At 63.2% G+C, this 42,451-nt stretch carries 43 protein-coding genes; 22 read left to right on the forward strand and 21 right to left on the reverse strand.

Translation table 11 applies throughout. From position 1 onward, the window contains the following. Positions 1–159 precede the first annotated feature (159 nt). Positions 160–1,047: a DUF4261 domain-containing protein gene (locus WBA38_RS11020; RefSeq protein WP_424294903.1), complete on the reverse strand. Its 888-nt coding sequence runs from the start codon at positions 1,045–1,047 to the stop codon at positions 160–162. Between the two features lie 199 nt (positions 1,048–1,246). Here WBA38_RS11020 and WBA38_RS11025 point away from each other — a divergent pair, with 199 nt between their 5' ends. After that, entirely contained in the window at positions 1,247–1,765 is a 519-nt protein-coding gene (locus WBA38_RS11025) for a GNAT family N-acetyltransferase (RefSeq protein WP_424294905.1), read from the forward strand. A gap of 1 nt (position 1,766) precedes the next feature. Here the strand turns inward: WBA38_RS11025 and WBA38_RS11030 are convergent, their stop codons facing one another. Both WBA38_RS11030 and zapE read right to left on the reverse strand, forming a co-directional pair. Then, positions 1,767–2,417 (reverse strand): Type 1 glutamine amidotransferase-like domain-containing protein, encoded by a 651-nt coding sequence (locus tag WBA38_RS11030; protein ID WP_424294907.1) that lies wholly within the window; start codon positions 2,415–2,417, stop codon positions 1,767–1,769. A 9-nt stretch (positions 2,418–2,426) separates the two neighbouring features. Continuing rightward, positions 2,427–3,443: a cell division protein ZapE gene (gene zapE / locus WBA38_RS11035; protein ID WP_424294909.1), complete on the reverse strand. Its 1,017-nt coding sequence runs from the start codon at positions 3,441–3,443 to the stop codon at positions 2,427–2,429. Positions 3,444–3,478: 35 nt separating this feature from the next. On the opposite strand from zapE, the gene WBA38_RS11040 reads away from it, so the two are divergent. The 4 genes from WBA38_RS11040 (at position 3,479) to msrB (ending at position 7,569) form a co-directional block, all read left to right on the forward strand. Then, entirely contained in the window at positions 3,479–4,240 is a 762-nt protein-coding gene (locus WBA38_RS11040) for a dihydrofolate reductase family protein (RefSeq protein ID WP_424322705.1), read from the forward strand. 97 nt (positions 4,241–4,337) lie between these two features. Beyond that, complete coding sequence (locus tag WBA38_RS11045; protein WP_424322706.1) at positions 4,338–5,885, forward strand: alpha/beta hydrolase; 1,548 nt, start codon at positions 4,338–4,340, stop codon at positions 5,883–5,885. A gap of 25 nt (positions 5,886–5,910) precedes the next feature. Further along, entirely contained in the window at positions 5,911–7,119 is a 1,209-nt protein-coding gene (locus tag WBA38_RS11050) for a glycosyltransferase family 87 protein (RefSeq protein WP_424294914.1), read from the forward strand. 36 nt (positions 7,120–7,155) lie between these two features. Next, a complete protein-coding gene (msrB, locus tag WBA38_RS11055; RefSeq protein WP_424294916.1) occupies positions 7,156–7,569 on the forward strand; it encodes a peptide-methionine (R)-S-oxide reductase MsrB in 414 nt (137 codons plus the stop codon). A 9-nt stretch (positions 7,570–7,578) separates the two neighbouring features. Here msrB and hemQ read toward each other — a convergent pair whose 3' ends face one another. From hemQ to hemE, 3 genes are read right to left on the reverse strand one after another with little or no spacing between them, the layout of a single operon-like run. Further along, entirely contained in the window at positions 7,579–8,274 is a 696-nt protein-coding gene (gene hemQ, locus WBA38_RS11060) for a hydrogen peroxide-dependent heme synthase (RefSeq protein WP_424294918.1), read from the reverse strand. Positions 8,275–8,311: 37 nt separating this feature from the next. Next, the gene (hemG, locus tag WBA38_RS11065) at positions 8,312–9,712 is read right to left on the reverse strand and encodes a protoporphyrinogen oxidase (RefSeq protein ID WP_424322707.1); all 1,401 of its coding nucleotides are present in this window, start codon (positions 9,710–9,712) and stop codon (positions 8,312–8,314) included. 10 nt (positions 9,713–9,722) lie between these two features. Beyond that, positions 9,723–10,751, reverse strand: a complete 1,029-nt coding sequence (gene hemE, locus WBA38_RS11070; RefSeq protein ID WP_424322719.1) for a uroporphyrinogen decarboxylase — start codon at positions 10,749–10,751, stop codon at positions 9,723–9,725. Positions 10,752–10,926: 175 nt separating this feature from the next. Here hemE and WBA38_RS11075 point away from each other — a divergent pair, with 175 nt between their 5' ends. The 3 genes from WBA38_RS11075 (at position 10,927) to WBA38_RS11085 (ending at position 15,376) form a co-directional block, all read left to right on the forward strand. Then, positions 10,927–11,568 (forward strand): DUF3000 domain-containing protein, encoded by a 642-nt coding sequence (locus WBA38_RS11075; protein WP_424322708.1) that lies wholly within the window; start codon positions 10,927–10,929, stop codon positions 11,566–11,568. After that, a complete protein-coding gene (locus WBA38_RS11080; RefSeq protein ID WP_424322709.1) occupies positions 11,565–12,830 on the forward strand; it encodes an HRDC domain-containing protein in 1,266 nt (421 codons plus the stop codon). The genes WBA38_RS11075 and WBA38_RS11080 overlap by 4 nt, the downstream gene beginning before the upstream one ends. 128 nt (positions 12,831–12,958) lie before the next feature. Further along, positions 12,959–15,376, forward strand: coding sequence for a cellulase family glycosylhydrolase (locus tag WBA38_RS11085; protein ID WP_424294926.1), 2,418 nt, complete (start codon positions 12,959–12,961; stop codon positions 15,374–15,376). 90 nt (positions 15,377–15,466) lie between these two features. Here WBA38_RS11085 and dxs read toward each other — a convergent pair whose 3' ends face one another. From dxs to WBA38_RS11100, 3 genes are all read right to left on the reverse strand, one after another. Beyond that, the gene (gene dxs / locus WBA38_RS11090; RefSeq protein ID WP_424294927.1) at positions 15,467–17,410 is read right to left on the reverse strand and encodes a 1-deoxy-D-xylulose-5-phosphate synthase; all 1,944 of its coding nucleotides are present in this window, start codon (positions 17,408–17,410) and stop codon (positions 15,467–15,469) included. Positions 17,411–17,540: 130 nt separating this feature from the next. Continuing rightward, positions 17,541–18,830: a class I SAM-dependent RNA methyltransferase gene (locus WBA38_RS11095; RefSeq protein WP_424322710.1), complete on the reverse strand. Its 1,290-nt coding sequence runs from the start codon at positions 18,828–18,830 to the stop codon at positions 17,541–17,543. After that, complete coding sequence (locus WBA38_RS11100; RefSeq protein ID WP_424296835.1) at positions 18,827–20,968, reverse strand: APC family permease; 2,142 nt, start codon at positions 20,966–20,968, stop codon at positions 18,827–18,829. The genes WBA38_RS11095 and WBA38_RS11100 overlap by 4 nt, the downstream gene beginning before the upstream one ends. A 90-nt stretch (positions 20,969–21,058) precedes the next feature. On the opposite strand from WBA38_RS11100, the gene WBA38_RS11105 reads away from it, so the two are divergent. The 4 genes from WBA38_RS11105 to WBA38_RS11120 all read left to right on the forward strand — a co-directional run bounded on the left by WBA38_RS11105 (position 21,059) and on the right by WBA38_RS11120 (position 24,225). Beyond that, positions 21,059–21,721, forward strand: coding sequence for a potassium channel family protein (locus WBA38_RS11105; RefSeq protein WP_424296822.1), 663 nt, complete (start codon positions 21,059–21,061; stop codon positions 21,719–21,721). Between the two features lie 2 nt (positions 21,722–21,723). Then, positions 21,724–22,386 (forward strand): potassium channel family protein, encoded by a 663-nt coding sequence (locus WBA38_RS11110; protein WP_424296823.1) that lies wholly within the window; start codon positions 21,724–21,726, stop codon positions 22,384–22,386. 169 nt (positions 22,387–22,555) lie between these two features. Next, positions 22,556–23,068 carry an RrF2 family transcriptional regulator gene (locus WBA38_RS11115; protein WP_424322711.1) on the forward strand — a complete coding sequence of 171 codons (513 nt, stop codon included), beginning with the start codon at positions 22,556–22,558 and terminating at the stop codon, positions 23,066–23,068. Next, positions 23,065–24,225 carry a globin domain-containing protein gene (locus WBA38_RS11120; protein WP_424296826.1) on the forward strand — a complete coding sequence of 387 codons (1,161 nt, stop codon included), beginning with the start codon at positions 23,065–23,067 and terminating at the stop codon, positions 24,223–24,225. Before WBA38_RS11115 ends, WBA38_RS11120 begins: the two co-directional genes overlap by 4 nt. An 18-nt stretch (positions 24,226–24,243) precedes the next feature. Here the strand turns inward: WBA38_RS11120 and WBA38_RS11125 are convergent, their stop codons facing one another. Further along, on the reverse strand, positions 24,244–24,618 hold the full coding sequence (locus tag WBA38_RS11125) for an OB-fold nucleic acid binding domain-containing protein (RefSeq protein ID WP_424296828.1): 375 nt from the start codon (positions 24,616–24,618) through the stop codon (positions 24,244–24,246). A gap of 108 nt (positions 24,619–24,726) precedes the next feature. Between WBA38_RS11125 and WBA38_RS11130 the strand changes: the two genes are divergently transcribed. After that, positions 24,727–25,446 carry an alpha/beta hydrolase gene (locus WBA38_RS11130; protein WP_424322712.1) on the forward strand — a complete coding sequence of 240 codons (720 nt, stop codon included), beginning with the start codon at positions 24,727–24,729 and terminating at the stop codon, positions 25,444–25,446. 10 nt (positions 25,447–25,456) lie between these two features. On the opposite strand, the gene WBA38_RS11135 is transcribed toward WBA38_RS11130, so the two are convergent. Further along, entirely contained in the window at positions 25,457–26,359 is a 903-nt protein-coding gene (locus WBA38_RS11135) for a DUF3710 domain-containing protein (protein WP_424322713.1), read from the reverse strand. A gap of 2 nt (positions 26,360–26,361) precedes the next feature. Further along, positions 26,362–26,847 carry a dUTP diphosphatase gene (gene dut / locus WBA38_RS11140; protein WP_424322714.1) on the reverse strand — a complete coding sequence of 162 codons (486 nt, stop codon included), beginning with the start codon at positions 26,845–26,847 and terminating at the stop codon, positions 26,362–26,364. Between the two features lie 42 nt (positions 26,848–26,889). On the opposite strand from dut, the gene WBA38_RS11145 reads away from it, so the two are divergent. Then, complete coding sequence (locus WBA38_RS11145) at positions 26,890–27,411, forward strand: DUF3093 domain-containing protein (protein WP_424296834.1); 522 nt, start codon at positions 26,890–26,892, stop codon at positions 27,409–27,411. Positions 27,412–27,490: 79 nt separating this feature from the next. Here the strand turns inward: WBA38_RS11145 and WBA38_RS11150 are convergent, their stop codons facing one another. Then, complete coding sequence (locus tag WBA38_RS11150) at positions 27,491–27,790, reverse strand: DUF4193 domain-containing protein (RefSeq protein ID WP_424295279.1); 300 nt, start codon at positions 27,788–27,790, stop codon at positions 27,491–27,493. A gap of 299 nt (positions 27,791–28,089) precedes the next feature. Between WBA38_RS11150 and cei the strand changes: the two genes are divergently transcribed. Beyond that, the gene (gene cei / locus WBA38_RS11155) at positions 28,090–28,770 is read left to right on the forward strand and encodes an envelope integrity protein Cei (RefSeq protein WP_424295282.1); all 681 of its coding nucleotides are present in this window, start codon (positions 28,090–28,092) and stop codon (positions 28,768–28,770) included. A gap of 13 nt (positions 28,771–28,783) precedes the next feature. Here the strand turns inward: cei and WBA38_RS11160 are convergent, their stop codons facing one another. Beyond that, positions 28,784–29,653: an inositol monophosphatase family protein gene (locus tag WBA38_RS11160; protein ID WP_424295281.1), complete on the reverse strand. Its 870-nt coding sequence runs from the start codon at positions 29,651–29,653 to the stop codon at positions 28,784–28,786. Between the two features lie 153 nt (positions 29,654–29,806). On the opposite strand from WBA38_RS11160, the gene ppgK reads away from it, so the two are divergent. Then, a complete protein-coding gene (gene ppgK, locus WBA38_RS11165) occupies positions 29,807–30,637 on the forward strand; it encodes a polyphosphate--glucose phosphotransferase (RefSeq protein ID WP_424322715.1) in 831 nt (276 codons plus the stop codon). A 204-nt stretch (positions 30,638–30,841) separates the two neighbouring features. After that, positions 30,842–32,263, forward strand: a complete 1,422-nt coding sequence (locus tag WBA38_RS11170) for an RNA polymerase sigma factor (RefSeq protein ID WP_424293435.1) — start codon at positions 30,842–30,844, stop codon at positions 32,261–32,263. 94 nt (positions 32,264–32,357) lie between these two features. Here the strand turns inward: WBA38_RS11170 and WBA38_RS11175 are convergent, their stop codons facing one another. From WBA38_RS11175 to WBA38_RS11195, 5 genes are all read right to left on the reverse strand, one after another. Then, positions 32,358–33,389, reverse strand: coding sequence for a phosphotransferase family protein (locus tag WBA38_RS11175; RefSeq protein WP_424322716.1), 1,032 nt, complete (start codon positions 33,387–33,389; stop codon positions 32,358–32,360). After that, the gene (locus WBA38_RS11180) at positions 33,389–33,841 is read right to left on the reverse strand and encodes a MaoC family dehydratase (RefSeq protein WP_424293437.1); all 453 of its coding nucleotides are present in this window, start codon (positions 33,839–33,841) and stop codon (positions 33,389–33,391) included. The genes WBA38_RS11175 and WBA38_RS11180 overlap by 1 nt, the downstream gene beginning before the upstream one ends. Positions 33,842–33,852: 11 nt before the next feature. Beyond that, positions 33,853–34,608, reverse strand: a complete 756-nt coding sequence (fabG, locus tag WBA38_RS11185; protein ID WP_424322717.1) for a 3-oxoacyl-ACP reductase FabG — start codon at positions 34,606–34,608, stop codon at positions 33,853–33,855. A 164-nt stretch (positions 34,609–34,772) separates the two neighbouring features. Next, positions 34,773–35,606 (reverse strand): SDR family oxidoreductase, encoded by an 834-nt coding sequence (locus tag WBA38_RS11190; protein ID WP_424293439.1) that lies wholly within the window; start codon positions 35,604–35,606, stop codon positions 34,773–34,775. Continuing rightward, positions 35,606–36,373 (reverse strand): SDR family oxidoreductase, encoded by a 768-nt coding sequence (locus WBA38_RS11195; protein ID WP_424293440.1) that lies wholly within the window; start codon positions 36,371–36,373, stop codon positions 35,606–35,608. Before WBA38_RS11195 ends, WBA38_RS11190 begins: the two co-directional genes overlap by 1 nt. A 176-nt stretch (positions 36,374–36,549) precedes the next feature. Here WBA38_RS11195 and WBA38_RS11200 point away from each other — a divergent pair, with 176 nt between their 5' ends. Then, the gene (locus WBA38_RS11200; RefSeq protein ID WP_424293441.1) at positions 36,550–37,188 is read left to right on the forward strand and encodes a TetR/AcrR family transcriptional regulator; all 639 of its coding nucleotides are present in this window, start codon (positions 36,550–36,552) and stop codon (positions 37,186–37,188) included. A 117-nt stretch (positions 37,189–37,305) separates the two neighbouring features. Further along, positions 37,306–37,491: a DUF7455 domain-containing protein gene (locus WBA38_RS11205; RefSeq protein WP_424293442.1), complete on the forward strand. Its 186-nt coding sequence runs from the start codon at positions 37,306–37,308 to the stop codon at positions 37,489–37,491. A 67-nt stretch (positions 37,492–37,558) separates the two neighbouring features. On the opposite strand, the gene WBA38_RS11210 is transcribed toward WBA38_RS11205, so the two are convergent. Further along, positions 37,559–39,256 (reverse strand): DEAD/DEAH box helicase, encoded by a 1,698-nt coding sequence (locus tag WBA38_RS11210; protein WP_424293448.1) that lies wholly within the window; start codon positions 39,254–39,256, stop codon positions 37,559–37,561. Positions 39,257–39,599: 343 nt separating this feature from the next. On the opposite strand from WBA38_RS11210, the gene WBA38_RS11215 reads away from it, so the two are divergent. Next, positions 39,600–40,592: a YihY/virulence factor BrkB family protein gene (locus tag WBA38_RS11215; protein ID WP_424293443.1), complete on the forward strand. Its 993-nt coding sequence runs from the start codon at positions 39,600–39,602 to the stop codon at positions 40,590–40,592. A 16-nt stretch (positions 40,593–40,608) separates the two neighbouring features. On the opposite strand, the gene WBA38_RS11220 is transcribed toward WBA38_RS11215, so the two are convergent. Then, complete coding sequence (locus WBA38_RS11220) at positions 40,609–40,839, reverse strand: DUF3039 domain-containing protein (RefSeq protein ID WP_424293444.1); 231 nt, start codon at positions 40,837–40,839, stop codon at positions 40,609–40,611. Between the two features lie 36 nt (positions 40,840–40,875). On the opposite strand from WBA38_RS11220, the gene WBA38_RS11225 reads away from it, so the two are divergent. Beyond that, positions 40,876–41,325 carry a DUF3099 domain-containing protein gene (locus WBA38_RS11225; protein WP_424293445.1) on the forward strand — a complete coding sequence of 150 codons (450 nt, stop codon included), beginning with the start codon at positions 40,876–40,878 and terminating at the stop codon, positions 41,323–41,325. Positions 41,326–41,439: 114 nt separating this feature from the next. After that, positions 41,440–42,438 (forward strand): sigma-70 family RNA polymerase sigma factor, encoded by a 999-nt coding sequence (locus WBA38_RS11230; RefSeq protein WP_424322718.1) that lies wholly within the window; start codon positions 41,440–41,442, stop codon positions 42,436–42,438. Positions 42,439–42,451: the final 13 nt, after the last annotated feature.

Raw genomic sequence — 42,451 nt, forward strand, 5'->3', positions numbered from 1 at the left:
CGAGGGTTGGGCGGGGCGACTTCTGAAGAGCCCTCCGCAGCGACGAAGCGCTAGCGAAGGAGCGAGGACTGCCGAAGCAGAAGTCGCCCCGCCAAACCCGGGCACCCCCCTGCCGAAGCAGAAGTCGCCCCGCCCAACCCGGGCACACCAACCCCCGGACTACGACCCCTTCTTTCGCCCCGCTGCCCGCCGTTCGGCGCGGTTTGCTGGCGGTGCAACTGGTGTCAGGTAGAGCCGGGATTCTTCGTCTTCGTATTTTCCAAGGCCGATGTGGGCTTCCATGTTGCCGATTTCGGTTTCGACGAGGTCGCCGTCTTGGATGATGGGTCCTTCGTCGTAGATCATCACTGCTGTGTCGACGAGGACTTTCGCGACGTCGTCGGCGGGGAGGTCGCTGGGTGCGATTTCGACTTCGTATAGTCCCAGACTGGCCATTCCGTAGGTTTCGGCGGCGGAGATTCCGGAGTCGGTGCTGATCATGAGGTCGACCCAGAGGATGAGCGGCAAGCTGGGTGTCACGTCGAGGGCAGCTTGTCGGTACGAGTTGGGTGTTGCGAGGAGTTCTGACGACACCATGAAGATGCCGCTGATCGAATCTGTGCATGCTGCGATGGAGGCGGTGACGCGGGACAGGAGGGTCGCTTCTTCGATGGGGTCTGATTCGGATCCCAGCAGTTGTTCGTCGTCGACGGCTTCGATCTCGTTCAAGGAGATTGCGGTGATGACCAGTGAGTCGCCCGAGGCATCGGGTAGGGGTAGTGATTGGTCCCAGAGTGGGCTGTCTTCGGCTGCTGCGGCGATTTCGACTTCGCCGTTCATGCTCACCTGGGTGGCTGCGATGAATGTGTCGTCGAACCGAAAGACTAACGCGACGTTCTCTGCGTCTGGTTCCGGTTCGTCCGCTGCGGGTAATAGGTCGACGCCGTAGGACTCGTACTCGAGTGCAAGGTCGGCACCCCAGTCCTTTTCTACCTGCGCCATTACTCGCTCGGCGGTGAGTTCTGTGTCGATGCGATTGAGCAGGAGCGTTACGAACAAGGGGTCCACGGGGTCTCCAGAGTTGAGCGGGTGGGCAGTTTGCGAGCGGGGCGGATACCGGCTGGGCAGCCGGGTATGTGACTGGCAGAATCATTATGTGACGATTCGTGTTGATTCCGCTCAGTCTGGCATTCCGGGGCCGGGTGGGGTTGTGATTGAAACTGCGTGTGACCGATCGTTGGCGGGACCGATCGCGAGGGTCGCTGCGGTGACGTTTCCGCTGGCTTGTCCGCCGCATTCGACGGCGGCGAATATTGCAGCCCACATCGATCAGGTGCTGTCGCCGGAGCGTTTTGCCGACTATATCGCCGACGAGGATCAACAGGTGTTGATCGCTCGCTCTGGGCCCGAGGGCCCGATTGTTGGTTATGCGCTTCTGGTCCACGCTGTGCCGGATAATTCTGATGTGCACGGCGCTGTCATGAATGCTCCCGGCGGTGCGGAAGCTCTTGCGGCTCAGAGGGTTACGGAAGTTTCGAAGATGTATGTGCTTCCGGAGCATCACGCGACCAACAGCGAGCACCGACCGGCTCACCTACTGATGGAGGCGGCGCTTGCGGCTGCCGCAGATCGCGGTTCGACGTTTGTTTGGCTCGGTGTGCATTCGGGAAACGAACGCGCCAAGCGGTACTACGCGAAAATGGGGTTCACGCAGATCGGCACCAAGTCGTTCAATATGAATGGCGCGATTGAGCACGACTTCGTGCTGGGTCGAACGGTCGGCTGACCTAGCCCGCAGGTTCTACCGACGGTACGATTCGCGCTCCGTCGTCGTCGACGATGAATGCTTGGTCGTCGTTGAGTGGCAGGAGTGTCGCGCGCTCGCCGTATTCAGTGAGGGTTCGTTCGATGAGTTCTGGCGGGTATGGCGGCAATTGGCCGTCGGCGTGGGGAATCACGACGGTGTTCGTGAGGCCGAGGCCGCGGAAATCCGCAAGGTCGAGGCCGAGGCCTGGGTCGTCCATTAGTGCGGCGGGTTCAATGTCCGGTCCGGCAATCATCGCGCCGGCACTGAGCCCGATGTAGGGTGTGCCCGATCGGACGAGGTCGGTGATGACCGAATCGGCGCCGCTGCGGGTGAGGCCTGACATGAGCGCGAAGGTGTCGCCGCCGGAAACGTAAACCGCGTCCACGTCGGCCAGAATCTCCGCGAATCCGCCTCGCCGGATGTCAACGTTGATGACGTTGTATCCGAAACGAACCAGCCGGTCCCGTTCTGGGCCGGTGAATGGCGCATCGAGGAGATGCCGTTGTGCCTCGTCGAGATAGCCGATCGACACCTGCTTACCGTCTGTGACGGGAGGCAGATACTCGAGCAGTGCACCGGCACCCAACGACAGCAGGATCAATCGGCCCTGTGGATTCGGAGCTTCGGACATGTCGCTAACTTAGTCGTTCGCCTCGGCGAAACGCGAGAGCGCCAGTAGGCGCGAGGTGGCGCGAAGGTATTTCTTGCGGTAGCCACCAGCCACCATTTCGGGGGTGAAGAGCTCGTCGAGCTTGCCCCCGGAGACGCTGACGGGGATCTCCGCGTCGTACAGGCGGTCGGCAAGAGCCACGAACCGCAGTGCGACAGCCTGGTCGGGAGCGGGGTGCACCTGCTCGATGCAAACCATCTTGACGCCGTCGACAAGGGACTTGTACTTCGACGGGTGAAGTTTCGCCAGATGCGCGACGAGGTCGTCGAAGGTGTCCATGGTGGCACCGGAAGTGTTCTCGGCGATCTCCGCGAGTTCCGCATCGGTCATCGGTTCCGGAGCTGGCGGAAGGTCACGGTGACGGTAGTCGGGTCCATCGACGCGGACCGTCTCGAAGATCGACGACAGCTTCTGGATCTCACGCAAGAAGTCCTGCGCGGCGAAGCGGCCCTCGCCCAACTGTCCGGGCAAGGTGTTCGACGTGGCGACGATTGACACGCCCCGGGCGGTCAGTTCCGCGAGCAGTCGCGACACGACCATCGTGTCGCCCGGATCGTCGAGTTCAAACTCGTCGATGCACAGCACGCTGTGGTTCGAGAGGCGTTCGAGCGCGTCGATGTAGCCGAGTGCACCCACCACGTTGGTGACTTCACCGAAGGTCGCGAAGGCTTTCGGCCCGGGCATCGAGTGGTAGATCGACGCGAGCAGGTGCGTCTTACCAACACCGAATCCACCGTCGAGGTACAGGCCGATGCCGTTTGGGGGTGCCGACTTGCGGAAGAAACTCTTCTTTCCACCGGACCGAACCTTCGATGCGCGTGCGACGAAGTCGCGCCCGGCCTGGACGGCCGCAGCCTGGCTCGGCTCCTTCGGGTCGGGGATGTACGAGTCGAAGCTCACCTCGTCGAACATCCGCGGCGGAACCATTTCCCCGATGAGTTGGTCGGGAGCCAAGACCGGATTCCGATCGCTAAGTCGTGCCAGCATTAGCCAAGGGTAACGATCCCAACCATGATGGACCCATGTTCACCCTGACTAAAGCGACTGACGTCACAACTGGCGATCTTGCTGAGGCGTACAGTTTTCCCGACTCCGACCGCCCGGTCGTGCGAGCAAATATGGTCACAAGCCTCGACGGTTCGTCGGCGGCAGACGGCAAGTCGGGGCCGCTTGGGTCGGCCAATGACAATGCCATCTTCCACCTGCAACGCGCACTCGCCGACGTCATCGTGGTCGGTGCCCAGACTGCGATCGACGAGGGTTACCGTCCGCCGACTGTCGATCCTCGCTTTGCCGACCTTCGTCTCTCGTTGGGACTTTCGCCGGTTCCACAGTTGATCCTTGTTTCTCGATCGCTACGGATCCCGGCTGATTACCCGACCCTCGCCAGTCCGCTTGTTCGGGTCGCTACCTGCACCGACTCCCCCGCCAACGCTCGGCGAGCCCTCATCGAAGATGGTCAGGCAACCCTCCTGTATTGCGGCGAGAAGACAGTCGATCTGCATCTGCTGATCGACCGCATCGCTAATGACGGCGGTCGTCGGATTTTATGCGAGGGTGGGCCGCGTTTCCTTGCCGAGATGACGTCCGTCGGCCTCCTAGACGAGCTTGCCCTCACGGTTAGTCCCGCACTGGTTGGCGGTGACGGTCCTCGGATCGCCCACGGCGTCAGACTCAGTCCCCCGGCGGCGATGCGGATCCGTCACGTGATGGGCGACGATGACGGTTTCCTGTACCAACTGTGGGAGCGAGTCGCCGGGCATGTGGTGTCCGGTTCCGACTAGGCTCGCGTGCATGCGCTTTACCGCTCACCCCCGTGGTGTTCGCCCCAATGCCTTTCGAGCCAGTACCTTTCGAGGCCCTTCCTTGCGAGGCCGCGGTGTGGTTATCGGGGCTATCCTCAGCGCCGTCACCTTGCTCTCGTCCTGCGCGGTCGGCCCGGATACCGGCCCGAACATTGTGCGTGGCGACACGGGCAACGCCGCCAATAGCGAAGTACCTAAGCAGCCGGGGCTCAGCGCGCCGAAACGCGACCTCAACTGGCGCTCGTGCAATAAGCAACTGACCGAGAAGTACGCGTCCTCCCTGCCGAAGACCGCCGAGTTCGACGGCATCAAGTTCGATTGTGCGCGGTACGACGTCCCCGTCGATGCCAACAACCAGGGCGGCACGACGATTCGTGTCGGTGCTGTGCGCGCCCGAACCCAGGAGACACCCGCCGACGCCGTGCCGATCGTGTTGACTAGCGGTGACGACATGCCAAGTTCCCGAACGCTGCTGTCGTTGGCGAGTGGGGCCGGCATCAAACTGCTCGACCGTAATCCGGTCGTCGCCATTGATCACCGCGGCATGGGAACGTCGGGACTCATTGACTGCCTCACGAACACTCAGCGCGCCGCATACGACGTCAACGCCGCATCCCCCACCGCTGACATGACGACCCGGGCTCAGAAACTCTCCGAAGTCGCCCGCAGCGCCGCCGACCAGTGCAATGACACCTTGAGCCCCGACCAGCTGGCGTACTCGGCAGCGGCCGCAGGGGAAGACCTGGAACAGTTGCGTGAGCGCTGGGACGTGGACCGCCTGGCGGTGTTGGCTGTCGGCACCGGATCGTCGGTGGCGTTGGCTTTAGCCGGAAAGCACCCCGACAGTATCGGCAGGTTGATCCTTGACTCTCCCGTCGGATTCAATGTGAGCGCCAAAGACGCCACGGCCAGCCGGGCACGGGGTCTGCAAGCCACTCTGGCAGCGTTTCTGCAGCGTTGCGCGGCGCTCGGATGCTCCCTCGGCGCCAATGGGCCCGCAGTTTTGGGGCGACTGATGTCTTCCGGTGCGACACCGAGCAACGGCGCGTTGGCGGACACCGAAGTCCTGGCTGCGATCACGACGGCTCTCGCCGTAGGTGACACCTCGGAGGCTGGCCTCAAGAGCCTCAGCACCGCGTTGACCGACGCCGACCGCGGTGAGACTGCCGCGTTGAAAGCCCTCGCCGAGGCTTCTCGACCGATCCGACTGGCCGACGGTCAGGTAGTGGCCCGTTGCAACGATCTGCGAGGACACCCTGGAACAGCTGAGATTCCCGCACTCGCCAAAGATTGGTCGGCTCAGAGTCCCTTGACCTCGAATACCACCGCGCTGGATTTGGTCCGCTGTGATGGTTGGGGTGTTGCGGACACGCCGCCGGAACCGACGAGTTTCGCGGTAAACCCGCTGCTTCTGATTGGCCAGAATGACCCGATCAACGGTGCTGATGCCGCCCATAACCTGGCACCGCTGTTCTTGGCCACTGGAACCAACCAGACGACTGTCACCTGGGACGGTCTTGGCTACTCGGTGACAGCGGGGTCCGGATGCGCCGTCGCCCTGATCGACGAATACCTCGGCACCAGCCCGCTTGCCGCGCCGATGCAACGCGCCTGTCCGACGTAGGCAACCGATGTAGTACGGTGCGCGGGTGAATGTTCTTGACCGCACCCTGTACCCGCGTGTGGCGCCCCAGCGCATCATCCCGATGATTCTGTGGCCCATCACGGTGATGATGATCATTCATCGGTCGCTGATTTTGGGCGTCAACGGTCACCGCACGGATGACTTCGCCCCGGTGTACAACGCCGCGTTCAACTTCCTGAACCGCCTGCCGGTTTACAACGAAAACTACGGGACGGTAGACCCGCATTATCTGTATCCACCATCGGGGACCCTCCTGATGGCGCCCCTCGCGGTCTTGGATCCGCAGACGTCTCGCTGGATTTTCATCGGCGTGAGCGTCGCCGTCCTGGTCTTGTGCGCATACCTGCTCACTCGCCTGTTTGGCTTCGAGTCCAACTCGTGGGTGTTCCCGGCGGTGCTGTTCTTTTTCTTCAGCACCGAGACGGTCGCGCACACCCTCATCTTCACGAACTTCAACGGGTTCGTCCTCCTCGGCCTTATCGCATTCTTGATGCTGATGATTGGCCGCCACGACCTGTGGGCGGGTGTGGCGATCGGACTCACCCTCGCGGTGAAGCCTGTCCTGGCGCCGTTGTTGCTCCTGGTGCTGCTCAACCGACAGTGGAAGGCACTGATCACCGCGATTGGTATCCCGGTGGTGCTGAACGCGTTGGCGTGGCCGATCTCCGCCGACCCGATGGACTTCATCAGGCGCACGGTCCCCTACCTGGGCGAGACTCGCGACTACTACAACAGTTCCATTACCGGGAACGCCGCCTATTTCGGTATCGATAGTTGGCTCGCGTGGGTTTTGCGTATCGCCTTCATCGCGATGGCCGCATTCTCCCTGTGGTTCCTGTACAAGCACTACCGCAAGACCGACGAACTGCTCTGGTGGGCAACATCGTCGGGCGTCCTGCTGTGCACCACATTCCTGGTCGGTTCCTTGGGCCAGGGCTACTACTCGATGCTGCTGTTCCCGCTGCTGATGACCGTGTTCCTGCCCGGTTCGACGATGCGGAACTGGCCAGCGTGGCTCGGTGTCTACGGCTGCATGACGTTCGACGTTTTCGTCTCGAACAAATGGGAACCCTTCGGTCGCTACCTCGAATACAACAAAGTCCCGCTGGGATGGTCGTTGTTGATGATCTCGGTGTTCTGCGTCCTACTGTTCCGCTTCTTGGATCTGCGGAAGGCCGACGCCCAACCCAAGGTTGCCGTCGCCATTAGCTGAGCAAGCCTCGTCGTCTATGCGCGCTAGGCTGGTTTCATGACCGAGCAGACCGATTTCAGCAAACTCACCGATGAGCAGTGGCGTGAGCGGTTAACTCCGCAGGAGTTCGCGGTGCTGCGGCAAGCCGGTACTGAACGCCCCTTTGTCGGCGAGTACACCGACACCACTGACGAGGGCACCTACCGCTGCCGTGCGTGCGGTGCGGAATTGTTTACGAGCACCACAAAGTTCCCATCCCATTGCGGTTGGCCATCGTTCTTCTCACCGCTCGCTGGCGACGCGGTGATTGAGCGCGTCGACAACTCGATGGGGATGAGTCGGACCGAGGTGCTGTGCGCGAACTGCAACAGCCACCTCGGCCACGTCTTCGCCGGTGAGGGTTACGACACCCCCACCGACCAGCGCTACTGCATCAACTCGATCAGCTTGACCTTTGAGTCAGGCAAGTGAGTTAGTCCTTCAGGGAAGTGAGTTCGCCAGCGTCAGCGGTTCGATGCGCGGCCCCGTGAAGAACGGAATTTCGACACGGACGTGGCGTCGAGCTTCGGTGGCGCGCAGGTCACGCATGAGGTCGACGATCCGGTCGAGTTCTGGACCCTCAAACGCCAGAATCCACTCGTAATCGCCGAGCGCGAAAGCGGGCACCGTGTTGGCGCGCACGTCCTTGTAGTCGCGGGCTTCCTTGCCATGATCGGCGAGCATCTTGCGACGCTCTTCGTCGGGCAGGAGGTACCAGTCATACGACCGGACAAACGGGTACACGCAGATGTAGTCCCCCGCCGGTTCGCCTGCCATGAACGCCGGAATGTGGCTCTTGTTGAACTCTGCAGGCCGGTGCAGTGCCGAAGCACTCCAGAACGGGTCGCTGGCTCGGCCGAGGACCGTTGAGCGGCGGAACGTGGCGTAGGCGTCTTGCAGCTGCTCGATCGTTTCTGCGTGCCACCAGATCATGAAGTCGCAGTCGCCGCGCATGCCGGCAATGTTGTAAATGCCGCGGACGACGACGCCCTTCTCAGTGACCTCGTCGAGGAAGCGGTCGAGTTCGGCGGCCACCGCTTCCCGGTCGTCGGGCAGTTCGCCTGCCCGGACCTTGAAGACTGAGAACATCAGGTAGCGGATGGTGGAGTTCAATTCAGCATAATCAAGACGACTCATACCCCCATCGTGCCACTGCGCCGAAGGAAGGGAACCCTCAGGTCTGCAGGTCTGCAGTGAGTTTCCCCACTGCGGAGGTGGCCGTTCCGATGCACGCGGGAACCCCGACTCCGGCATAACCGGATCCAGCGACGGCAATCCCCGAGGGCAATTGCGGCATTGTCGACGAAATCATCTTGAGATGTCCGGGACCGTAGTGCGGCAGACCTTCCGGCCACCGCTGCACCACCGCGTCGATGATTGTTGGGGCCGGGACGCTGGCGGCGGCACACACTGTTGCCAGGTCGGCGATCGCGGCCGCTACCAGTTGGTCGTCGGTGTCGGTGACTGGGGCACCAAGTCGCCCGAATGACATGCGGAGGGTCCGAACTGGCCCGCTGCGCAGGTGCGGCCACTTCTGGCTGCTAAACGTGATGGCTTTGATACGCAGCGGTGAATCGGTGGCCACCAGCACGCCCGAATGCTCAGGCAAGGCGGTCTCTGCGGGTACGGCGACCGCTACGACCGCAGACCCCGCGGCCTCGACCTCGCCAAAGGCTCCGGCCACCTGGGGCGAAATCTCGCGCAGCAGGCGGGCCGCGGTCCAGATCGGCACAGCGACGACAACGCCGTCGTACTCGATGTCGGTTGGTGCACCGGACAGGACGTAGCCCGTCGGTGTCGCGTGAATACCGGCAATTGAGATGCCCTGCTGGATTGGATTCCCAACGGCCTCGGTCAATGCCGTGACGAGTTCGCGGTATCCACCGCGCAGCGCACCGAAAACTGGACCGGCACTACCGCGGCCGGCAGCGAGCACCGCTTCGACAGCCGCGGTCAGCGACGGCGCTCCCTCATCCAGCGCTTTGGCTAGGGCAGGGATCGCCTCGCGCAACCCCAGTTGGTCCGCGACAGCCGAGTAGACACCCCCGAGCATGGGGTTTACCCCTCGCTCGACTACGGAGCGACCGAATCGTTCGCCAACGAGGTGCCCGACAGCCGGATCGTCGCCGACGGTCCATTCGAACGGTCGAAGGGGTTCGGTTGCCATGCGTTCCAGATCGGCTTCGGCGGCCAGGCCGGTCATCGGCTCCGGTCCGACGGGAATACCCATGAGTGCCGGCGTGGGCAGCGGGTGCAGTCGTCCATCCTGCGCGCCGCCCGTCCAGATAGCTGGCCGCATCGGTCCCGGCGCCACGATGTGGTCGGCGAGACCGAGTTCGGTCACCAGGTTGAGCGCCTCGGGTCGACGCACAATGAATGCTTCGGCACCCACATCCATCGCGACGCCACCGACTGGCTTCGTACACAGAAGTCCGCCCGGGCGGTCGGCAGCGTCGAAGAGCTCGAGGTGCATGTCGTCACCGAAGCGCTGCCGGAGCCGAAAGGCGGACGTCAGCCCGGACACACCACCGCCGATAATGGCAATGCGCGGCTGGGTCCGTCCCTGTCGAATCACCGGGTCAACTTCACAGCGAGTGAATGATCTCAACCGCGCGCGTGATGACCTCGGCCTCCGTATTGGGCAGCACGCCGTGACCCAAGTTGAAGATGTGGCCGGGCGCGCCCGCTTCAACCGCACGCTGTCCTGCCGCAACCACGCGAGCTATCTCCCGTTCCAGCACCGTGTCGTCCCCCGCCAGCAGCACCGTCGGATCCAGATTTCCCTGGACGGCGACGCGATGACCGACGCGGGCCGCGGCCTCGTCGAGCGGGATTCGCCAGTCGACGCCGATCACGTCGGCACCAACCTGGGTCATCGAATCGAGTAGTTCTCCGGTATTCACGCCGAAGTGAATGCGAGGCACACCGTAGTCGGCGATCTCCGCCATCACCCGGGTGGAGTGCGGCGCGACGTACTCCTCATAGGTGGCCTTTGACAGGGCCCCGGCCCACGAATCGAAGAGTTGAACGGCGTCGACGCCCGCATCCAACTGGACGCGGAGGAACCCGATCGTGATGTCGGTGAGCGCCCCCATCAACTGATGCCACAGTTCGGGTTCGGCGAACATCATCGCCTTGGTGTGTTCGTAGGTGCGACTCGGGCCGCCCTCGATGAGATAGGACGCCAAGGTAAACGGGGCTCCCGCGAAGCCGATGAGCGATTTCTCGTCAGACAGTTCACCGAGAATGGTGCCAATCGCTCCGGTGATGGCGCCCACCGAACTCGGATCAAGGCGAGGGATCGCCGCCACATCGGCAGCGGTGCGGATCGGCGAGGCGATAACCGGACCGGTACCCGCCACGATGTCGAGGTCGATCCCGGCAGCACGGAGCGGCACCACAATGTCCGAGAACAGAATTGCCGCATCGGTGTCGTGCCTGCGGACGGGCTGCATCGTGATTTCGGCGACGAGGTCGGCGTCGAAGCACGCCTCAAGCATGCCTCGGCCGACGCGCAGGTCGCGGTATTCGGGCAGCGAACGCCCAGCTTGGCGCATAAACCATACGGGACGACGCGCGGGCGTCCCTCCGGTAGCGGCGGCAATTAATGGCATCCGGGTCGGCGAGCGACGGCCTCGAATCGAAGTCATGGCCACAACTGTGCCACCTTCGGCAAGGCTTAAGCCATCTCGGCGTGAGGTCCCTCACTTGGTGGGCCACTCGAACGGCCCGATCGGCACTGCGGCGCGCCTCCGACGTCTCGTCATCGGTGAGGCTTAATCTGGCGCCGTGACCACATCTGGAGCTCCGAGCGAGCCGGCCGAATTCCGCGACGCGGTGGCCTCGCTACACGACGCCACTGTGCGCCGCGAGATCGAGATCGGTTCGATCCGACCGCCGCAGCGGCTGGCACCGTACAGCTACGCCCTCGGCGTTGAGGTGAGCCCGCCGGATGACGGCGACGCCAGCAAGGTTCCCACGGACTCTTCTGGCAGCGCATTCGGTCGCTTGGTCTTGCTTTACGACCCCGCAGGACAAGAGGCCTGGAACGGCACATTCCGTCTCGTGGCGTTCATTCAGGCGGAGGTGGAGGCCGCACTTGCCGCCGATCCACTGCTCCCGCAGGTCGCGTGGACTTGGCTGTCGGAGGCATTGCGCGTCCCGGACGGCACCACCGAGTCCACCCCGCCGCTCGGGAAAGACGAGCCTGCGGTTCGCGCTCTGGGTGGAACGGTCACCGCAACGACATCGGTTCGTTACGGGGACATCGCCGGACCGCCGCAAGCCCACCAACTTGAACTGCGCGCATCGTGGACGGCGACAGGCAATAACCTCGCTCCGCACCTGGAAGCATTCTGCGAGGTCGTCGCTTCGGCTGCGGGTCTACCTCCCGCTGGCGTCACGGCTTTGGGGTCGGTCCAGTTCTCGTGACTTCGTCCGACCATGACCGGAGCACTCCCGCCGAAGCAGATTCAGCGGCACCTGCACCCACTTCGGCTCCAGAGGCTGTCATCAGTCCCCTGACCGCACCGGCAGACGGCGTTCCGCCGGTTCTGTCCTCGCCGGCCGAGTTTGCCGAAGCAGCTCGCCTCCTGGAGTCGGGCACCGGCCCGATCGCCCTCGACACCGAGCGTGCCAGCGGTTACCGGTATTCACAGCGCGCCTATCTCGTGCAGATTAAGCGCACCGGCTCCGGCAGCTTCCTGATCGACCCCATCGAGCATCCCGACGCCCTGGCACCGGTCATCGACGTACTAGACGGCCCGGAGTGGATCCTGCACGCGGCCGACCAAGATCTACCCTGCCTCCGCGAACTCGGCTTCCGGGCCGAGACGCTGTTCGATACGGAACTCGCCGGACGCCTCCTGAACTATCCCAAAGTCAATTTGGCGGCAATGGTCGCCGAATTCTTACACCTCGGATTGGTCAAGGGCCACGGTGCCGCCGACTGGTCGCGTCGGCCCCTCCCCGCTGACTGGCTGAACTATGCGGCCCTCGACGTCGAAGTCCTCGTAGAACTGCGCGACGCGATGATGCACACCCTCACCGAATCTGGCCGCATCGAATGGGCCGAGCAGGAATTCGCGTATGTTCAGGCACGACCGCCGTCCTCGCCGCGAACTGACCGGTGGCGACGCACGTCTGGCATCCACGACCTCCGCACGGCGCGACAACTCGCGATCGTTCGCGAACTCTGGTCGGCCCGCGAAGCGACGGCTGAACGCCGCGATATTGCGCCCGGCCGCATCCTGCCTGATTCGGCGATCATTACCGCCGCGAAGGCTGCCCCCGAGAACGCTGCTGCGCTTATCAAGTTGCCGGTGTTCGGTGGTCCGCGTCAGCGCCGTCAGGCAGATCGTTGGATGCGTGCCATTACGGCGGCGCTCAATCTCAGCGATAGCGAATTGCCGTCAAAGAAGGCTCCGCACACCGGGCCACCCGCATACAACCGCTGGGAACAGCGGGATCCGGAAGCGGCGGCGCGCGCCGCGGTGATCCGCCCCACCGTCAAGGATTTCGCCGACGAGATCGGCATCCCGCAGGAGAATCTCGTCGCCCCGGATGTGCTCCGGAATCTGTGCTGGGAAGGTCTTGCTGCCGGTCAAACGGTTGACAACTGGCTCGAAGCCAATGGTGCTCGACCGTGGCAGCGCAACTTGGTGGCACCCCGAATCACCGACGTTCTGCCCTAATCGCACACGGCACAGTTTTGCTTCCCGCCTCAGCCGGTCCTGGCTGATCGTCTCTCGGCGGGGGCGCAATCGCGCCGACTGTGCGTGCCGATTCAGAAATACCAGGCCACCGCCCTATCGTCACATGGGTGAACCCCGAGATTGTGCACCCTGCGACAGCGAACCTTTCGGTACTGCGGCGCCATTCGACGGTCGCCACGCTGACGCTGGCTGTCGTGCTGTTGATTGGCGCGATCGCTGATCCCGTTGGGCTGCTCACCGTGGTTGGTTGGTCGGGGGCGTCGATCCGATCCATCGACGGATTCTGGGAACTCGCACCGTATTTGCTGCTGGTGCCGATCGGTCTGGCAGGCACCTGGTGGACGGTTCGCCTCTTTGACGGTGCTCATCGGCGCTTTGCCCCGGTGTTCGCCGGAACATTTGTCTCACTGTTGGTCGGTAAGTTCGCGACCGCGCTGGCTTCGGTTGCCTTTGTTGGGTCGGGCGCGTTGGCGACGGCGGCCTGGTCGACCGCCTTCAGCGTGGCGAAAGTTGGCGTTGCCGCGTTGATTGTCGCGACCGTCGTCGTTATCTGCTGCCGACGCGGATCGAGCGACGACACGACATCGGACATCCCGGAGATCGAGTGGGTCGGGATCCTGGCGTTCGCCGCGATCGCTCCGGTTATCGCAGGTATGTGGTGGACCGGTGCCACGTATAACGACGCGATGCCCGCCCCGAATCCGGTGCGCGGCCCGTGGAGTGTGGTTTTTGGCGTGATCGTCCTGGCCGCCGGGACCGCATTCGCCGCCTGGCTTTTCCGTCGACGTGGCATGACCTCCGGACTCTCGCACCCCGCCCGCTTCATGCTCGGCTGGTATGCGGCGATTGTCGGTGGCGCGATCCTCGGAGTGGTCTCGACCGCCATTGGTTTGTTCACCGGCGACGGATTCTCCGGTGATCTGTGGCCCGTGATGTCGGGCTATATCCGGATCGCCGACGCCGTCTCCTATGGCCTATGCCTCGGCTGGATTGTCGGACTCGGCACCCTGCTCCCGGCAGTTACCCGCCAGCGGTCGGCGCTCGCCGTGACCATTGTGCTGGCCGTCGTCGCGGTCGTCGTTCCGACGGCACTGTTCAGCCCGGTGAACCGGTCCGTCGCGGTACCCCTCACAACCGAAGGCGGCGATCTCTTACCCTTGCACGTCCGCGGCGACGTGATCGCCGATGCGGCGGACCGCGAGGTGCTGCTTCGCGGCGTCAACGTGAACCAACTCGTTGACTTCTACGCGGCCCGACCCGAGGTTCCGGCCACCCGCCCGCTCACCGAAGCGGACTTCGTCGGCATGTCCGACTTGGGATTCAACGTGGTCCGGCTCAATCTGTCGTGGTCGGCGCTCGAACCGGTCCGCGGCAAACTGGACCCGGCCTACCTCGCCAGGATTCGCACGGCCGTCGACCAGGCGGCCAAGCAGGGCATGTACACCGTCCTGGATATGCACCAGGACGGCTGGTGGAACGGTCCGTCGACCGATGAGACATCCTGTCGACCGGGCACGGCCCCGATGTGGGGCTACGACGGCGCACCCGACTGGGCGACTCTCACCGACGGTGCCCCTCGCTGCGAGTTCACGGGCCGCGACATGTCGCCAGCGGGCGATCGCGCGTTCAACCACTTCTATTACGATTCCGAAGGCATCAGCACCGCCCTTGCCCGCACCTGGGGCGAACTCGCGGGCGCGTTTGCCGATCAGCCTGCGGTGGCCGGTTTCGACCTGTGCAACGAACCTGGCTTTGGCGAATCTGCTCCGCTGACGACATCGTTGCTCCTCGGCCAGTTTTATGATCGCGCCATCAACGAGATTCGGGCAGCCGGTGCCAAGCAGATCGTGTTCTTCGAGCCCAGCATTCTATGGTCGGGCCTCGCCTTCGATGGGGGTCCCGCAAGCGACTTCACCGACGACGCCAACATTGTCTTCTCCCCTCACCTTTATGCGCAGTCCATCACCATGGACGCTTCCCTGGGGTTGCCGCCGTTCGTCAGCATCGAGCGCGGATTCACCCTCGCCGAACGGGTCGCGAAGGAATACGACGTTCCGGTGTGGAGCGGCGAGTTCGGCTACTGGGGCGACGATTCCACCGAGTACTTGGAACGGTTCGCGGCCGAACAGGATGCCCGCAGGCAGGGCGGAGCGTACTGGGTGTGGAAGCAGGCTTGCGGCGATCCACAGAACGGTATCCAAGATGTCGGTGACGGACTGATGCAGCAGAACTGCAAGTCCGGCGGTGACGCCGCAGCACCGCCGAAGTCGGATCTGCTGACGATCCTGACGCGCGCCTACCCACTTGCCGCCCCGGGACAGTTGGATTCGCTCAAGTCCGAGCGTGGACAGATGGAACTGACAGGCACCGCCGGTGCGGGCACCTGCGAACTACGCGTGTGGATTCCGGGCACCGCCCGTCCCCAGGTGACGACCACGGGGGTCTCCGACGTGCAGTTGACCGCCCACGGCAGCGGATTCTTCCTCACCGGTTGTGCCCGCGGCGATTACCGCGTGCGCACCTGATCGACAGAACTGTCGCGTCAGGTGTCGTTCGATCGCTTTGGGTGTCGTTATTGAACGACACCCAGTGCGAGTTGGTGACGCCTAACGCAATTAATTCGCGGGCGAGTATTCGCTCGCGCGCCCAGGCAGGCTCAGGTCGACTTCTTCTTCGAGGTCCGCGTACTTGACTTGAGCGGTGTCTTCGACGAGGCCGTCGGCGATCGTCTCCGCAGTCAGGCCGCACTCGGCGAGGATTGCCTCGCGGGTGGCGTGGAGGATGAACTTCTGCGGCACACCGCGACGGTGTACCGGGACGTCGATGCCCGCGCGTTCAAGAGCTAGTTCCACGGCACTGCCGACACCGCCCTGGATGCCATTGTCTTCGATGGTGACGACCGAGGTGTGGGTGCGCGCCAGTTCGATGACCGATTCCGGAACGGGTAGTACCCAGCGCGGATCGACGACCGTGGCCGCGACGCCACGGGCATTCAGCAGTGCGGCGGTGTCGATGCCGAGTTGCGCAAACGACCCGACCGCAATAATCAGTACACCACCGGGATCAGCGGCTTCGACGAGCACATCGACCCCGTCGTTCAGCCGTCGGACGGCCGGAATCTGTTCCGGCACACTACCCTTACCGAAACGGACGGCGGTGGGGCCGGCACCGAAGTCGAGCGCTTCGGAAAGTTCCTCGCGGATCGTGGCCGCATCGCGGGGCGCGGCGACACGCATGCCGGGAACCAACGCCATCAGCGACAGGTCCCACATGCCGTGGTGACTGGGGCCGTCGGGTCCGGTGATTCCGGACCTATCGAGGACCAGCGTGACGGGCATCTTCAACAGCGCGACGTCCATCAGGAGTTGGTCGAAAGCGCGGTTGAGGAAAGTCGAATAGATCGCCAGCACCGGATGCATCCCGCCGAGGGCAAGACCGGCGGCCGACGCCATACCGTGCTGCTCGGCGATGCCGACGTCGAACATGCGGTCCGGATACCGCTCACCGAATGCGGCGAGACCGGTTGGGCCGGGCATGGCGGCGGTAATGGCGACGACTTCCGGACGCTTACGCCCCTCAGCGACCAGTGCCTCGGAAAACACCGAGGTCCAGTCGATTGCCGACTGGGCCAGCGACTCGCCGGTCAATGGGTTCATCTTGCCGGTGGCGTGCATTTGCTCTGCCACGTCGTTTTCAGCCGGCGCATAGCCGTTGCCCTTGCGCGTCACGGCATGAACGATGACCGGCCCGCCGAAGTCCTTGGCTCGGCGCAACGCCGATTCCATTTCTTCGAGGTCGTGCCCATCGACCGGCCCGACGTACTTGATCCCAAGATCGGCGAACATCGCCTGCGGTGACACGAGATCCTTGACGCCCGACTTCATACCGTGCAGCACGGCGTAGGCGGCGTCGCCGACCACCGGAATACCGCGGAGGGTCTTGCGTCCGCTCTCGAGAAGCTTCTCGTAGCCCGGTTGCAGGCGCAGCGCCGACAGGTTGCGGGCAAGGCCACCGATGGTCGGCGCATACGACCGCCCGTTGTCGTTGACGACAACAACCACCGAGCGGTCCCCTTCGGCAATGTTGTTGAGCGCTTCCCAGCACATGCCGCCGGTCAGTGCGCCGTCGCCGACGACGGCGACCACGCTGCGATCCTCACCGCGAAGTTCGAAAGCCTTGCTGAGACCGTCAGCGTTCGAAAGGGCGGCCGATGCGTGCGACGACTCGATCCAGTCGTGCGGGCTCTCAGTGCGGTCCTGGTAGCCGCTGAGGCCACCTTGCTGACGGAGGGTGTCGAAGCCGTCCTTGCGGCCGGTGACGATCTTGTGGACGTAGCACTGGTGGCCGGTGTCGAACAGGATGGCGTCGGTCGGCGAATCGAAGACTCGGTGCAGGGCCAAGGTCAGTTCGACGACGCCGAGGTTGGGGCCGAGGTGCCCACCGGTCGCCGCGACCTTTTGAATCAGGAATTCCCGGATCTCGTCAGCGAGTTCAGCCAGTTCCTCCGGCGAGCACGCACGTACGTCAGCCGGCGAATCCACCCGATTCAGCACGCCCATCCGTAGTCCTCCTTCACCACTGCAGCGGTCCGAGCGACCGCGCAACAGATTCAGTCTACGGACTCGCCTAAACAGAACCTGAATGGCTCAGTGTCGCGTTCGCGACACCGTTGCCGGGTAATGCGCGATTTTAGCGCGTCAGGATCGCAATAGCTTCGAGGTGATGGGTCATCGGGAAGGCGTCGAAACCCTGCCACGCCCGAACCCGGTACCCCTGCGCTGCGAAGCGCCCGACATCGCGAGCGAACGAGGCGGCATCGCAGCCCACGTGAACGATGGCTTCCGGCTGTGCGGCGACGATGCCGTCGACGACCGAAAGTCCGGCCCCCGTGCGCGGCGGATCACTGATGACAATGTTCGGGCGGTCGAGGCTCGCGAGGGCGTCGGCAACACCACCTCGGTGCGCCTTCACCGCATCGTCGCCGAGCGTTACGGCTGCCGCCGCGAGCGCATCCGTATCGGAATCGACGAGGTCGATTGAACTGACGGTGAACCCGTGGTCGGCGCTGCCGTCGAGGAGTGCGGCGGTGAAGACCCCCGCACCACCGTAGAGATCCCACGCATGTACCTCACCCGTGATGCCGACGGCACCGAGCATGCGGAGTGCGGTCGCGGTGTAGACCTGCGGCGCGTTGCGGTGCGCCTGCCAGAAGCCGTTGACTGGGATGCGCCAGGTCCGGGTGCCAACACGGTGTTGAACCAGTTCGTCGCCTTCGAGGTGACGAAGCGTACGGGGCGCGCTCCGTGCGCTGCGAGTGCGCTGGGCGCCACGCCGGTGTTGATCACGGCCTGGCTTGCGGTTACGCCCCTTGCCGAAGTGCGGTGCCGACAGTTCGGCCGCATGCCGGTTGCCGTCGGCGTCGGCCATCAGGACCAGTTCGGTGCCGGGCGCTGCACCGAGCGCATTGACCTCGCGGAGAAGCCCACTGACCGGTGCCGCGCACGGGACGGTAATGATTTCCGACGATCCGCGGCCACGGAGACCAGCACGACCGTCGTTACCGACCGCCAGCCGCGTGCGGATCCGCCAACCGGTTGACTCGGCGGCGAGCGCTTCGATTGACGGCGCGGGCAGTGCGTCCAGGTCGAGGTGTCCGATGCGTACGAGCACGTCGGCCAGGGCCGACCCAGCGAGTTCCCGTGCGTACTCCGGTGCCACAAAGCTGAGGTCGCAGCAACCGGCGCCAGCCGCCGCCGCAAAACACTCCGGCGGTCTCCGATGCTCGGACGGTTCCAGGATCGTTTCGGCGATCGCCTTCATGTATGCGCTGTGGGAGTCGTCGGTGATGCGTGCGATCACTGTCTCGCCCGGTAGCGCGCCGTCGACAAATGCGACGCGACCGTCCGACCGGGCAATCCCTGCACCGCCGTTCGCGTAGCCGGTGACCTGGAGTTCCACGAGTCGATCGGGGGTGCTCATTCGCGCGGGCCTGCATCCTTGCGTTTGTTATTGCTCTGGTTAGTGCTTTGACGGTTAGTGCTTGGACCGTTGGTGCTTGGACCGTTGGCGGTGCCGTCGGAAGCAGTGACGACCGTGCCGGTGCCGGTGGCACCGGGCGCAGATGTAATGCCTCGGCGTGCAGCGCCCGGTCCGAGGTACTTGGTCTCCGCTCGACGCGCTCGGGATTCCGAGGAGTTCAACTGCCACGGTACCGATGTCACCATGACGCCCGGCTCAAACAGCAGTCGCGTCTTGAGTCGGAACGCGGATTGGTTGTGCAGAATCTGTTCCCACCAGTGCCCCACGACGTATTCGGGGATAAACACGGTGATCACGTCGCGTGGAGATTCTCTTCTCACCCGACGGATGTAGGTAATGATTGGTCGCGTGATTTCCCGGTAGGGCGACGCCAGCACCTTCAAGGGCACGCGGATGTCGCTCTCTTCCCATTCGCTGACAAGGATCCGAGTGTCGCGGTCGTCGACGTTAACGGTGATGGCTTCGATGGAGTCGGGGCGGGTAGCGCGGGCGTACCGCACCGCGCGTCGTGTCGGCAGATGCAGGGTCGACACCAAGATCACCGCGTGGCTGCGACTCGGCAGCACTTCATCATCGGCGGTCAGTTCGGCGATCTCGAGTTCTTCTTCGATCGTCGAGTAATGCTTGTGAATCATCTTCATCAGAATGAACAAGATCACCATGGCAAGGATGGCCATCCATGCGCCCGCGGTGAACTTCGTGAGCAGCACCACGATCAGCACGGTTCCGGTCATCACCATGCCAATGGCATTGATAACGCGCGACCGCCGCATGCGCCCCCGCGCATCCGGGTCGGTTTCGGTCTTCAGGTGCCGGGTCCAGTGCCTCACCATGCCGGTTTGGCTGAGGGTGAAGGAAACGAACACGCCCACGATGTACAGCTGGATCAATGAGGTGACTTCGGCACCGAAGGCGACGACGAAGGCGATCGCGGCCAGCGCCAGGAACACGATGCCATTCGAGAAGGCGAGTCGGTCACCGCGTGTGTGCAGCTGGCGCGGAAGGAATCGGTCTTGCGCCAGCACCGAACCGAGTACCGGGAAGCCGTTGAACGCCGTATTGGCCGCCAGCAGCAAGATCAGTGCGGTGACGACCGCGATGAAGTAGAAGCCGGGCGGAAACCCCCGGAACACCGCTTCGGCGAGTTGCGCCAGGATCGACTTCTGCTGGTAGTGGTCGGGAATGCCCGACAGGTCCTGCTCCGGGTTGAGGACGTACTTGGCACCGATCTTCTGGGCCAGCAGCACAATGCCGAGCAGCAGGGTGATCGAGAAGGTACCGAGCAGCAGGAGCGTCGTCGCCGCATTGCGCGACTTCGGCTTCTGGAAGGCGGGCACGCCATTGCTGATGGCCTCGACGCCGGTGAGCGCCGCACAACCGGACGAGAACGATCGAGCGACGAGGAAGGCCATTGCCAACCCCATGAGATGGGATTGCTCGGGAATGATTCCGAACTTCGAGGTCTCCGCTTCGACGGTATCGCCGAGGAAGAAGATCTTAATTCCGCCCCAAATCAACATCACCATGACGCCCGCAATGAATGCGTAGGTGGGCAGGGCGAGGATGCCGCCGGATTCTTTGATGCCGCGCAAGTTGACGGCTGCGAGCAGCGCGATGCCTGCCACGCAGAACAAGACCTTGTGCTCGTGGACAAACGGGACGGCCGAGCCAATGTTCTCTGCGGCCGATGTCACCGACACGGCGACGGTCAGCACGTAGTCAACAAGGAGCGCAGCCGCGACCGTCAAACCGGCGTTGGGTCCAAGGTTCACGGTCGCGACCTCGTAGTCGCCGCCGCCCGACGGGTAGGCGTGAACGTTTTGTCGGTAACTGGCGACCACGACGATCATCACCAAGGTCACGGCAACCGCCACCCAGGGCGCGAGCGCGTAGGCACTGATGCCGGCGATCGAGAGAACCAGGAAGATTTCTTGCGGTGCGTACGCCACCGACGACATCGCGTCGGACGCAAAGACGGGCAGGGCGATACGCTTCGGCAGCAGCGTGTGACCCAGCCGATCACTGCGGAACGGACGCCCTAGGAGCAGGCGCTTGGTCGCTACCGAGACCTTCGACATCGTGGTGGACACTCAGCAACATTAAGGCCCAAACCGCAAAGACACCCAGCAGGGTGCGGAATCAGTCGGCGCACAGTAACGTCGAACTTCGTGCGCGTAATCATTTTGGGCTGCGGCCGCGTCGGATCGGCGCTGGCTGGAGCGATGTCCAGCCTCGGACACGACGTCGTCGTCATTGACCGCGACGAGACAGCTTTCCGCCGGTTGGGCGAGAAATTCACTGGCCGAACGGTCACCGGCGTCGGATTCGACCGCGATGTGCTCAACGAGGCGGGGATCGCCGACTGCGACGCCTTCGCTGCGGTCTCGTCCGGCGACAACTCCAACATCATTGCGGCCCGCGTGGCGCGCGAAACCTACAGCGTTGAACGAGTCGTCGCCCGGATCTACGACGCTAAGCGCGCTGCAGTATTTGAGCGACTCGGGATTCCGACCGTCGCGACCGTTCCGTGGACAACCCAGCGCTTCGTCGCAGCGCTCGGCGAGACGACACTTCACCCGGTGTGGCGTGATCCGTCGGGCAGTCTGGTGCTGGCAACCATTGACTTTCATGAGTCGTGGGTCGGTGCCACCACCACGAAATTCCAGGAACTCACCGGCGCGCGCATCACCTTTCTATCGAGGATGGGGATGACGGTCCTTCCCGATCCGCGCACGGCCATCCAGGTGGACGACGTGATGTACGTTGCCGTGCTGGCCACCAATCTCGATCACGCCCGCGCCATCGCGGGCAACGAAATGCCGCGGGAGTAAACATGAAGGTCGCTATTGCCGGAGCCGGGGCCGTCGGGCGGGCCATTGCCCGCGAACTTCTCGTCAACAACCACAACGTCACCCTGTTCGAACGGAACCGCACGCACATCGATCCACTAGCGGTTCCGGGCGCCAATTGGGTACATGCCGACGCCTGCGAATTGTCAGACTTGGAACTGGCCGAACTGCAAACGTTCGACGTGATGATCGCCGCCACCGGCGACGATAAGGCCAACCTTGTTGTCAGCCTCCTCGCGACCACCGAGTTTGCGGTCAGCCGCGTTGTCGCGCGAGTCAACGATCCACGCAACGAATGGCTCTTCAACGACGACTGGGGAGTCGACGTAGCGGTCTCGACGCCCCGCATGCTCGCTTCTCTCGTCGAAGAAGCCGTCACCGTCGGCGACCTCGTGCGCCTCATGACTTTCCGGCAGGGCCAAGCCAACCTGGTCGAATTAACTCTTCCCAATGACACGCCGCTCGCCGGTAAGGCGGTCCGCCGCCTGCAACTCCCCCGCGACGTCGCTCTCGTGGCTATCATCCGTGGCCGCCGCGTCATCGTCCCCGAGGCCGACGATTCCCTCGAAGGCGGCGACGAGCTTGTGTTTATTGCTCCCGAGGATGCCGAGGATGAGTTGCATCGGGTGATCAAGGCCCCGCTGTAATCCTTGGTTCGTTAGGGATGCCGAATCGGCAGACTTTACCTACTACTCATCGTAGTAAGTAAGGGGATTTAGTCCCTGGTTTACTCAGCGAAATACGCTGTTTACCCAGGTCATGAGAGGTCCGACACATAATTGGAATCTGGAATACCAATAGTGTTTTGATCGCTGCATGCAACTGACACGGTTCACCGACATCGGTCTCCGGATCGTGATGGCATTAGCCGCCAAACCGGAAGCCACGCACACTTCGCGACAGCTCGCCGACGACCTCCACCTGAGCTACACCCACGTCGCCAAAGTCGTGAGCCGGCTCTCCGAACTCGGTGTGGTCAACTCCCGGCGCGGACGTTCCGGTGGCCTCGCCATCACTGAACTCGGACCCCGTGCCGGTGTCGGCTGGCTCGCACGACACCTTGAGGGCGATCAGCCCGTCATCGAATGTGAGGGAAGCACTCCGTGCCCCCTGCGTTCGGCGTGCCGACTCCGCGGAGCGCTTGCCCGGGCCGAACAAGCCTTCTACGACAGCCTGGATCAGCTGACCGTGCAAGACCTCATCGCCGATCCCACCGGAGCCACTCTGCTGAAGTTGCTCCCCCCAAACTCACCGCCCGCCCGCCCCCACGACGACGACGCGGTGCAGACCGAAGAAGTGCCATCACACGAAGTGAGGAGTATTCGATGATCTCGTCAGAAACCAAGCTGGTGCTTGAAGCGACCGTCCCCGTGGTCGAAGCCGCGCTGCCAGAAATTACGCCGCGCTTCTACGACCGGATGTTCACCGCCCGCCCCGAGCTACTCCGCGACCTTTTCAATCGCACCAACCAGGCCAGCGGTGCACAGCCGCAGGTCCTCGCTGGCGCCGTCGCCGGGTTCGCCCGTCTGCAGCTGGAGCCCGATCCGGCCAAACTGCGCTTCATCATCGACCGCATCGCACACAAGCATGCATCGCTGGGCATCGTCGCTGACCAGTACCCGATCGTTCACGAGCATCTCTTTGCCGCCATTGTCGATGTTCTCGGCGAGGCCGTGACACCGGAGGTGGCTGCAGCTTGGGACGAGTTGTACTGGGAGATGGCGAACGTTTTGATTGGCCGCGAAAACGAACTCTATGCGGGTGCTGGCGTGGAGCCCGGCGACGTGTGGCAGTCGGTTCGCGTGTCCTCACGCGAGCAGGTCTCCCCCGATGCTGTCGCGTTCACCTTGACCGCGCTCGACGGGGGCGGCCTCGGTACCTTCGTTCCCGGTCAATACATTTCGGTGCAGACCCCGATGCCCGACGGTGCGAATCAGATTCGTCAGTACAGCCTCACCGGTTCCACTTCCGATCCGGCTTGGCACATCAGCGTCAAACTCGACGGTGAAGTCTCGACTCAGTTGCACGAGAATTTGTTCGAAGGCGACCTACTGAAGGTCAGTACTCCGTTCGGCGATCTAACCCTCCCCGAGGGCGATGAACCGCTGCTCTTGGCGTCCGCAGGCATTGGTTGCACTCCGGTCATCGGTTTGCTCAACCATTTGGTTTCGACCGGCGATACTCGACCGATCACGGTGCTGCATGCCGACCGCTCACGCAGTCGCCAGCCGCACCGCGGCGATCTGGCCGAATTGGTCGATCAACTGCCGAGCGCAGAATTGCTGCAGTGGTATGAGAATGGTTTGGCCACCGATGAGGCGACTCGCATCGGCCTGATGAATCTCGACGAGGTGACGATTGCGCCGGATACCGTGGCCCTGCTGTGCGGGCCGACGGGATTCCTGGGAGCAATTCGCGAGTCACTGCTCGCCCGGAACGTTCCCGACGAGCGAATCCACTACGAGGCTTTCGGTGCCGCTAGGTAGACAGCGACAATAACTGGTCTATTCGTCGACGGTGTGAAGTTCGTAATAGGGGTTGTACATGACCTTTGCACCGTCGACGGAGGCCACTCGGCCGCGAACCGTCAGTCGTCGGCCAGGCTCAATGCCGGGGATGCGGTTGCGTCCCATCCACTTCAAGATGACGGTGTCGGTCCCGTCAAAGAACTCCGCGACGACCCCGGTTTTGGTGGTCTTCGACCGCGTCTCGACTGACCGAAGTTCGCCGACCATCGTCGCCTCATCACCGCGCGTACAGTCGACGGCCCGCTGTGCCCCCGGCTGCTGGCACTCGCGCTGGATGCGATCGTCCTCGATCTCGTCGAGATCTTCGGTCAGCATCCGTCCGAGTCGTTTCATCAGACCCGAATTCGTCATCGCAACCTCCGCTGCGCGCAACTGTGGAGTTCCCATCGGCGGAAAACTCGCTTTCACCGTCACCATACCCCCGACTTTCCCTTCCGACGACCGAGGCATGATCAATGGATGACCACGTTGATCGTGATGCCCGGCACCGGGTCGGATGCAGACTTTGTCACCAGGGCTTTTTCGCGCGCCGCCGAGTCAATTGACGCTCGTGTCTGCGCCCTCGAGCCAGCCGCTGACCTGGTCGAAAACTACCGAGCCCGGCTCGATCAACTTGCCGATCACTTCGCCTCGACCGGTGAGCCTTTTCTGGTCGGCGGGGTATCGATCGGCGCATCGATCGCGGCCAACTGGATCCTTCAGGCACCGGGGGCACGGCACTGCATTGGCGTTCTGGCCGCCTTGCCACCGTGGTCGGGACCGGCCGGTGATTCGGTCGCTGCGGCGTCAGCCCGGATCACCGCCGATGCGATTGAACGGGACGGGCTGGAACCGACGATCGCGCAGATGGTGTTGACCAGTCCCGAATGGTTGGCTGCCGAACTATCCCGGTCGTGGCGATCCCTCGCCGATCATGGCCTTCTCGAGCAGTTGCGGGTCGCGTCCACCTACGTGGGGCCGACGCTGACGCAATTGGCGGCGCTGCCGGTCCCGGTGGGGATTACCGCGGCCCCCGACGATCCGTTGCATCCGATCGCGGTCGGACGGTCGTGGGCGCAGAGCATCCCCCACAGCGTCCTTCGCGAGGTACATCTCACCGAATTCGGGCGCGACGAGCGACTCCTCGGCGACGCCTGCCTGCAGGCGTGGCAGGCAGCGTCGGAGAAGGTGCCCCGCTAACGCCGAGAAATCAGCGACGACGCTTGCGGAACCGTGACATCGCCGACCCGCGTGAGGGACTCGCCGCCGATTCGTCAGTTGCCTCGTCGGCATCGGTGACGGACTCTTCAGCGACCTCCGCGTAGGCGTCACCGGTGGGTTCCTCGGCACGGTCCGGAGTTTCGGAGTAGACCGTGGCGGCTGCGCTTTGCATCATGGCACCTCCGGGGACAATTTCGGCCTCGGGTTCGGGGCGCGCGGTCGGTGCATTCGACAGCGGTTGCGATGGGAACGATCCGGTCTCCGGGTCCACCCCTGTCGCTTCCACGGCCTCTTGCGACATCTGCTGCTGCGCGGCAGAGACCTGTTCAGCGAGGACCGGCGGCAAGACGATCGGGAGTAGTTCCCGAGGGGGCTGTGGCTCATTCCCGCGGCGCACGACCGTCTCTGCGAGGACTGCGCGAGCCAACTGCGCCAACTGCACTTCGCTCTCGGCGGGCCCGCTTGCTACACAGCGAACCATCCAGCGGGGGCCATCGACGCCGATAAACCGGTGGCTGCCATCGGGAACACGGGCGATGACCTCACGGCCCCAGTGTCCGTCTTCGATCGCGGTCTGGGCGCCGTCGGCCCGCAGTGACTCCGCGAGTTCACGGACCACCTCGCGCCACATGCCGCCGCTCCGCGGGGCAGCAAATGCGTGCATGCCGATCCGACCTACCGGCGTCACCAAGTAGACGGCCTCAGGCTCGTGCGTGGCGGACATCTCGACGGTAACCTGGCCGCCTTCGACGACAGGCATCAGGAGCGAGCCCAAGTCGAGGTGGGAGTTTGCCAACTCCCCCAGCGGTGTAAGCAGGTCGCCGGTGTCGTACGGACCAGCCGTGTCGCCGATCGAAAACTTTTCTGGTGCGGCTTCGTTCTTCGCTGCCATTGTTATGCCTCCGAGGTCAAGATCGCGTGTCCACCACTGGAACCGTATCCGCCAGCTCCGCGCTCGGTGTCGTCGAGTTCGTCGACCTCAATCACCGAAGGAAGTTCCACCCGCTGCACCAGCAGTTGGGCGATGCGGTCGCCGCGCGTGATCACAATGGGCGCTTCGAGATCGTGATTGATGAGGCAGACTTTGATTTCGCCGCGGTAGCCAGCGTCGATAGTGCCCGGCGTATTAACGATCGACAGGCCGGCACGCGCGGCCAAACCGGACCGCGGATGGATCAATCCCACCGTTCCCACCGGCAGGGCGATCGCAATCCCGGTGCCGACCAGTTGGCGACGGCCCGGTTGCAGGACCAAATCGGTCGCGGCAAACAGGTCTATTCCAGCGTCACCGGGGTGTGCGCGAGTAGGGAGCGGGAGTTCAGAATCGAGGCGACGGATCCGCAATGGCGGATACGTATCGGGCGTCACTTGCGAGGTCACCCTCGCAGACTACTCGGGCGCTCGCCCATTAGGCTGGAAGCTGTGAGCAAACCAGCCTCGAGCCCCGCCCCGCAGCAGGACCGCTATGCCGAACGACTTTCTGTTCCCTGGTGGTGGTGGTTGGCCGCCGTGGTCGTCACCGGAATCCTCGGCTACGAAATCCAATTGGCCGCTTACCGGGCGGCGTGGAGCTTTGTCGCCTATCCGGTCATCGCCATCCTGATCGCCTGGATGCTGTACTCGATGGGTCGCACCCAGGTCCGGGTCACCGCCGACGGTTCGTTGCACGCAGGGAAGGCCATATTGCCCACCGATGTCATTGCCCGTGGCGCGTCGATCGCCGCTTCCCAGCGGAGTGCGGCGATGGGCAGGCAACTCGATCCTGCGGCCTACGTGATCCATCGTGCATGGGTGAAAACGATGGTGCTCGTGGTGCTCGACGATCCCGACGACCCCACCCCCTATTGGCTCATCTCTACCCGTCAGCCCGGCGCGGTGCTCGCTGCGCTGGGGATGGGTGATGCTGGCAGCGATGCCGGGAAGCAAGACGCCGCGCAAGGCTAGTTGCCTCGCGCGGCGTCGTAGATCTATCTCGGCGCTGCGGTTGATGGCATCAACCGCGGTGCCGCTATTGGTGGAGGTACTAAGCGCAGTCGACGCAGATCATCTGAGTGCCATTCTGCTCGGCAAGTCGGTTGCGGTGGTACACGAGGAAGCAACTGGAGCATGTGAACTCGTCATCCTGCTTCGGAACCACACGAACCGAGAGTTCCTCACCTGACAGATCGGCACCCGGAAGCTCAAACGATTCAGCCGTTTCTGTCTCGTCGATATCTACGTTGGCGGACTTCGCTTCATTGCGTCGAGCCTTGAGCTCTTCGAGCGAGTCTTCCGCGATGTCGTCGTCGTTGCTGCGGCGCGGAGCGTCGTAATCGGTTGCCATGATGTGCCTAACGTGGGTCTGTAGGTGGTTAATGGATTGCTAAGGGAGACCGCACTTGTGGCGTAGCTCTCCCGCACCTCACATCGTCATCCGATGATGTCGGGCGCCCGAATTCTAGGCTCACTCAATCGCCGTGTCAACCCCCTCATGGTCGGGTCGTTCTACCGCCTCTTTTCTGCGGGAGTTCGCACCGAAAACGAGAGTTTCTGCGGGCGCGCCGACCACCCTGACGAACCTGTTCCGCCCGGCCCTCTACAGTTGTGCAATCCCCGTTCTCGGAAGAAGGTGCAGGCACCGTCGTGGTCTCGAAAATCGCCACCGGCTACACGACCGATGTGAAGGGCCGCCCATTTCGGCGGCGCCAGTGGTTACCCGCCGCGATCGTTGTCGCAGTGTTGGCGGCGGGCGCCATCACGGCCTGGTCCTTCGCATTGAACAGCGGCGGCACCGAAGCACACCCGACCGACTGCAATATGCCGGTAGCTGCCAAATCAGCGGCACCCGACGCCCCGAAGCCGCCCGAACTGACCGTTGTCAGCAATACCGACATGCTCTCGGTGGCTCCAGCGGGGCTAACGACCTTCGGTGTTCGGGTCCTGAATTCGGCGGCACCCCGCGGTTCGGCGCGCTCAGTCAGCGATGACCTCGCCAACGAGGGGTTCACCGCTGCCGATCCAGCGTTCGGCGACGACACTGTCTACCCTGATCAGAATCTTCATTGTGTTGCGCAGATTCGGTTCGGCCAGGCCGGACAGGCCGGTGCCGCCGCAGTCTGGCTCGCTGCCCCGTGTGCACAGTTGGTCAACGACGGTCGAAAGGGCACGGACGTCGATCTGGCGCTCGGCGAGTTCTACACCAACACCAGGCCGACGCAAGACACGCAAGCGGCACTCGAGGCATTGCGTTCGGTGGATCCGAAGAATCCTAAAACCGCCATCGACCGCTCACTCATCGAGACCGTCCACAACCAGTCCTGCTAGCCGGGACGAGGCGTCAAACCGCCTCGTCGGGCATGGCGTCAAGGGCGCCAATACTGCCAAGTAGGGCGAGGAAGTCTTCAGCGATTCCCGGTGCGGCGGCAATCGTCGCGTGACCGTCGCCCGATCGCGAATCCGATGGCGGGAGCACTACCCGGGCGCCGGCTTCCTCCGCGATGAGGCCACCGGCAGCCCAATCCCACGGGCTAAGTCCATGCTCGATGTGGGCGTCGACGGCACCGGATGCCACCATGCAGAGGTCGATGGCGGCTGCCCCGACGCGGCGGATATCGCGGACGTTGGGAAGTAGCTTTGCGATGAAGACGCCCTGCTCCACGCGGCGCGTCTTTGAGTACGCAAACCCGGTCGCCACCAACGCCAGAGCGACGTCATCAATCGGGTTGCAATTCAAGCGAATCGGCTGGACGTCCGAGGCGAGGCCAGTCGCCCACGCGCCGCCGCCACTGCTGGCCCAATACGTGACCCCCCGTGCGACATCGACGACCGCTCCGGCAACGGAACGACCGTCGACCTGCGCCGCGACCGACACCGCGTAGGCGGGGATGCCGTACAGGAAGTTGACGGTACCGTCGATTGGGTCGACGACCCACCGGACACCGGTCGGCACCGTCACCGAGCCGCCCTCCTCTTCGCCGAGGATCTCGTCGCCCGGCCGATGCCGATGCAGTAGCTCGCGGATCAACTCTTCAGTTTCCGTGTCCGCGACCGTCACCGGATCCGTCGGCGTCGATTTAGCCGTGACGGAATCATCGGAGGCACGGGTGCCGGTCGGCGCAAAGAGTTCGACTCGTCGGTTCCGCACCTGTGCTGCGGCCTCCTCGGCCACCGCGCGCGCAATGACGGCGAGCTCGGCTGGCTGCGGAATGGAAGTCGATGAAGCAGAATCAGACCGGGCAGGATCAGCTGAGTGAGTCACGGCCCCAAGTCTAGTGACCCGACGCGCGACTCCGGTCGCCACGGTGACTGGCAACTGTGTCTAAGATCGCCTCAACCAGCCACGAAAGGCGTACTGCTCACCATGACCGACGCTGAAGTCACTGTTTTGGGATCCACAAATGCCCGACCTGGGGCCGACAATTCGACAAGTCCGTCGTCGCACCTCGGGTTCGGTATCGACATTGGGGGCTCGGGGGTGAAGGGTGCGATCGTCGACCTTCGCACCGGAGAGTTTGTCGGTGAACGCCACCGGATCGACACACCCCAGCCTGCCACCCCGGAAGCTGTGTCGGAAGCAGTCATCACCATCGTCGAACACTTTGGTTGGACTGGCCCCGTCGGATTGACCGTTCCCGGTGTGGTGCGCGACGGAATCATGCGAACGGCGGCCAACATCGACGCGTCCTGGAAGGGCACCGACCTCGTGTCGATGTTTAGCACCAAGCTCGGCGGCCGACGGGTCAGTGTCCTCAACGACGCCGACGCCGCAGGCCTGGCCGAGCTTCGCTTTGGCGGAGGCGCCGATCTCGACACCGATGGCACCGTCATCTTGTTGACGTTCGGCACCGGCATCGGATCGGCTCTCCTCTACAACGGGACACTTGTTCCAAATACCGAGTTTGGACACCTGGAAGTCGGCGGCAAGGAGGCCGAGCATCAGGCTTCCGCAAAGGTTCGCGACGACAAGGGGTGGTCGTTGAAGAAGTGGAGTTCTAAGGTCTCGACCGTCTTGGCCCACTACGAAGCGATCTTCTCCCCCGACCTGTTCATCGCTGGCGGCGGAATTAGTAGCAAGGGCGACCAATGGATCCCAATGCTGACCAATGCGACCCCGGTCGTCGCGGCCAAACTCCGCAATCGGGCGGGAATCGTTGGCGCTGCGATGGCGGTCGACGACGGGCTCTCGTTCTAGCGAAACCTCACTTTTCAGCCTCCGCCAGTCGCTTTCTCGGCTCTTAGACTGGTATGCGCATGTGCTCATCGCAGTGATGTCGTTACAATGGAACACATCGGTCCCGCACCGAAGACTCAAAGCCCTCATCGCCCACGGATGTCCGTCCCCGTTTTGGGGACGCGCCCAGCCGTGCCGCGCGTTCGTTCTGTCGAAAGGTTGTACGTGGCAACCAGCAAGTCCACCGACGCAGCAGCTGAAGCTACCGACGCTGACGCACCGGTAGCTAAGAAGGCTCCAGCTAAAAAGGCACCCGCCAAGAAGGCTGCGGCCAAGAAGGCACCAGCGAAGAAGGCACCCGCCAAGAAGACTGCTGCAACGACCGCCAAGAAGACGGCCGCCAAGACTGCAGCGAAGAAGACCGCTGCCAAGAAGACCGCCGCCAAGCGTGCGAGCACCAAGGCTGCCGATCCGTCGGTCGAGGTCGAGGTCGACGAGGCTGACGTCGCCGGCCTGGACGACGTCGACGACTCGCAAATTGATCTTGCCGACGCGGATCTGATTGTCGACGACGACGATGATGAGGTCGACGCCAAGCCCGCAGCCAAAACGGCAGCCAAGCGTGCGCCCCGCGCCAAGAAGGACGCCGAGCCCAAGCCCGACTTCGTGTGGGACGAGGACGAGTCCGAGGCCCTGCGTCAGGCCCGCAAGGATGCCGAACTGACGGCCTCTGCCGACTCTGTGCGCGCTTACCTGAAGCAGATCGGCAAGGTCGCCCTGCTGAATGCCGAGGAGGAAGTCGAACTCGCCAAGCGCATCGAAGCTGGTCTGTTCGCCACCGAACGCATCCGCCGCGTGATGGAGGCAGGCGAGAAGCTGTCGGTCGCTCAGCGACGGGACCTGTCGTGGATTTCGCGCGACGGCAACCGCGCTAAGAATCATCTCCTCGAGGCCAACCTGCGTCTGGTCGTGTCCCTCGCTAAGCGCTACACCGGCCGCGGCATGGCTTTCCTGGACCTCATCCAGGAAGGCAACCTGGGTCTGATTCGTGCGGTCGAGAAGTTCGACTACACGAAGGGCTACAAGTTCTCGACGTACGCCACCTGGTGGATTCGTCAGGCGATCACCCGCGCGATGGCCGATCAGGCTCGCACCATCCGCATCCCGGTCCACATGGTTGAGGTCATCAACAAGTTGGGTCGCATCCAGCGCGAACTGCTTCAGGATTTGGGCCGCGAGCCCACTCCGGAGGAGCTGGCGAAGGAAATGGACATCACTCCGGAGAAGGTTCTGGAGATCCAGCAGTATGCCCGCGAACCAATCTCTCTCGACCAGACGATCGGCGACGAGGGTGATAGTCAGCTCGGCGACTTCATCGAGGACTCCGAAGCGGTCGTCGCTGTTGACGCCGTTAGCTTCACCCTGCTGCAGGATCAGCTGCAGGATGTGCTCGACACGCTTTCCGAGCGTGAAGCTGGCGTCGTCCGGCTGCGCTTTGGCCTGACCGACGGTCAGCCCCGCACATTGGACGAAATCGGCCAGGTTTACGGCGTGACGCGCGAACGCATCCGCCAGATCGAATCGAAGACGATGAGCAAGCTCCGCCACCCCAGCCGCTCCCAGGTGCTGCGCGACTACCTCGACTAGTCACGCACCACGGTAGCCAGATCAACCAACGACGACGCCCCGGATTTCCTCCGGGGCGTCGTCGTTGTCTGGTGGATTGTCAGCGGGCTCTTTGTCAGCTGTCTTTCAATGCGGCAAGTCCCGCTGCCAGCAGTGGTGCCACGCCCTCGCCCACATCGGCGAAGCCTGCACCAACTGTTTGGCCGTTGACATATCGGTAGTGAATTCCTTCGACGATGCCCGCGAGTTTGAAGCAACCGAAGGCGATGTAGAAGCCGAAGTCGGAGAGGTCTCGACCGGTGGCCGCCGAGTACCTGGTGACGATCTCGTTTTCGGTGAGAAAGCCGGGAGCGACGGCGACATCGGTGACGCCCCCACCGGCTGCCCCGAGGCGGTGATACACGCACATCAATGCCAGGTCGGTCAGGGAGTCACCAATCGTGGCCATCTCCCAGTCAAGAACGGCGCGGACCGCGTCCTGATCGTCGATCAGGACGTTGTCGAGTCGGTAGTCGCCGTGCACGATGCCGGGAGCAGCCTCAGGCGGCACCCGCTCCGCGAGGAGTCCGTGGAGCCGCTCCATTTCGGGGAGGTCGCGGGTGTGAGCGGCGTCGAACTGCTTGCGCCAACGGGATACTTGGCGCGCCAGGAAACCCTCCGGATGACCAAACTCCCCCAGCCCAATCGCGGCCGGATCCACCAGGTGGAGGGTCGCGAGGGTATCGACCAATCGTTCAGAAATGGTTCGGGTCCGTTCCGGTCCCAGCGGCGCCAACTCCGCAGCGTGCCGGTATGGGGTGCCGGTCACGGCCTCCATCACATAGAACGGGGCACCGAGAACGTCCGCGTCGGTGCACATCCCGTACATCCTCGGCACCGGAACCGCTGTGGCTGCGAGCGCCGACATCATCGAGTGCTCGCGACCCATGTCGTGCGCCGTGGCGAGCAACTTGCCGACGGGCGGACGCCGCAAGATCAGGTTCGTTGACCCATTGTGCAGTCGGTAAGTCAGGTTCGACTTGCCGCCAGCAATCAATGTGGCGTCGAGGGCTCCATCAATTGGCCCAATGTGCTCGGTGAACCAGGGGGCCAATCGGTCCAGGTCAAGTCCCGGAAGCTCGCGGGTCGCACCGTCGGCAGTTGACATCAGAACACCAACACCGTCACGGTCTCGGCGATGCAGACCGGCTTTTCGCCGCCGTCAACCTCAATGGTGACCTTCTCGACGATCTGGTAGCCAGCGCCACCTTCGGTCACCTCGATCAATTCGAAGCCCGCCCGAACTTTGGAACCGACCGGCACGGGTGCGGGAAAGCGCACCTTGTTGGCTCCGTAGTTGATGCCCATCTTGACCTCACCGGGGCCCCAGGCACTGTGGCGCAGGACTGGGATCAACGAGAGCGTCATGTATCCGTGAGCGATGGTGCCGCCGAACGGCCCGTCCTTGGCTCGTTCGGGGTCGACGTGGATCCACTGGTGATCACCGGTCGCGTCGGCGAACAGGTTCACCTTTTCCTGGGTGACGTCGAACCAGTCGGAGTATCCGAGGTGGCTGCCGACCGCAGCAACGAGTTCTTCTGCACCGTTGAATACGCGCATTGTCTTAACTCCTAATCCTTGGGTCCGCCGGCGACATAGAGGACCTGACCGGACACGAATCCGGCACCTTCGCTGGCGTAGAAACTGACGGCATGGGCGATGTCGGCGGGCTCACCGACGCGACGGACGGGGATCTCCTTGGCCATCGCTTCCTTGAACTGATCAAAAGTGATGCCGAGGCGGTCTGCGGTCGCGGCCGTCATGTCAGTGGCAATGAATCCCGGGGCGATCGCGTTAGCGGTCACACCGAAGGGACCGAGTTCGAGGGCCAGGGTCTTGGTGAATCCCTGCATTCCGGCCTTGGCGGCCGAGTAGTTCGCCTGTCCACGGTTGCCGAGGGCCGAGGTGCTGGACAGGTTGACGATGCGTCCCCACTTGGCTTTGGTCTGGTACTGCTGCACTTCGCGAGACATCAGGAAGGCGCCGCGCAGGTGCACTGCCATCACCGAGTCCCAGTCCGCGAGGGTCATCTTGAACAGCATGTTGTCGCGGATGATGCCTGCGTTGTTGACCAGGATCGTGGGCTCACCCAGTTCTGCGGCGACGCGGCTGACACCGGCTTCGACCTTGACTTCGTCTGCGACATCGACGCCGACCCCGATGGCCTTGCCACCAGCGGCGTTGATCTCGTCGGCGACGACCTGGCAGGCAGCCTCGTCGAGGTCGAAGATGGCCACGGCATGGCCGTCGCTGGATAGGCGACGGGCAACTTCGGCACCGATGCCGCGGGCCGCTCCGGTGACGATTGCTACGCGCTGAGTGGTCATAGGTGGTTCTCCTTCAATGGTGGTGATGCCAAGACGATTGGTGGAACTCATTCTGGTGGGACTGCTACTGGTTGGGACTGTCGGTACTGCAGGACGACGCGCGGTCTGGCCGATCGGGACTTGCCGACCGCCACGCATTCGACCGTATTGCTATCTCGGTGCAACTACAGGCCGTTGGCGATTTCGTTGGTTTTCGCGTCGACCCGCTGCTGCAGTTTGTTCATGCCACCAAGCCAGCGGTCCGTGTTTCCAGCCCTGACCTGGTAGTAGTCGAAGACCTCGGAGTGCGGCAGGATGAGGAACGAATCCGAGTCCAGTGCGGCGATTACCTCGTCGGCGACGGTTTCTACGGTGAGCGCGACGTCGTGGCTGAGGATTTCCTCGACCGGGCCGGATTCACTCAGCATGCGGGTCTGGACGCCTTGCGGACACAATGCCTGCACGACTATTCCCCGGTGTCGGTAGGTGGCCGACAACCATTCGGCAAACGCCACGGCCCCGTGTTTGGTGACCGAGTAGGCAGGGGCACCAAGCATTGTCAGAAGTCCGGCCGCAGATGCGGTGACGACAAACCGTCCACCGCCGCGTTCGAGCCATTCCGGGACGAGGGCCCGTGCAGCGTGCACATGCGCCATCACGTTCACGTTCCAGGACAGTTCCCAATCGGCCGCGGCCGCATCGAGTCCCCGCCCGCGATCGACGCCTGCATTCGCGAACCAGGCGTCGATGGGACCGAATGCGTCCCGCGTGGCAGCGATCACCGCGGCAACACCGTCGGCCGATGCCGCATCGCCGGGAACGGCAAGTGCCACACCCCCTGACTCGGTGATTGTCGCGACGGTACGGTTCACGCCCTCGGCATCCAGATCGGCGACCACCACTTTGGCCCCGCGTCCTGCGAGTGCGGTGGCCAAGCCAGCACCGATACCGTTTCCCGCACCGGTAACGACAACCGTCTTATTTGCCGGGTCGAAGCCCACCGAACCTGAGGTGGCCACTACACACCACCACCGAGCAAGACGCCGCCGTCGACGACGAGGGTTTGACCGGTCATCCAGCCAGCGTCGTTGGACAGCAGGAAAGCAACCACGGAGCCAATGTCTTCGGGTTGGCCGAGACGCTTAAGCGCATAGGCTTCGGCGACCTGTTCTTCACGGCCTTCGTACAGGGCTGTCGCGAAGCGCGTCTTCACCACGGCGGGGGCGACGGCATTGACCCGAATGTTGGGTCCCAGTTCCACAGCGAGCTCTTCGGTGAGGTGAATGACGGCAGCTTTCGACACGCCGTAGAAGGCGATGCCCGGGGCCGGCCGCAGTCCGGCGATCGAGGCAATGTTCACGATGGCACCGCCGTGTTCGGCCTGCCATGCGGAGTTCACCGCTTGGACCCACCGGAGTGCGGAGATCACGTTGACGTCCATGATCTTCCGCGCGGCTTCGGGGTCAATCTCCATCAGCGGACCGTAGACCGGGTTAATCCCGGTGTTGTTGACCAGCAGGTCGGCGCTGCCAAAAGTCTCGATGGTCTTAGCGACGGCATCGGCCTGGTGCTCAGGGTCATCGCCTCGGCCCGCAACAGCGAGCGCAACGTCCGGTCCGCCGAGCTGAGCGACAGCTTCATCGAGCGCTTCCTGCTTGCGCGCTGTGATGGTGACCTTGGCACCTTCGGCGACCAGTCGTTCGGCGACGGCCAGCCCAATTCCTCGACTTGCTCCAGTCACGATCGCGGTCTTGCCTGCAAATCGTTGGGGGTCGATCTTGGCCACGGGAAACTCCTGTCGATGAAGTAATCTCAACCTGTAACTAAGCGCTTGCTTAGGGTGTTAGAGTCCACATTGCACGACAGTGAGACATACGTCAACCGTCCCACCTTGAGACTGATCTCATACCCAGCTGGCATCGCGTCCCCGAAACTCTCTTCCCGGACGCTAAAGGAGACCGCATGACCGACGCAGCGAATGTCCCGGCAACGGAGAATGTTCCTACCCGCGATCGACTATTGCAGGCGGCGCTGGTTTCGTTCGCCGAACGCGGATTCCTGGGCACCACAACCCGCGACATCGCCTCGGCGGCAGGTATGAGTCCCGCGGCGGTCTACGTGCACTACCGGTCGAAAGAAGATCTCCTCTTTGAGCTCTCACACGGCGGCCATATGGACACCATTGCCGAAATTGACTCGGCCGACGATGCTGCCCAACCACCGGCGGTCCGCCTGGCGGCCGTGATGCGCGCATTTAGCGAGCGCCACGCGATGCGTCATACGAGTTCACGGATCGTGAATTACGAACTCCATTCCCTCGCTCCCGACCACTTCACTGAAATCAGCAAACTCCGGCGCACCATTACCGGTCGCATGCGAGCAATCGTCGACGCCGGGATCGAGACCGGGGACTTCGACGTCGCCGACCCCCAGACAACAACCAATCTGCTGCTGTCGATGGGGGTAGACATCGCCCGTTGGTACAGCGACGACGGCCCGTTGAGCCCAACCGAATTGGGCGATTTCTACGCAAAGACCGCACTCCGCGTCGTTGGCGCAGTGCCACCGAGTCCTCCGAACAGACCAACTCCAGAGAACTGAAAGAAATGATTTGCAACACACCGACACCGCGCGGGAACATTTGAGCGTCGACAAACGTCTGACAGAGTGAAGGACGACGACCGATCCGCGGTTCGTCGGCTAGGGACGGAGGACGACATGACTACTATCGCCACGACCGCACCCACACGGATGCCGCTAGTTGCCGCTGACCGTTGCGACCGGTGCAGTGCCGCAGCCAAGGTGCGGGCGACTTTGCCCACGGGCGGCGAGTTGCTTTTCTGCCAGCACCACTACAACGACCACGAGGCACGCCTCGTCGAGATTGGCGCCGTTGTCGGCTAACCGCCGACGGTAATTGGAAAATCAATCCCCGATAGCGCAACACCCCGATCAAGGCCCTGCAAGAACCTCACCAGGTTCGCAGGGCCTTGATCCGTTCCCGGAGCTGATCGGCGGTGGCCATTGCCGTCGGCGGGCCACCGAGCCGGGTACGCAGTTCGTTGTGGACTTGGCCGTGCGACTTGCCGGTCCGATGATGATGTAGCGACACCAAGGTGTTCAACTCTTTACGCAGCACGGTCAGGTCTTGCCCCGTCTGCCGTTCGGCGGCATTGGGTGCAGCTTGTGCTTGGGCGTCATCGGCGGGTCGCGCCTTCGCGGCACTGCGTCGGGTTACTTGATCGGCCTGCCGTTGCTGCAGCAGGGTGCGGACCTGTTCGGCGTCGAGCAGTCCGGGCAAACCGAGGTAATCCGATTCCTCGTCGGAGCCGACGAGCGTCGTCGTCCCGAACGATGAACCGTCGTAGATCACCTGGTCGAGTTCGGCGTCGGCGGCGAGTGACTCAAAAGTCTTCTCGTCCTCCCCCGTGTTCTCGTCCTTCGACTTGTTGGCTTCAGTGAGCGCTTCGTCGTCCCAGCCTTCGGGTTCACGGTGCGGCTTCCCCAACACGTGGTCACGTTGGGCTTCCAGCTTGCTCGCCAAATCGAGGAGCACCGGCACCGATGGCAAGAACACACTCGCGGTTTCACCGGGGCGACGCGACCGCACAAACCGTCCGATGGCTTGCGCGAAATACAGCGGCGTCGAAGCATTGGTCGCGTACACACCGACGGCTAGTCGCGGCACGTCGACGCCTTCGGAGACCATGCGGACCGCGACCATCCACTCGTCGTCGCTGGCCGCGAACTCGCCGATGCGCGACGATGACTTCGGATCGTCAGATAGGACGAGGGTCGGCTTCTTACCCGTCATCGCGAACAGGAGTTCGGCGTAGTCTCGGGCGGACTGCTGGTCGGTCGCGATGACGAGGCCGCCGGCGTCCGGAACGCCCGAGTTGCGGAGCTTCGTCAATCGCCGATGAGCCGCAGACAGAACCGCGGGAATCCAGTCTCCGTGCGGGTCGAGCGCCGTGCGCCAGGCACGCGAGGTTTGTTCGGCGGAGAGCGGTTCGCCGAGGCGTGCCGTGAATTCTTCGCCAGCACTGGTCCGCCAGCTCGCCTGGCCCGAGTACGCGAGGAACACGACGGGGCGGACGACCCCATCTCGAAGCGCATCGGAGTACCCGTAAGTGTGGTCGGCTTTGGAACGCTGCGAGCCACCCGGCTCCGGCTCGTAGGTGACGAAAGGGATCGGTGAATCGTCGGACCGGAATGGCGTACCGGTTAGCGATAGACGACGTGTCGCGTCGCTGAATGCTTCGCGGATGCCGTCGCCCCACGATTTTGCGTCGCCACCGTGATGAATCTCATCGAGGATGACCAGGGTCCGGTGCTGCTCGGTGCGAACCCGATGCCGCGACGGATGAGCCGCAACCTGGGCGTACGTCAGAACCACGCCATCGAAGTCCGAACTCGTAGCCCCCGTGGAGTTGGAGAAGTTGGAGTCGAGGGCAATTCCGACCCGCGCAGCGGCCTGCGACCACTGATGTTTCAGGTGTTCGGTTGGGGCAACCACCGTGATGCGGTCGACGGTTCGGTCGGCGAGCAACTCGCTGGCCACTCGGAGGCCGAAAGTCGTTTTACCTGCACCAGGAGTGGCGACCGCCAGAAAGTCGGTCGGTCGTCGAGTGAGGTACTTGGTTAGGGCTCGTCGCTGCCATGCACGCAGCGGAGCACCGGAAACCGCGCGTCGCGCGGCCTCACCGTTCGTCTCCTCACCGTCGTTTAGTTCACGGTCGTTGACCGTATCCACCCCGTTGTCGACCCGCGCGCTGGTCACCGTGTTTCTGCACCCTCCTGAAGAAAAAGCCCTCTGGAGTCTAGCCCCTCCGCCTGAGGATCCCATGCCGCGCGAGGCGACACGGAGTGGCTCACGTGGCGGCCGGTGCCACCCGTTTGGGGGGTCATCGTTCATGCTGATAGGTATCGAAACTCACGAACCACCTTCGGTAGATACCGACACAGACCCGAAACAGGACGGTCGGCCAAGCCGACCGCGCCTGGGTGAGATCGTGCGTCGGCTTCCGCGCCTAGCGTGGGCGACCACGGTCAAAGCCTGGGATGACTCGATTATCGGTTGGGCCGCGCAGGCGGCCTTCTGGCAGGCTCTCTCGCTCCCGCCGCTCCTCTTGGGTGTGCTCGGCAGCCTCGGCTACATCGCCGACTGGTTCGGCCCCGACACCGTGGAGATCATCACCGCCCGAATCCTGGCGTTTTCCGAACACGCTTTCACGCCGAATGTGGTGGACGACTTGATTGCGCCGACGGTCGAGAACGTACTGGGGCGCGGACGGGTCGCCGTCATTTCGGTCGGCTTCCTGATGTCGCTGTGGGCCGGTTCGTCGGCTATGAGCTGTTTTGTCTCGTCAATCGTTCACGCACATAAGCAGCATCAGATCCGAAATCCCGTGTGGCAGCGAATCTTTGCTCTGATCATCTATCTGTTCTTCGTCGTCTCGTGCGTGTTGGTGCTGCCGTTGGTCGCATTGGGACCGACGTATCTGCATCAGATCCTTCCGGATGCGTGGGATCCGGCGATCTCCGATCTCGTCGACTGGGGTTACTTCCCCTTCGTCGGAATCCTGCTAATCGGTGCATTGGTTTGCCTGTACCGGTTCGCGCTTCCGCATCCGCTGCCATGGCATCGACTGCTGCCGGGAGCACTGCTGGCGGGTGTTTTCTTCTGGCTGGCGACGTACGTTCTGCGCTTTTATCTCACGGCGCTTACCCGCGCTGGCTACACCTACGGTGCGCTGGCCACCCCGATCGCCTTCCTCCTGTTCACGTTCTTTCTCGGGTTCGCGATTGTTTTGGGCGCCGAATTGAATGCCGCGATCGACGAAATGTGGCCCTCGGCGGGCAAGGGCGGCACCGTCCGAAACTGGGTGACCAGCCAGACGGTGGAACTTACCGACACCTTGCGTAACCGGGCGTTGCAGAACCGGTCAGAGCTGGGCGAGGTCGGGCCCGCGGTGCACACAGATGCGCACCGGGCCGACCCCTAAGCGGTCTTTTGCCGCTTTACTTCTTCATCTTTTCGTAGATTTTCTTGCACTTTTCGCACACCGGCGAGCCGGGCTTAGCCGCCTTCGTGACGGGGAAAACTTCACCGCAAAGTGCGACGACATGCGTTCCCATGACGGCACTTTCGGCCATCTTGTCCTTCTTCACGTAGTGGAAGACCTTGGGAGTGTCGTCGTCCTTTTCGGTCCGTTCATCAATGTCCGGGCGTTCAATCGTCTGAGTTGCCATAAACCCATTGTGACCCAATGTGCCACCATGGATGGTATGGCGGATCAAAATCGACACGACGGGTACACGGATCGACCGGACACCGACAGACTCGCCGACCACGACAGCTTCCTGATCACCAGCGCCGCTCCCGATCGCGACGCCGTGTTTCGTGCCCGCAAACGTCGCTACTTCCTGATGATGAGCATCCGCATCCCCGCGCTCATCATCGCGTCGATCGTCTATGGCGTCACGCAGAACGGGTGGATCGCTGTCGCCATCATCCTCGTGTCGATCCCGATCCCGTGGATTGCAGTCCTGAAGGCCAACGACACCGAACCGCGTAAACACGGTGAAGTCCCGACCTATCACTACGGCAGTGCGCATTCGGTAACCCCGGAGTTGGGTGCCGAGCCCGCACCCGCGCCAACTGATCGTTTCGACGACGATTCCGCCCACCCGGTCATCGACGCCGAACCGGACGACGGCACGCCGCGCGCAAGCTGATTTTTACCTCGGGAGTAAACCTTCAGAAACTTCTCAGAGTGCTCGGGAACCTTTTCGGTACCGAATGCGTTGGACCCATTGAACGCACGACGAAAACGCATTCCAGGAGGTCGCATGGCTCACTCGACGATTGCCCGCCCGTCCGAATCTGAATCCACCCGTCTACGCCCCGCGTTGACGGAACGGGATCTTGATGCGCAATCCCCCTCAGCGGACCTTGTCCGCGTCTACCTCAACGGCATTGGCCGCACCGCGCTGCTGAACGCCGAGCAAGAAGTGGACCTGTCGAAGGCCATCGAGGCTGGTTTGTACGCGAAGCACCTATTGGCAACCAAGAAGCGGATTTCGCCCGCCAAGAAGCGCGACCTGAACATCCTGGTTCGAGAAGGTGAGCGCGCTCGCGACCACCTGTTGGAGGCCAACCTTCGCCTGGTGGTGTCGCTAGCTAAGCGATACACCGGTCGCGGTATGCCGCTGCTCGACCTCATCCAAGAGGGCAACCTCGGCCTGATTCGTGCGGTCGAAAAGTTCGACTACGCCAAGGGCTACAAGTTCTCGACGTACGCCACTTGGTGGATCCGCCAGGCGATTAGCCGCGGCATGGCCGACCAGTCGCGCACCATTCGCCTGCCCGTCCACCTCGTCGAGCAGGTCAACAAGCTGGCGCGCATCCGCCGCGAACTGCATCAGCAACTGGGTCGTGAAGCCACTGATGAAGAGCTCGCGCTCGAGTCGGGTATTCCGGCAGCCAAGATCGCCGACCTGATGGATCACAGCCGCGACCCGGTGAGCTTGGACATGCCCGTCGGCAACGACGAAGAGGCACCCCTGGGTGACTTCATCGAGGACGCCGAGGCCACGTCTGCCGAGACCGTGGTGATCGCTAACCTGCTGCACTCCGACATTCGGACCGTGCTCTCGACCCTCGACGAGCGCGAAATGCAGGTCATCACCATGCGATTCGGGCTCGACGATGGCCAGCCGCGCACCCTCGACCAAATCGGTCGTGCGTTCGGGCTGTCCCGTGAGCGGGTTCGTCAGATTGAACGCGAAGTGATGGGCAAGCTCCGTCAGGGTGACCGCGCCGACAAGCTCCGCGCCTACGCCAGCTAGCCCCCTTCCCGCA

The sequence above is a fragment of the Gordonia sp. (in: high G+C Gram-positive bacteria) genome (genome assembly GCF_049647785.1).
Lineage (GTDB): Bacteria > Actinomycetota > Actinomycetes > Mycobacteriales > Mycobacteriaceae > Gordonia.

Bases quoted from the DNA above. Each gene is read 5' to 3' on its own strand.
- WBA38_RS11130 (WP_424322712.1), top strand. From the start codon at position 24,727: ATGACCACGTTGATCGTGATGCCCGGCACCGGGTCGGATGCAGACTTT.
- hemE (WP_424322719.1), bottom strand. From the start codon at position 10,751: ATGCCATTAATTGCCGCCGCTACCGGAGGGACGCCCGCGCGTCGTCCC.
- WBA38_RS11225 (WP_424293445.1), top strand. From the start codon at position 40,876: ATGGCGGATCAAAATCGACACGACGGGTACACGGATCGACCGGACACC.
- zapE (WP_424294909.1), bottom strand. From the start codon at position 3,443: ATGCTGGCACGACTTAGCGATCGGAATCCGGTCTTGGCTCCCGACCAA.
- WBA38_RS11115 (WP_424322711.1), top strand. From the start codon at position 22,556: ATGCAACTGACACGGTTCACCGACATCGGTCTCCGGATCGTGATGGCA.
- WBA38_RS11200 (WP_424293441.1), top strand. From the start codon at position 36,550: ATGACCGACGCAGCGAATGTCCCGGCAACGGAGAATGTTCCTACCCGC.
- WBA38_RS11040 (WP_424322705.1), top strand. From the start codon at position 3,479: ATGTTCACCCTGACTAAAGCGACTGACGTCACAACTGGCGATCTTGCT.
- WBA38_RS11175 (WP_424322716.1), bottom strand. From the start codon at position 33,389: ATGTCAACTGCCGACGGTGCGACCCGCGAGCTTCCGGGACTTGACCTG.
- WBA38_RS11230 (WP_424322718.1), top strand. From the start codon at position 41,440: ATGGCTCACTCGACGATTGCCCGCCCGTCCGAATCTGAATCCACCCGT.
- WBA38_RS11110 (WP_424296823.1), top strand. From the start codon at position 21,724: ATGAAGGTCGCTATTGCCGGAGCCGGGGCCGTCGGGCGGGCCATTGCC.
- WBA38_RS11030 (WP_424294907.1), bottom strand. From the start codon at position 2,417: ATGTCCGAAGCTCCGAATCCACAGGGCCGATTGATCCTGCTGTCGTTG.
- WBA38_RS11220 (WP_424293444.1), bottom strand. From the start codon at position 40,839: ATGGCAACTCAGACGATTGAACGCCCGGACATTGATGAACGGACCGAA.
- WBA38_RS11135 (WP_424322713.1), bottom strand. From the start codon at position 26,359: ATGGCAGCGAAGAACGAAGCCGCACCAGAAAAGTTTTCGATCGGCGAC.
- WBA38_RS11205 (WP_424293442.1), top strand. From the start codon at position 37,306: ATGACTACTATCGCCACGACCGCACCCACACGGATGCCGCTAGTTGCC.
- hemQ (WP_424294918.1), bottom strand. From the start codon at position 8,274: ATGAGTCGTCTTGATTATGCTGAATTGAACTCCACCATCCGCTACCTG.
- ppgK (WP_424322715.1), top strand. From the start codon at position 29,807: ATGACCGACGCTGAAGTCACTGTTTTGGGATCCACAAATGCCCGACCT.
- WBA38_RS11125 (WP_424296828.1), bottom strand. From the start codon at position 24,618: ATGACGAATTCGGGTCTGATGAAACGACTCGGACGGATGCTGACCGAA.
- msrB (WP_424294916.1), top strand. From the start codon at position 7,156: ATGACCGAGCAGACCGATTTCAGCAAACTCACCGATGAGCAGTGGCGT.
- WBA38_RS11180 (WP_424293437.1), bottom strand. From the start codon at position 33,841: ATGCGCGTATTCAACGGTGCAGAAGAACTCGTTGCTGCGGTCGGCAGC.
- WBA38_RS11100 (WP_424296835.1), bottom strand. From the start codon at position 20,968: ATGTCGAAGGTCTCGGTAGCGACCAAGCGCCTGCTCCTAGGGCGTCCG.
- WBA38_RS11150 (WP_424295279.1), bottom strand. From the start codon at position 27,790: ATGGCAACCGATTACGACGCTCCGCGCCGCAGCAACGACGACGACATC.
- WBA38_RS11095 (WP_424322710.1), bottom strand. From the start codon at position 18,830: ATGAGCACCCCCGATCGACTCGTGGAACTCCAGGTCACCGGCTACGCG.
- WBA38_RS11120 (WP_424296826.1), top strand. From the start codon at position 23,065: ATGATCTCGTCAGAAACCAAGCTGGTGCTTGAAGCGACCGTCCCCGTG.
- fabG (WP_424322717.1), bottom strand. From the start codon at position 34,608: ATGACCACTCAGCGCGTAGCAATCGTCACCGGAGCGGCCCGCGGCATC.
- dxs (WP_424294927.1), bottom strand. From the start codon at position 17,410: ATGGGCGTGCTGAATCGGGTGGATTCGCCGGCTGACGTACGTGCGTGC.